We start from the raw sequence: 56,880 nt of genomic DNA, 5'->3' as shown, positions 1-56,880 counted from the left end.
ACAACGTGGCTCTCCAGCGCGCCGACCTTCTTCAGCGTTGCCTGGATCAGCGGTAGATTGGAGGCCTTGGAGACCAGCGTGCTGAACCACAGCACCTGCTTGGGCACCCGTGCGCTCTCTGTGATCAGCTGTGTCACGAAACGCGCTTCACCGCCTTCGCACCACAACTCCGCAGCCTGCCCTCCGAAGTTCAGCACCGGCAACTTGCGCTTGGGATCGGCCTTCCCCAAAGCGCGCCATTTGCGTTGGCTGCCGCGCAAGGCTTCCTCGGCAGAGGCGTGGAAGGGCGGATTGCACAGGCTGATGTCAAAGCGCTCGTCGGCTTGTAACAGGTCCACAAGTATGTGCTTGCGGTTGTGCTGCTGACGCAGGCTGATGGCCTTGCCCAGGTTGTTGGCCTTGACGATGGTGGTGGCCGAGGCCAGAGCGGTCGTGTCGATGTCCGAGCCAACGAAGTACCAGCCGTAATCGCTGTGGCCTATCAAGGGGTAAATGCAGTTGGCGCCGGTGCCGATGTCCAGGGCCTTCACGGGCGCGCCACGGGGGATCACGCCAGCGTTGCGCTCGGCCAGCAGATCGGCCAGAAAATGCACATAGTCAGCGCGGCCGGGGATGGGGGGGCACAAATAATCCCCCGGAATATCCCAATGGGCAATGCCATAGAACGCCTTGAGCAGCGCGCGGTTGAACACCCGCACGGCCGCCGGATTGGCGAAGTCGATGCTTTCCTTGCCATACGGATTGATGATCACGAACTTGCCCAGTTCCGGGCAGCCTTTGATCAATCGGGGGAAGTCGTAATGGCCTTGATGGCGATTGCGCGGATGCAGGCTGGCCTTGGCCTTTGGCTCGGCAGGTTTCGCTGCTGGCGCGGGTTTGGGCTTCTTGCGGGGTGGTTTGGGTGAGCTGGTCATTGACTGGATTCGGTTGTCAGGCACGAGGCCCGGATGAACTACAGAAAAAGGGATCTTTACGCAAACGACTGTGGGAGGGAGCTTGCTCGCGAAGGGTATTTCAGACGACGAAATATCGTCGGTTGAAATGCCTTTTCGCGAGCAAGCTCTCTCCCACAGGTTATGCGTCGCTTTCAGATCGTGTCCGGCTATAAACGGCGTGCAGCCCGCGCATAAGAACGGGCTGTGCAGTTTTCCTACAAACTGGCAATCCGTGCGTGCTGCTCGGCCAGCTTGCCCAATGCCTGCTCGGCCTCGGTCAGCTTGGCGCGTTCCTTGGCGATGACTTCAGGTGGCGCCTTGTCGACGAACGCCGCATTGGACAGCTTGCCGCCCACACGTTGCACTTCGCCCTGCAGGCGCTGAATTTCCTTGTCCAGACGGGCCAGCTCTGCGCCCTTGTCGATCAGGCCAGCCATTGGCACCAGCACTTCCATCTCGCCAACCAGCGCGGTCGCCGACAGTGGCGCTTCGGCGCCTGCGTCCAACAAGGTGAACGATTCGATCTTCGCCAGCTTCTTGAGCAGGTGCTCGTTCTCGGTCAGGCGGCGCTGGTCTTCAGCGCCGACGTTCTTGAGGAACAGTTGCAGAGGCTTGCCCGGGCCGATGTTCATTTCGCCACGGATATTGCGCACGCCAAGCATCACGCCCTTCAGCCATTCGATGTCGCCTTCCGCGTCGGCATCGATGCGCGCCTCGTTCGCCACCGGCCACGGTTGCAGCATGATGGTCTTGCCTTCGATACCGGCCAGCGGCGCCAGGCGCTGCCAGATTTCTTCGGTGATGAACGGCATGAACGGGTGAGCCAGACGCAGGGCCACTTCCAGCACGCGAACCAGCGTGCGGCGGGTGCCGCGCTGACGTTCGATTGGAGCGTTCTCGTCCCACAGAACCGGCTTGGAGAGCTCCAGGTACCAGTCGCAATACTGGTTCCAGATGAACTCGTACAGCACTTGCGCGGCGAGATCGAAGCGGAACTGATCCAGTTGGCGGGTCACTTCAGCTTCGGTGCGTTGCAGCTGCGAGATGATCCAGCGATCAGGCAGCGAAAGCTCGAAGGCCTCGCCGTTCTGGCCGCAGTCTTCGCCCTTGTCGAGCACGTAGCGCGCGGCGTTCCAGATCTTGTTGCAGAAGTTGCGATAGCCTTCGACGCGACCCATGTCGAACTTGATGTCACGGCCGGTGGACGCCAGCGAGCAGAAGGTGAAGCGCAGGGCGTCGGTGCCATAGCTGGCGATACCGTCGGCGAATTCGTCGCGGGTCTGCTTCTCGATCTTCTTCGCAAGCTTGGGCTGCATCATGCCGGAGGTGCGTTTCTGCACCAGAGCCTCAAGCTCGATGCCGTCGATGATGTCCAGCGGATCCAGAACGTTGCCCTTGGATTTGGACATCTTCTGACCTTGACCGTCGCGCACCAGACCATGTACGTACACGGTCTTGAACGGGACTTGCGCTGTGCCGTCTTCGTTCTTCACCAGATGCATGGTGAGCATGATCATCCGGGCGACCCAGAAGAAAATGATGTCGAAGCCGGTGACCAGCACATCGGTCGGGTGGAAGGTTTTCAGGAAATCGGTCTGCTCAGGCCAGCCCAGAGTGGAGAACGTCCACAGTCCGGAACTGAACCAGGTGTCGAGTACATCGTTGTCCTGTTGCAGCGCAACCTCAGGACCGAGGTTGTGCTTGGCACGGACTTCGGCTTCGTCGCGGCCTACGTAGACTTTACCGGACTCGTCGTACCAGGCAGGGATGCGGTGGCCCCACCAGAGCTGACGACTGATGCACCAGTCCTGAATGTCGCGCATCCAGGAGAAGTACATGTTTTCGTACTGCTTGGGCACGAACGCGATGCGACCGTCTTCAACGGCAGCAATTGCGGGCTCCGCCAGCGGCTTGGTGGACACATACCATTGGTCTGTCAGCCACGGCTCGATGATGGTACCGGAGCGGTCGCCTTTAGGGACTTTCAGGGCGTGATCGTCAACGCTGACCAGCAGGCCAGCGGCGTCGAAGGCTTCCACGATCTGTTTACGTGCTTCGAAACGGTCCAGGCCAGCGTATTGCGCGGGCAGGGTGCCGTCGATGCTTTCGTTCAGCGTGCCGTCGAGGTTGAAGACCTGGGCGGCTGCCAGAACGCTGGCGTTTTTGTCGAAGATGTTCAGCAGCGGCAGGTTGTGGCGCTTTCCGACTTCATAGTCGTTGAAATCGTGGGCCGGGGTGATCTTCACGCAGCCGGTGCCGAATTCAGGGTCGCAATAGTCGTCGGCGATGATCGGAATGCGACGACCTACCAGCGGCAGTTCGACGAACTTGCCGATCAGGGCCTTGTAACGCTCGTCGTTCGGGTTCACCGCAACAGCGGCGTCGCCGAGCATGGTTTCCGGACGCGTGGTGGCGACGACCAGGTAATCCAGACCTTCAGCGGTCCTGGCGCCGTCGGCCAACGGGTAGCGCAGGTTCCACAGGCTGCCTTTCTCGTCGTGGTTTTCCACTTCCAGATCGGAAATCGCCGTGTGCAGCTTGGTGTCCCAGTTGACCAGACGCTTGCCGCGGTAGATCAGGCCGTCTTCATGCAGACGTACGAACGCTTCTTTAACGGCTTCGGACAGCCCGTCGTCCATGGTGAAGCGCTCGCGGCTCCAGTCAACGGACGAGCCCAGGCGGCGGATCTGACGGCTGATGTTGCCACCGGACTGATCCTTCCACTCCCAGACTTTTTCGAGGAATTTTTCGCGACCCAGGTCATGGCGGTTCTGGCCCTGAGCTTCGAGCTGACGCTCGACCAGCATCTGGGTGGCGATACCGGCGTGGTCGGTGCCCGGCTGCCACAGGGTGTTACGACCCTGCATGCGGCGGAAACGGATCAAGGCGTCCATGATCGCATTGTTGAAACCGTGGCCCATGTGCAGGCTGCCGGTGACGTTCGGCGGCGGAATCATGATGGTGTACGAGTCGCCCGCGCCTTGCGGAGCGAAATAATTCTCGGACTCCCAGGTCTGGTACCAGGAAGTTTCGATGGCGTGCGGCTGGTAGGTCTTGTCCATGCGCGGCGGGAACCTGATCTGCTTTCAGTCGGAAAAGCCGGGAAGTATAGCTTTTCACGGCAGCTGCAAGCTACAAGCTGTGAGCCACAAGCGTATGAGCGCAGATCCGGAGCCGGATTCGGATTCAACAAAAGCATCTGGCGAGGACGGGACGACCTGTAGCAGCGCGGCTTGCCAGCGTTGGCGATCTTCAGGGCGCTACCCCCGGCAAGCCGAACTGCTACAGGCAGGTGTTAGTGCAAAGTCAGTTCTGGTACTGAGTCAGCAGGCGTTCCATCCGGGCTTCGAGGCGGCGTTTGATCTCGTTCTCGATATGTGGAGCGAAATCGTCGATCACATCTTGCATGATCAATTGCGCCGCGGCGCGCAGCTCGCTGTCCAGATGCAGCAGGTCGTCCGGGTTGGGCGCGCTGGCTTCAGGCTGTGCCGATGATGCAGCCGTTGGCTCGGCGGCCCGGACAGGCTCAGGCGTCAGCGTGGGAATGTGGTCAGCATGCTGATCCTGCTCATCGGCAGCAATGACCTGGCCATTGACCACATCGAACAACAGAGGGATCTGACCTTCGCCAGTGACCGTGTCGGTCAAAAGCGGGGGTTGCAGAGAGTCATCGTCGAGCAGCTGGCGGATCGACTCGAGGTCGTCCAGCAGGTGCGCGGAATCTTTAAGGTTTTTTGAGTTATCCATCGTGTGCTCAAAGACGCTGCAGTCGGTGATCTTGCAGAGGATAGCCCTGTTCGCGGTAGAAGCGGAAACTCTCTCTCGCTGCCAGCCGGATGGACGGCTCCTCCACCACGATCTCCGCGATGCGGGCGAATCGTTTGAAGAATTCGGGGATGCGCAGGTCGAGATTGACCAGCAGATCCTGATGTTGGCCGGGATCGTCGCCGATGCCCAATGCGACGGGAGCGTCGGGATCATCTTCGACTGGACCATGGGGTACGAAGGTTTCACCCTTGAAGCGCCACAGCCGGGCATCCAGCTCTTCGCGTTGTGCGGCGTCGCTGCAATGCAAGTACACCCGGTGCCCGAGGCGCCAGGCCTTGTCGGTGAGTTTGCAGGCGAAATCCAGACGCGCGAGGGGATCGGCGCTGGGCAGGATGTAGAAATCGACTTGGGTCATGAGGTTTCCAGAACGCAAACGTGCTGACCCTGAATGAGGTCAGCACGTTTCGAGGCGATTAAACGCCAGCGCGGTCGATCAGGTATTGGGTCAGCAGTGGCACCGGACGGCCAGTGGCGCCCTTGTCCTTGCCGCCGCTCAGCCATGCGGTGCCTGCGATGTCCAGGTGAGCCCACTCGTAGGCCTTGGTGAAGCGCGAGAGGAAGCAGGCCGCGGTAATGGTGCCGCCTTTCGGGCCGCCGATGTTGGCGATGTCGGCGAACGGGCTGTCCAGTTGCTCCTGATACTCGTCGAACAGCGGCAGTTGCCAGGCGCGGTCATCGGCGCGCTTGCCAGCGTCCAGCACCTGATTGATCAGCGCATCGCTGTTGCCCAGCAGGCCTGAAGTGTGACCACCCAGTGCAACGACGCAGGCGCCGGTCAGGGTGGCGATATCGATCACTGCCTGAGGCTTGAAGCGTTCGGCATAGGTCAGGGCGTCGCACAGCACCAGACGGCCTTCGGCGTCGGTGTTGAGGATCTCGACGGTCTGGCCGCTCATGGTCTTGACGATATCGCCCGGGCGGGTCGCGTTGCCGCTAGGCATGTTTTCCGCAGCGGCGACGATGCACACAAGGTTGATTGGCAGTTGCAGCTCGAGCACGGCATTCAGCGTGCCGAACACGCTGGCTGCGCCGCACATGTCGAATTTCATTTCGTCCATGCCCGCACCAGGTTTGAGGCTGATGCCGCCAGTGTCGAAGGTGATGCCTTTGCCGACCAGTACGAAGGGTTTTTCGCTCTTCTTGCCGTTGGAGTACTGCATCACGATCAGGCGTGGCGGCTGGGCACTGCCTTGACCGACCGCCAGGAACGAACCCATGCCCAGATCAGCGATTTTCTTCTCGTCGAAAACTTCGACTTTCAGGCCCTTGTTGGCCTTGCCCAGCGCCTTGGCTTGCTCGCCCAGGTACGTCGGGTGGCAGATGTTCGGCGGCATGTTCCCCAGGTCGCGAGTCACCGCCATACCGGCAGCAATGGCCTGCGCGTGTTTGGCAGCCCGTTCCACTTCAGTGACGTTGAGTTTGGCGGTCAGCAGGGTGACTTTCTTCAGTGCCCGAGGATCGGCTTTCTGACTCTTGTACCGATCGAAGACGTACTCGCCATCAGCCAGCGTTTCGACCAACAGACGGTTCTTGCCGTAGATGTCGCGATTCTTGACGTTCAGCTGATCGAGCGCGAAAGCTGCGTCGGTGCCGCCCAGGCTCTTCAAGGTGTTCAGCGCGCCGCTGATGATTTTGCGGAATTGACGATCGCTCAGCTCGGGCTCTTTGCCGCTGCCGACCAGCAGAACGCGATCGGCCTTGAGGTTTGGCAGGCCGTGCAACAGCAGGCTCTGGCCAACTTTGCCCGCCAGGTCGCCACGCTTGAGCACAGTGCTGATCGCACCACCGCTCAGGGTATCGACAGTTTTCGCAGCATCGCTCAGCGTGCGGCCTTCGCCAACGGCAACCACCAGCGTGGCGGTCTTCAAGGTTTCTGCACTGACGCTTTTAACAACCAATTCCATGTCGGGGTCCCCGAATAAACTGTGGGTAATCGCAAAATGAGTTCGCGGCCGGGCGCGGTCACGCAAGTCGCGCGGCGCCGTGCCAGCGGCAAGGCCCGCAGTTTGACCCTGCAAAAGGTCAGATGACAACCCCGGTCAGCACCCGTTTGGCACGCTTGTGTCAGCATCGGTTCAGGAAGTATCCGGCGCGCGCAGTGACAGACACACCCAATCACAGGATAATGCCGCATATTTTTTTGGTGGTTCGCCGTGGCGAGCGCCATGCCTGATCCATTTCCTTGTCAGGCTGCCTGAGCGTGACAACCCTGGAGTGTCTGGTTTGATTGTCTTCCGTTACCTGTCCCGAGAAGTGCTGGTTACCTTGAGCGCTGTGAGCGCTGTGCTGCTGGTAATCATCATGAGTGGCCGTTTCATCAAATACCTGGCCCAGGCTGCATCGGGCGCGCTCGACCCAGGCGTGCTGTTTCTGATCATGGGCTTCCGTCTGCCAGGGTTCCTGCAACTGATCCTGCCGCTGGGTTTGTTCCTCGGCATCCTTTTGGCGTATGGGCGGCTGTACCTGGAAAGCGAGATGACCGTGTTGGCGGCGACGGGCATGAGCCAACAGCGTCTGCTGTGGATGACCCTTGCTCCTGCCGCGCTGGTGTCGCTGCTGGTGGCCTGGCTGAGTTTCAGTCTCGCACCTCAGGGCGCCACCCAGTTCCAGCTGCTGATCAACAAGCAGGACGCGATGACCGAGTTCGACACCCTGGTGCCGGGTCGTTTCCAGCTTCTGCGCGATGGCAGTCGGGTGACCTACACCGAGACCATGACCGATGACCGCATCAACCTTGGCGGTGTGTTCATCTCGGAAAAGAAACTCGAAGAAAAGAAGGACCACGGCATCACCGTGCTGGTGGCCGAGAAGGGCAAGCAAGAGATCAAGCCTGATGGCAGCCGCTACCTGATCCTCAGCAACGGCTATCGCTACGACGGTAATCCGGGGCAGGCCGATTACCGTGCGATCAAGTACGACACCTACGGGGCCCTGCTGCCCAAGCCTGATATCAGTGACGAAATCACCGACCGCGATGCCATCCCGACCAGCGAGCTGTTGACCGGCGAGAGCTCCCTGCGCAACAGCGCCGAACTGCAGTGGCGTCTCTCGTTGCCGATTCTGGTGTTCATCGTGACGCTGATGGCGGTGCCGCTGGCGCGGGTCAATCCACGTCAGGGCCGCTTCTTGAAGCTGCTGCCGGCGATCCTGCTTTACATGGCTTATCTGACCATTCTGATCGCCGCTCGCGGCGCGCTGGAGAAAGGCAAGATTCCGCACGCCCTTGGCTTGTGGTGGGTGCATGCGCTGTTCCTGGCCATTGGGCTAGGCCTGCTGTACTGGGAGCCTTTGCGCTTGAAACTGGCGAGTCGCCGCAGTGTGTCGGAGGTGGCTCATGGTTAAGCTGGATGGTTACATAGGCAAAAGCGTGTTCATGGCGATTCTCGCCGTGCTGGGCATCATCCTCGGTCTGGCTTCGCTGTTCGCGTTCATCGATGAGATGGCCGATATCAGCGATACCTACACCTTCTGGGATGCCGGCAGCTTCGTCGTCATGACCGCCCCGCGCCGCCTCTACGACATGCTGCCTATGGCTGCTTTGATCGGCTGCCTGATCGGCCTCGGTGCGCTGGCCAGCAGCAGTGAGCTGACGATCATGCGTGCAGCTGGTGTGTCCATCGGCCGTATTGTCTGGGCGGTCATGAAGCCAATGCTGGTGTTGATGGTCGCGGGTCTGCTCATCGGTGAGTACGTCGCGCCAGTGACCGAGGCTCAGGCCCAGGCCGCTCGTTCGCTGGCTCAGGGCACCGGCGATGCGCAGAGCGCGAGGCACGGTTTGTGGCACCGTCAGGGTGAGGAATTCATCCATATCAACACCGTGCAGCCCGATGGTTTGCTGTACGGCGTGACCCGTTATCGCTTCGATGACCAGCGCCACATGCTCAGCGCCAGCTTCGCCAAACAGGCGAACTTCAAGACCGATTACTGGCTGCTCAAGGATGTCAGCACCACTCTGTTCCATGAAGGGCGTACCGAGGTGGTGACTGCGCCTGAGGAGCGCTGGGACATCGCGCTGAGTCCGCAGCTGCTGAGCACGGTGGTACTCCCGCCGGAGTCGCTGTCGATGACCGGCTTGTATGGTTACGCGAACTATCTGGCTGATCAGGGGCTGGCGAACGGTCGCTACTGGCTGGCGTTCTACACCAAGATCCTCCAGCCGCTGGTAACGGTGGCGCTGGTGCTGATGGCGATCTCGTTCATCTTCGGCCCATTGCGCTCCGTGACGCTGGGGCAACGTGTGTTCACCGGCGTGCTGGTAGGCTTCACTTTCCGTATCGCGCAAGACCTGTTGGGGCCGTCGAGTCTGGTTTTCGGCTTCTCGCCTCTGTTTGCAGTGCTGGTGCCTGCGGGAGTCTGTGCGCTGGCGGGTATCTGGTTGCTGCGCCGGGCGGGCTGATCACCGCGCAGCAAACCAAAAGCCGACCTCAGGGTCGGCTTTTTTGTGCCTTTCGGCCACTAGTCCCAGTAGCGGTCCGGCTTGCTTGCGGCAGCGATTTCGAAGGTGCAACCGCCGGCAAGCCGGACTGCTACAGGCGCCTTATATTCCGGCAGGTTCACTTCTTCTGCTTCGGAATCCGCACCAGTTGAGTCTCGGAATACATGTCGTGCCAGCTGCGCTTCTGTTTGTCGAACAGGCTCCAGAAGAAACCGAGCCCCACACACAGCCATGATGCGATAGCAACCACGAACCGCAGCAGCGCCTGCCACAGGCTGATGCCGGTGCCATCGGCGTTCTGCACGCGGATACCCCAGACCTGCATGCCCAGGGTCTGACCGGCGTGGGTCCAGAACTTGGCGAAGAAGGCGAATAACGCGAATAACAGGAGGGTGGAGAGCAGTGGGTCGCCATCCAGCGAGCCGGTTTCGGAGAGCTGCCGCAGCTTCGCTTGGCCAACGAACGCCATCCAGATCAGCTTGTAGATGAACGTGGTGACCATCAGCAGTGCGACGCACAACAGCGCGTCGTAGAAAATCGCGGCCAGGCGTCGGCCCAGGCCCGCGGGGGCGAAGTCACCTTGTGGACGCAGAACGTGTTTGGACATACAGGACGCTCGCTCGCTCAGAGAGAGGCAGTTTACGGAATCGCAGGCATAAAAAAGCCCCTGATGTTGCCATCAAGGGCTTTTGTGCTTTCAGCGATCAGGCTTCAGCGATGACTTCGTCAGCTTGCATGCCTTTCTGGCCTTGCACAGCGATGAAGGTCACTTTCTGGCCTTCTTTCAGGCTCTTGAAGCCGTTGCCCTGAATAGCGCGGAAGTGGACGAACAGATCCGGACCGCTCTCTGGAGTGATAAAACCAAAACCTTTCTCGTCGTTAAACCACTTAACGGTACCGCTCTGACGTTGAGACATTTTCTTATTCCTTGGAGCATAAATTAATGACAGTCTCTTTCACACGAAAGAGTACTGGGCTGGTTGCAGGAAGAAGAAACGTAGAGCGGGATGTAGCATTGCTTTTGGCGCTACTGCCCAGGTCACGATCCCAGCGACCTATGCAAACACAGTCGAGAAACTCTACGCTAACTCTCGCAGAAAAAACAAGCCCCGGATAAGCCCGGTTTCAGAGGGTTTCGCCGACTTTTTGAAAACTTTAACCACGTCGGCCGAATCGATAGTTTTTAGTGTAAAGAACCGAAACAAGTGCAGTTATCTGACAGTTTCATTGCTGTTTCGAAAGGTATCAAACTGCGGCACTCGAACAGTGCCCTGCACTGTTGCGGTGCCGCGGTTTTTTGACGTCAGCTTTAGCCGCGGAAGTAACGTGGCGCAACGAAAGGCATTTTGCTTACAAGCATCGGGACTTTCTTGCCACGAACGATGGCCCAGACAGGCGTTTGGAGTGCAGTGAAAGCCGCGTCCAGGTAGCCCATGGCCAGCGGGGCACCCAGCGTTGGACCGAAGCCGCCGCTGCAGACGTTGCCGATCACCTTGTCATCGGCGTTGACGATTTCCGCGCCCTCACGTACCGGGGTGCGTTCCTGTGGCAGCAAGCCTACGCGCTTGCGGGCTGCACCGCTTTGGTGCTGAGCGAAAACCTTATCGGCGCCCGGGAAGCCGCCCGCTCGAGCGCCGTCTGCGCGACGGACCTTGGAAATCGCCCACAGCAGGCTGGCCTGGATCGGCGTTGTCTCGGTGTTCATGTCATGGCCGTAGAGGCACAGGCCAGCTTCGAGACGCAGCGAATCACGCGCACCCAGACCAATGGGCGCGACTTCCGGCTCGGCGAGCAGACGACGTGCGAGGGATTCGGCTTGATCGGCCGGTACGGAAATCTCGTAGCCATCTTCACCGGTGTAACCCGAGCGGCTGACGTAGCAGTCGATACCGTCGATTTTGATCGAGGTGTATTGCATGAAGGTCATTTTTGCCACGTCCGGCGCCAGACGCGCGAGGGCGGTCACCGCTTGAGGGCCTTGCAGGGCCAGCAGGGCACGTTCTTCGAATAGCGGGGTGATCTGACATTGAGCGCCGATGTGTTTCTGCAGGTGCGCCAGGTCTTCATTCTTGCAGGCGGCATTGACCACCAGCATCAGTTGATCATTACCCAGATTGGCGACCATCAAGTCGTCGAGGATGCCACCGGTCTCGTTGGTGAACATTGCGTAACGCTGCATGCCCACCGGCAGATCGATGATATCCACCGGAACCAGAGTTTCGAGTGCCTTGGCGGCGTCAGGGCCGCTCAGCAGAATTTGGCCCATGTGCGAGACGTCGAACAGGCCAGCCTGTTCGCGGGTGTGCAAATGCTCTTTCATCACGCCCGCCGGGTACTGAACCGGCATGTCGTAACCGGCGAATTCGACCATCTTCGCGCCCAGTTCACGGTGCAGGGCGTTGAGCGGGGTTTTCAACAGTTCTGTGGACATCAATGACTCCTTGAAGGCGTTTCCGGGTTCCTGCCGTTAACGGTGGAACACGATGAAATTGGGCTGATATCAGCACTCGATAATGTTCACGGCCAGCCCGCCACGGGCTGTTTCCTTGTATTTGCTTTTCATGTCGGCGCCGGTCTGGCGCATGGTGCGGATCACTTTGTCCAGCGAGACAAAATGCTGGCCGTCACCGCGCAACGCCATGCGCACGGCATTGATCGCTTTCACCGAGCCCATGGCATTGCGCTCGATGCAGGGGACTTGAACCAGCCCGCCAATCGGGTCGCAGGTCAGGCCCAGGTTATGTTCCATGCCTATCTCTGCAGCGTTTTCCACTTGCTGAACGTTACCGCCGAGCACTTCGCAGAGCGCACCAGCTGCCATGGAGCAGGCCACCCCGACTTCACCCTGGCAGCCCACTTCAGCGCCAGAAATCGAGGCGTTCTCTTTATACAGAATGCCGATGGCCGCAGCGGTCAGCAAAAAACGCACCACGCCGTCTTCGTTGGCGCCGGTGATGAAGCGCATGTAGTAATGCAATACGGCCGGGATGATCCCTGCCGCGCCGTTGGTGGGTGCAGTGACCACACGACCGCCGTTGGCATTTTCTTCGTTGACTGCCAGCGCATACAGGTTGACCCAGTCCAGCACGGACAAGGCATCTCGCAGCGCTGCCTCCGGGTTCTTGCACAGCTGACGATGCAATGCCGCCGCACGCCGTTTGACCTTCAGGCCGCCCGGCAGAATGCCTTCGTTGCGACATCCGGCCTCGACGCAATCCTGCATCACCTGCCAGATCTTCAGCAGGCCTTCGCGGGTTTGCGCTTCGGGTCGCCACGCCGATTCGTTGGCCAGCATGATCTGACTGATCGACAAGCCGCTGATTGCGCAGTGGGCCATCAACTCTTTGCCAGTCTTGAACGGGTAGGGTAGCGGCGTGCTGTCTTCGACAATGCGGTCAGCCCCTGCCGCGTCTTCATCCACGACAAACCCGCCGCCGACCGAGTAGTACTCACGGCTGCGGATCTGTAGGCCCGCACCGTCGAAGGCACGGAAAATCATGCCGTTGGGGTGGTAGGCCAGGGGTTTACGGATCATCGCCAGGTGCTGTTTTTCGATGAATTCGATGCTGTGTTCACCGAGCAGGTTTATCCGCTGGCTGCTGCGAATCAGCTGCAGGCGATCGGCTACGTGTTCGGTGTCGACGGTATCCGGGTGCTCGCCTTCCAGGCCCAGCAGCACGGCCTTGTCACTGCCATGGCCTTTGCCGGTGGCGCCGAGCGAGCCATACAGCTCGACTTTGACGCAGTGGGTACTGGAAAGCAGATCGTCGCGGCGCAGGCCTTCGGCGAATCTTGCTGCCGCGCGCATCGGCCCCACGGTGTGGGAGCTGGAGGGTCCAATGCCTATCTTGAACAGGTCAAACACGCTCAGGGACATGATTGGGCTCCGGTTGTTGTTATGGTTTTTTGCGGGCTTGCCGCATTGCCCTTCACCTGTAGCAGTCTGGCTTGCCGGCGGTGGCGATCTTGAGAACGTCCGCCGGCAAGCCGGACTGCTACAGAACGTTCGGCGCGATACAGGGGCCACCGTTGCCACAGTAGCCCCTTATCCGTTACGCGTCCTGATAGCTCTCGATGGATGGGCAAGCGCAGACCAGATTGCGGTCGCCGAACACGTTGTCGACACGACCGACCGGAGGCCAGTATTTGCCTTCGATCAAGGAAGCCACCGGGTACACCGCTTGTTCGCGGCTGTATGGATGGCTCCATTCGCCGACCAGCTCCGCCGCGGTGTGCGGGGCGTTTTTCAGCGGGTTGTCATCCTTGTGCAGCGCGCCGCTTTCCACTGCGCGGATCTCTTCGCGGATCTTGATCATGGCGTCGCAGAAGCGGTCCAGCTCTTCCTTCGATTCGCTTTCGGTCGGCTCGATCATCAGCGTGCCAGCCACCGGGAACGACATGGTCGGGGCGTGGAAGCCGAAGTCGATCAGACGCTTGGCCACGTCATCGACGCTGATGCCGCTGGTTTCTTTCAACGGACGCAGGTCGAGGATGCATTCGTGCGCCACCAGACCACTGCTGCCGGTGTACAGCACTGGGTAGTGCTCTTCCAGGCGACGGGAAATGTAGTTGGCGTTGAGGATTGCCAGTTGCGATGCGCGTTTCAGGCCTTCGCCGCCCATCATGCGGATGTACATCCATGTGATGGGCAGAATGCTCGCGCTGCCGAATGGCGCCGCACAGACTGCACCTTCCTTGCGCTCCATCTTGCCGTGACCCGGCAGGAATGGGGTCAGATGCGATTTCACGCCAATCGGGCCAACGCCCGGGCCGCCACCACCGTGTGGAATGCAGAAGGTCTTGTGCAGGTTCAGGTGCGAAACGTCGCCGCCGAACTTGCCCGGTGCGCAGAGGCCGACCATGGCGTTCATGTTGGCGCCGTCGATGTAAACCTGACCGCCGTTGTCGTGGATGATGCCGCAGATTTCGCGGATGCCTTCCTCGAATACGCCGTGGGTGGACGGGTAAGTGATCATCAATGCGGCGAGGTGTTCGCGGTGCTCGATGGCCTTGGCGCGCAGATCCTCGATGTCGACGTTGCCGCGTGCGTCGCAGGCGGTCACCACCACGCGCATGCCCGCCATGTTGGCGGTGGCCGGGTTGGTGCCGTGAGCGGACGACGGAATCAGGCAGATGTCGCGACGGTCATCGCCACGGCTCTGGTGATAGGCGCGAATCGCCAGCAGGCCTGCGTATTCGCCTTGCGAACCGGCGTTCGGTTGCAGGGAGATCGAGTCGTAACCGGTTGCAGCACACAGCATCGCTTCCAGTTCGTCGGTCAGTTGCTGGTAGCCAGCGCTTTGCTCGGCAGGGGCGAACGGGTGCAGGTTGCCGAACTCGGCCCAGGTCACCGGGATCATTTCGCTGGCGGCGTTGAGCTTCATGGTGCACGAGCCCAGCGGGATCATGGTGCGGTCCAGCGCCAGGTCCTTGTCGGCCAAGCGGCGCAGGTAGCGCATCAGCTCGGTTTCGGAGTGGTAGCGGTTGAACACCGGGTGGCTGAGGATTGGCGACTGGCGCTTCAGCTCGGCTGGCAAACGCGCGTCGACAGTGGCGGCCAAGGCAGCGAAATCAGGTACGGTCTGGCCATTGGTCGCGAACAGTTGCCACAGCGTTTCAACGTCGACTTGCTGGGTGGTTTCGTCCAGCGACAGGCCCAGACGCTCGGCGTCCACTTCGCGCAGGTTGATCTGCCGAGCGCGCGCCGTTGCGTGCAGTTCGGCAGTCTTCGCACCGGTCTTGAGGGTGATGCTGTCGAAGAAGAACGCTTGTTCGACATTCAGCCCCAGCTTATCCAAGCCCTTGGCGAGGATCGCGGTCAGGTGATGCACGCGGTCGGCGATGCGGGTCAGGCCGCGAGGACCGTGGTAAACGGCGTACATGCTGGCGATGTTGGCGAGCAGCACTTGCGCGGTGCAAATGTTGCTGGTGGCCTTCTCGCGACGGATGTGTTGTTCGCGGGTCTGCATCGCCAGGCGCAGTGCGGTCTTGCCGAAACGGTCGATGGATACGCCCACCAGACGGCCGGGCATGTCGCGCTTGTAGGCATCTTTGGTAGAGAAGTAGGCGGCATGCGGGCCACCGAAGCCCAGCGGCACACCGAAGCGTTGCGCGCTGCCGATGGCAACGTCAGCACCGAACTCGCCTGGCGGGGTCAGCAGCGTCAAGGCCAAAAGGTCGGCTGCAACGGCAACCAGCGCATTGGCGGCGTGGAAGCGCTCGACCAGTTCGCGATAGTCGAACAGGTCGCCATTGCTTGCAGGGTATTGCAGCAGGGCGCCGAAGAACTCGCTGACATCGGTCAGTTGGCTTTCATCAGCCACGACCACGTCGATACCCAGCGGCTCTGCACGGGTGCGCAGCACGTCGAGGGTCTGTGGGTGGCAGTGAGCCGAGGCGAAAAATTTGTGGCTGCTCTTGTTCTTGCTCAGGCGTTTGCAGAAGGTCATGGCTTCGGCGGCAGCGGTAGCTTCGTCCAGCAGCGAGGCGTTGGCGATCGGCAGGCCGGTCAGGTCGCTGATAAGGGTCTGGAAGTTCAGCAGCGACTCCAGACGGCCTTGGGAAATCTCTGGCTGGTACGGAGTGTAAGCGGTGTACCAGGCCGGGTTTTCCAGCAGGTTGCGCAGGATCGGCGCCGGCGTGTGGGTGTTGTAGTAACCCTGGCCGATGAAGGTCTTGAACAGTTGGTTCTTGCCCGCGATGGCTTTGATGTCAGCCAGGGCGTCCGCTTCGCTTTGGCCTGCAGACAGACCGAGAACGCTGGTGCCTTTGATGGATTCAGGAATGACGCTGGCACTCAAGGCTTCCAGCGAGTCAAAACCCAGAGTGGCGAGCATGGCTTTCTCGTCGTCGGCGCGTGGGCCGATGTGACGGGCGATGAACTCGTTGGCGGTGCTCAGTTCGATGCGATCAGTCATGGCGCGTTCCTCAGGCTTCGGCGTTGGCTTTGATCAGGCGGTCATAGGCGTCCTGATCCAGCAATTGGCCGACAGCGGTGGCGTCGGAAGGGATGAAACGGAAGAACCAGCCTTGGCCCATCGGGTCTTCGTTGACCAGCTCCGGGTTGGCATCCAGTGCAGGGTTGGTTTCGACGACTTCGCCATTAAGCGGCATGTACACGCCGCTGGCAGCTTTTACCGATTCAACGGTGGCGGCTTCGGCGCCTTTGTCGTAGGCCTGAAGCTCGGGGAGTTGCACGAAAACCACGTCACCCAGTGCGTCCTGCGCGAAAGCCGTGATGCCGACCGTGACGCTGCCATCCGCTTCGGCGCGCAGCCACTCGTGATCTTCGGTAAAACGCAATTCGCTCATGAAAACTCCCCTGAATGGAAAATCGCTCGTCGTTGGCGCGAGCATGATGAAAGGAGTGTTAGCAAGTTTGCGGCCAACCTTGTCTGAGGCCTTTAACTCAAGGCTTTCAGCGAGATTTAGCGATTTTTAAAAGTGCCAGGTGTAGCGAAATCGATACGCTATTAAGCGCTTTGAAAACTGTCCTGGGATCAAGGCCTTGTAGGCTGGGGATGTACAGACTTTGGAATGATATCGTTCCAGCGTTACGAAATCGTTCCGGTGTCCAGGGCGCGGGGGGGGGTTCAGGCTTTCCCTGAAATCCCGTACTTGCGCAGGCGATGGGCGATGGCGGTGTGAGAGGTTTGCAGGCGTGCTGCCAATTGCCGGGTAGAAGGATAATGGCTGTAGAGCTTTTCCAGCAGCGTTCTTTCGAAACCTTCGACAGCCGCTTCCAGGCTTTCGATTTCGCCGTCGCTTTCCCGCGCCACCGAAGTACCTGCAATATCCAGGTCGCCAATATCCACCAGCGAGCTTTCACAGATCGCCGCCGCGCGGAAGATCACGTTTTGCAGTTGCCGGACGTTGCCGGGCCAGCGGTTGCCGAGCAGGGCCGGATACGTGCCCGGCGCGAGACGACAGACCGGGCGCTGGATCTGCGTGCAGGCCTGTTCCATGAAATAGCGCGCCAGCAGGAGAATGTCCTGGCCGCGCTCTCGCAGGGGCGGCACGTCCAGATTGAGCACATTCAAGCGGTAGAACAGGTCTTCACGGAAGGTGCCTTCGGCGACCATCTTTTCCAGATTGCGATGGGTTGCGCTGAGGATGCGCACGTTAACCTTCACTTCCTTGTCACCACCGACGCGCCGGAAGCTGCCATCGTTCAGAAAACGCAGTAGCTTGGCTTGAAGGTAAGGCGACATTTCGCCGATCTCGTCGAGGAACACCGTGCCCTGGTTTGCCAGCTCCATCAGGCCGGGCTTGCCGCCGCGCTGCGCGCCGGTAAACGCACCGGGGGCGTAACCGAACAGTTCGCTCTCAGCGAGGTTTTCCGGCAATGCCGCGCAGTTGAGCGCAAGAAACGGTGCACTGTGCCGGGCGCTCACAGCATGGCAGGCGCGGGCCACCAGCTCTTTGCCGGTGCCGGTTTCGCCTTGAATCAGCAGCGGCGCATCAAGGGCAGCCACTCGCTGGGCGCGGGCTTTCAACGTGCGTATTGCGGCGGAGTCACCCAGCAGCGCGTCGAAACCTTCGGCGTGGTCGTGGTGCAACGCCGACAGCCGTTCGCCAATTCGACTCGGCAAATACAGCGTCAGCAGCGCGCCTGCGTCGGTAATGGGTGTCGCGTCCAGCAGCAGCGCCTCGCCATTGAGCGTGACCTCGCGCAAGGGCAGGCGAAAGCCGTTTTCCAGCAGCGCCGATTGCAGGCCAGGATCGGAAAACAAGTCGCCAACCGATTCGCCTGCGGGTTCGCGACCATACAAAGCCACCAACGCCGGGTTTGCCAATAGGACGTGGCCGGCGCTGTCGAGTGCCAGCACCGGGTCGGTCATTGCCGCGAGCAAGGCGTCGAGCTGCAGATGGCGGCGCTGGCCGGGAAGGATGTCCACGACCGTGATGGCTTCCACGCCGCGCACCCGGAATAGCCGGTCCTTGAGCTCTTCAAGCACATCGTGGCTCAGGGTCGGTGCATCGATGTAGACGTTGGGCGGCACCATTTCCACGGCATCGAGGTTCAGATTCCGTCCGCCCAGAATCGCCAGAACTTCCTGGGTGATGCCGACGCGGTCGATGAACGTGACGTGGATGCGCATGAGGTGATGAGAGGTTCGGTCGAAAGACGGGGGCGATTATGCCAGTAACCGCACAAATTGGGGCCGAATAGGCGCAAGCGGCAACTGACGCCCTGCCAGTTCTGGACTCGTCGCGAGCAAGCGCCTTCCCACTGGTCCTGCGTCGACCACAGTGTTTGAGGGCGACAAAATAACCTGTGGGAAGGATCTTGCTCGGGAAAGCGTATGGGCGATTCGGTTGGAGGCGTTACTCCAGATGTTCCGGCTTCACGGGATCGCCCGACTTCATGTCGAGCTTTTCGCGGATGTCTTCGAACATGAGGTCGTAGTCGGTATGTGCGGCGCGCATTTCGGTATCTCGGGGCAGGCCGTGTTTCTCGGCGATGCGTGAGGCTTCGCTGGCGAAGTTGTAGGCGAGGTCCTTGGGCAGGTCGAAGGCTTCGTTGAACGACTTGCCGTTGATTTCACCTTCCATGGTGAAGTGCATGCCGGGCCCCGAGTCGGTCTGGGCGGCTTGGTAGTGGATGTGGATGTCATAACCCACGTCGTCGGGCTGCAGGGCGGGGCGGGCGATGTGCAAATGACCTGGCTCGAACATGTGACTGCTCCTTCAGAAATCAATGACGGTAAGGAGCAGACCTTGCGCACTGGCATGGGTTCAGCGCTGGCCGGACGACTCCCCGCACTCGCTGGTTTGCGCATCGGGCTCCGGTCGCGACCAGATCCACAGGTTGACCAGCAGCATGCCGGCCACCGCGAAATAGATCCACCAGTTGTGCGTGAGCAGCACCAACATCATCACCGCGCAAATGAGCATGGTGACTGTAGCGCTGATCTTGGCACTGCGCGCAATCAGCTTGCCGTTGCGCCAATTGCTGAGCATCGGGCCGAACAACCGATGGTTTTCCAGCCATGCGCTCAGGCGCGGCGAGCTTTTGGTCGCAGCCCATGCCGCCAGCAGGATGAATTCGGTGGTGGGCAGCCCGGGAATGAAGATCGCGATGATCCCGATGGTCAGGCTGACGTAGGCCAGGATACCGAACAGGATGCGGGACAGTTTGCTGCCTTGGGGTGTGCTGGTCATGAGTCTCGGGTGCTGCCGGGTGAAAAAGTGCGTCGAGGGTTTTTACCCCTCGAAAAGGCGCCCAGCTTAACAGCGCCGGGCGTAAAAGGCGTGGGTTCAGGCAGGTTCGGCTTCAGCAGCCGACGTATAGGCATGTTCCAGCAGCACATTGAAACGTTCGAATGCAGCGACCGCGCCTTTGTCGATCTGCTGCTCCTGTTCGTCGCTGAACGGCAGGTCGTCGAGGATCCGGATAAAGCGTTTCCAGCCCTCGGCGCGACCGCCGACCAGCTCGCCCAGATGCCGGGCGCCGAAGGTTTCGCTGAGGTTCAGGGCCACGGCACGCTTGATCAGGAATGCTGCGCCCAGCTTGGAGCCTTCGGACACGAACAGCCACCCCAGCGCTTCGGCCAGCGGCGGATGATCCACTGCGCCCGCGACAGGGGCGGGAATTGGTGTGTCGAGGTCATTCAGATCGGCGCTGGCCTGGTCCGCCCGGCAACGCTCGGGGAGATCGGCGATCAGTGCGATCAGTTGCGGGTCGGTGTACAGCGCTTTGAGCTCTTGCTGAAACAGATATTGCGCGCTGAGAAAACGGCAGTAGCTGGCCAGGGTGTCGAACGGCGCATTGGCTTTGACCGCCTTGTCGAGTTGTTCATGTGGGGCGTGAGTGATCTGGTTCAGACGCTGTGAGCGACGAATCGGATGTTGAGACATGGTGTCTTCCTTGGGAAAAGGGCGCTTGTAGACGAGACGAGCGAGCCGGCCTGGAGCGTAAAAAAATCGACCTGTGGGAGCCAGCAAGCCGGCTCCTACAGCGCGCAGAGGCGTGGCTTTTAGATATCCCACACCAGATTGATCGCGAAATTGCGGCCCGGCTGGGTCAGGCGATCGAGGCTGGCAGGCGCGGTTACGCCTGCTTCGCCGACACCGTCGTAACCGCGCACGTCATCCCACAGCCAGTATTTCTTGTCGGCCAGGTTGTACAGCCCGCCGCTGACGGTCACATCGTCGGTCACTTTGTAGAAACCGGTCAGGTCCAGCAGGCCGAAGCCCGGCGTCTTGAACTGAGTCGAGGAGCCGTCCGGCGCGTGGAAGTTGGTGTCGTCCACACGGGTCTTGCGTTTGACCAGGGTCCAGCTGAGCAAGCCACCGTAGTTGTCCTGGTCGTAACCCAGCCCGAACACGCCGGTCAGTGGGTTCACGCTGTTGATCGGCTGGCCAGTGTCATCGTTGCGGCCGTACAGATAGGCCACGGAACCTTGGGTGTACAGGCCTTGTGGTGCGCCGAAACTGTCGAGGTTCAGACGTCCCTTCAGCTCCACGCCCTTGATGGTGGCGTGCTTGATGTTGTTGGACTGGAACACCGCTTCGGTCGAGGTCGCCGGCTGAATGGCGTCTTCGTTGATGAAGTCGCGGTATTTGTTGTAGAACACCGCAACGTCGAACGAGCCCTCGTCGAAGCGGCCACGCAGCCCCGTTTCGTAACTCTTGCTCTTCTCCGGCTCAAGGTCCGGGTTAGGCTCGACGATATAACCGGTGTTGAGGTTTTCGAAGCGGCCATACAGCGCCTTGGCGCTTGGCGTACGGAAACCTTCGGCGTACTGGCCGTACCAGGTGTAGGCATCATCGATGGCATAGGTGACGCCCAGTTTCGGCGAGAGACGATGCCATTTTTTCTCTTTGTCGTTGAACTGGTCCGCGCTGGTCAGGCTGACCGCGCGCAGAAATTCATCGGTGACATGCGGATCGAGCGTGGTGTAGTCGTATCGCGCGCCGGGCATGAAGGTCCAGTCGCCCCACTTGATCTGGTCCTGAGCGAACACGGCGTAGGTGTTAATGGTCGGGTCCGGGAAGTCGCTGGTCGGCGCCAGGCTGTCCGATGCTGTCGGGCTCGGCGCGCCGATGGTACGGCAGGTGCCCAGCACGGCGGCGCAGGTCGCGGTGCCACTGCGCTCGCCAGTGACTTTCTGCTGCTTGAGGGTGGTGCCGTAGGTCAGCAGGTGCTCGGTGTCGCCGATGCTGAAAGCCTTGTCCAGCTGAGCATCGAAGATCCACTGACGTTCTTTGTAATAAGTGTCGCGGGTACGCCAGACATCGCGGCTGCCGGGCACATAGCGCTCGATGGTGTCCTGATCGGTCTTGGCGATCTGATAATTCAGGCTCCACTTGACGTTGTCCACCAACAAGCTGTCCAGCGCGAAGCTGTTTTCCAGGCCGAAGCGCTCGCGGGTGATCACGTCGTTGCCTTCGCGTCCGCGATAGAAGCCGAAGCCGCGACCACCTGTGAATGGCCCGCCGACTGCGCTCTTCTGGTTGGTGTGCGTGTCGTCCTTGTACTTCTCGTAGGTGAACGCCAGCCGATCGTCATCACCGTAGTTCCAGCCCAGTTTGGCCAGCACGTTGGTGGCGCGCACGTCTTCAGGGTTGGCGGCGGTGCGGCCCAGACCAGTCCCGCCGTGCTCGCCGTAGGATTCGGTTTCGCGGCCATTGCGCTGGCTGACGTGCAGCAAGCCATCGAACTCGCCTTCGCGCCCTGCAACAGTTGCCGAGTTCAGCCAGCTGTCGTCCGCCGAGCTGTAGCCGGTTTTAAGGCGTGCGCCGATGTCTTTGCCCGGTTTGATGATGTCTTCCGGATCCAGCGTGTAATAGCTGACGGCGCCGCCGATGGCGCTGCTGCCATAAAGGGCCGACGCCGGACCGCGCAGGATCTCCACGCGCTTGATGATTTCCGGGTCGACGTAGTTGCGATGGGTGTTGGCGTAAGGGCCGGAAAAGTAGTTGTCCGGCACTTCCACGCCGTCGACCTGAGTCAGGATCCGGTCGCCGTCGATACCGCGAATGTTGTAGCCGCTGGTGCCTGCGCGCTGACCGGCGCCGCCTACGGAGACGCCGGGCTCATAGCGCACCAGATCACGAATGTTGTTGACGTTCTGCCGATCCAGGTCTGTACGGTCTCGCACAGTGACGGTGCTGGGAACCGAGTCCACCGACTGTGCCTGACGGGTCGCACTGACGGTGACCTGTTCCAGAGCCAGCGCGCCGGTGCTGCTGCGTTTTTCCAGTACGACGTTATTGTTGCCCAGGCTGCGGTAGCCAATGTTGCTGCCCGCCAGCAGGCGATCCAGTGCTTTTTCCGCCGACATCGTGCCGCTGACGCCTGGTGAGGTGACGTTCTTCGCCAGATCCGAAGACATGCCCACCTGCCAGCCTGTGACTTTGCTGAACTCGTTCAAGGCCGACACCAGCGGTTGTTGCTTGATCGAGAACGGATAGCTGCCTGCGACGCGAGCCGGTTGTTCGGCGGCGATGATCGGCGCGCTGTGAAGACCGGCGGCGAATACCGCGATGGTCAGCAGCGAAAGAGCGAAATTACGGGTGGTCCCGGGTGAGTCGGATGTGGCGGGGGTGAACGTGGACAGCATCGAAAGCGCTCCCTGTCGTACGGGTCGTTGTAGTGTTGGCAAGTGCTTTAGTAATAGGAATCACTTGCATTGGCTATAACGAGACGTACGACGAACGGCTATCGCGTAAAAATAATTATTCTCAATTGAGAATCACCAGCGCTGGCAATTCGTGCAGGCGCGCAGACGTGATCTGGGCGAGGGAGCGGACCACATCGATGGGGTTGTCCAGGCGGTAATTTCCGGTCACCGCGACCTGATCCAGTCGGGTATTGGCATTGACGATCCAGCCGGGGTAGTAGCGGCGTAATTCGGCGAGCACTTCGCTCAGCGGGCAGTTATCGAAGATCAAGCGGCCCTGAACCCAAGCGAGGTCTTTGCTCTGGTCGATCTTTTCACGATGGCCGAAACCTTCGGGGCCGACCCGCAGACTGTCGCCCGCACCGAGGCTGACCTGAGAGTTGCCCTTGGTCGCCTGCACATTCACTGCGCCACGCTCGACTTGGATCTGCGCCACGCCATCCAGATAGCGCACGGCGAAGGCGGTGCTGCTGGCGCTCATGCGCACCGGGCCGGCTTCGACTTCCAGGGGCAGCCCCTTGGCTGTGGGCACTTCGAAGAACGCTTCACCTTGGTAAAGCCGAGCGATCCGTTGGCGGTCGTCGAGGTCGCTGGAGAATGCAGATCGAGTATTGAGTAGTACCTTCGAACCATCCGAAAGCTCCAACCGCTGGCGCTCTCCGGCGACTGTCAGGTGATCGGCCTTGAGGCGCAGGGGCAAGTCGCTGAAGTTGAACAAGCCCAGCAAAAGCACGGCAGCAGTCGCGAGCGGTACCCAGTGTGGGCGCAGGCGGCGCAACACCGAGGGCTTTTTCGGCGTGGCCATTTTCACAGCGGCTTCCAGTACCGGTTGCGAATTCCAGGCAGCCTCGGCTTTGGCGAATGCTTCGCCATGGGCAGGGTCGGCCGCAAGCCAGTCCTGAAAACGGGCTTGCTGTCCGGCGTCGGCGCCTTCCAGTTCGATCAGCCAGTTCAGTGCCTGATCCATGGCGTCGTCATTCAGCACATCGGCTGCCTGACGCGGGCCAGGTGAGTGAGAGTCCGTCAAGGAGCGTCCTCGGATACACGGTGTGGGGCGGGAGTTTAGCGAGAGGGTCGCCGCATTGCCGCCGGTTTTCTTATGGATTATGGATCAAGCCGCTCTCATCAGCGTTCGAGCCGGGCAGCAACCCCGACGCATATCGCCATGATCAGCTTGAGTTCCTTTTGTACGGTGCTGGCGGAAACGCCCAACTGCTCGGCGATTTCCAGGTAGCTGCAACCGTTGAGTCGACTCAGGGTAAAGATTTTCTGCTGTCGGGGCGTGAGCTTTTCCAGGCTGGCGTTGAGGCTTTGCAGCACGCGATTGGCGTGGGCGGCATCCTCTAGTGCAGCATCGGGCGCAACGACGTTGTAGATATCGGCGATAGGCGCATCGTCGACGATGGTGCGCGCATGAATGCGTTTGGCTCGCAGGTGATCCAGCGCCAGGTTACGTGCGGTCTGAAACACGAAAGGCTCGAGATGATCGATGGCTCGCTCGCCCAGCGCACGGGTCACCCGCAGGTAGGTTTCCTGCAGCAAATCCTCGGCGGTGCTGGGATTGCGGACCATGCGTTGCAAAGTGCGCAGCAGAATCGTTCGCCTTGCCAGGAAAACGTCATTGAAGTGCGACTGACTCACAGGGATACCCGACCAGAAATTCAGCGAATGATAATGCTTATCATCTACCGACTTGGCAAGGTGGGAAGTTGCAAAGAATTTGTAAAGAGCCGCGTTTTAGACGGTCGCCGACGCGCAATCTTCCACGGACATGACCCAGTCTCTGTAGCCGTCCGGCTTGCCGGCGGTAGCGATCTTCAGAACGCTGCGCCGGCAAGCCGGACTGCTACAGGGTAAGGGCATGAATACATGCCTTCGGACTGCTTATTCCGCGTTCATCAACGCCAGGCAGTTATCCAGCATACGGTTGGAGAAGCCCCACTCGTTGTCGTACCAGGCCAGCACTTTCAGCAAGCGACCACTCACTTTGGTGTGGTTCGCATCGAAAATCGACGACAGCGGATTGTGGTTGAAGTCGTGGGACACCAGCGGCAGGGTGTTGTAGCCCAGGATCTTCGAGTGCTGCGCGGCTTCTTTCATGATCGCGTTGACTTCATCGGCGGTCGCATCGCGTTTGAGCTGAATGGTCAGGTCTACCAGCGATACGTTGATCACGGGAACCCGAACCGCCATGCCGGTCAGCTTGCCTGCCAGTTCCGGCAGTACCAGGCCGACGGCCTCGGCGGCGCCAGTCTTGCTCGGGATCATCGACTGAGTGGCCGAGCGCGCGCGGTATGGGTCGGTGTGGTAGACGTCGATCAGGTTCTGGTCGTTGGTGTAAGCGTGAATTGTGGTCATCAAGCCGCTTTCGATGCCCAGTTCGCGGTTCAGCACTTGTGCGACAGGCGCCAGGCAGTTGGTGGTGCACGAGGCGTTGGAAATGACCTGGTGGGACTGACGCAGCACGTCATGGTTGACGCCATACACCACAGTAGCGTCTGCGCCCTTGGCCGGGGCTGAGATAATGACCTTCTTGGCGCCGGCGGTGATGTGCGCGGCAGCCTTGTTGCGGTCGGTGAACAGGCCGGTGCATTCAAATACGACGTCGATGTTCTCGGACTTCCACGGAAGCTCGGCCGGGTTGCGAATGGCGCTGACCGAAATACGGTCACCATTGACCGTCAGGCTTTCCTTGTCGTGCTCCACGGTGCCGTCGAACGGGCCGTGAACCGTGTCGTATTTGAGGAGGTGGGCGTTGATCTCGCTATCGCCCAGATCGTTGATGGCGACGACTTGCAGGTCCTGACGGTAGCCTTGGGTATAGAGTGCACGTAGGACGTTGCGGCCGATTCGGCCAAAGCCATTGATTGCGATGCGGAGAGTCATACACCCGTCCTCAGTAAATTTGTTGTTGGAATTACAAGATTATTCTCATAAAAATAGAAAACAAGCCCTTTTAGTGGCAGTATTTTGTTTTATCTACAAATAGAAACCCGTAAAGCCGTTTCAACTGTTTGAAAATCAAAGCCTTTGCTGAAGCGTTTCTTCAAGGCCGCGAATTGTCACCAGTTTTGAAAGGGCCTGAACGGGTGACCACATCCGCTAGCCTGGAGTTCATGACAATGCATCCCCGCGTCCTTGAGGTAACCGAACGGCTGATCGCTCGCAGCCGTGAAACCCGTCAGCGCTATCTGCAACTGATCCGGGGCGCGGCGAGCGACGGACCGATGCGTGGCAAACTGCAATGCGCCAACTTCGCCCATGGCGTCGCGGCGTGTGGCACCGAAGACAAGAACAGCCTGCGCATGATGAACGCGGCCAACGTCGCCATCGTTTCCTCGTACAACGACATGCTTTCGGCGCATCAGCCGTACGAACACTTTCCCGAACAGATCAAAAAGGCCCTGCGTGAAATCGGCTCGGTCGGTCAGTTCGCGGGCGGTGTGCCGGCCATGTGCGATGGCGTGACCCAGGGCGAGCCGGGCATGGAACTGAGTATCGCCAGCCGGGAAGTCATTGCGATGGCAGCGGCGGTCGCCCTGTCGCACAACATGTTCGATGCGGCGCTGATGCTCGGTATTTGCGACAAGATTGTGCCGGGGCTGCTGATGGGCTCCCTGCGTTTCGGGCATCTGCCGACGATCTTTGTGCCGGGTGGACCGATGGTGTCGGGCATTTCCAACAAAGAAAAAGCCGACGTGCGGCAGCGTTACGCCGAAGGCAAGGCGACCCGCGAGGAGCTGCTGGACTCTGAAATGAAGTCCTACCACGGCCCGGGCACCTGCACGTTCTATGGCACGGCGAACACCAACCAGCTGCTCATGGAAGTCATGGGGCTGCACTTGCCAGGCGCCTCCTTCGTCAATCCCTACACACCGCTGCGCGATGCCCTGACCCGCGAAGCGGCTTTCCAGGTAACGCGTCTGACAAAGCAGAGCGGCGAATTCATCCCACTCGGAGAGATTGTGGACGAGCGTTCGCTGGTCAACTCGATTGTTGCCCTGCACGCGACGGGTGGCTCCACCAACCACACACTGCACATGCCAGCCATCGCGCAGTGCGCAGGCATTCAGTTGACCTGGCAGGACATGGCCGACTTGTCGGAAGTCGTGCCGACCCTGACTCACGTTTATCCAAACGGCAAAGCCGACATCAACCACTTCCAGGCAGCAGGCGGGATGTCGTTCCTGATCCGCGAATTGCTTGATGCCGGTTTGCTTCACGAAGACGTCAATACCGTGGTGGGCCGTGGCCTTCGTCGCTACACCCAGGAGCCGTTCCTCGACGATGGCAAGCTGGTATGGCGTGACGGCCCGATCGAGAGCCTGGACGAAAACATCCTGCGTCCGATCGCTCGCCCGTTCTCCCCGGAAGGCGGCCTGCGTGTGATGGAAGGCAACCTTGGGCGAGGCGTGATGAAGGTTTCGGCGGTGGCGCTGGAGCATCAGATCGTTGAAGCACCGGCCAAGGTATTCGAAGACCAACAAGATCTGGCCGATGCGTTCAAGGCCGGTGAGCTGGAGTGTGATTTTGTTGCGGTCATGCGCTTCCAGGGCCCTCGCTCCAATGGCATGCCCGAGTTGCACAAAATGACGCCGTTCCTCGGCGTGCTGCAGGATCGTGGCTTCAAGGTCGCATTGATCACCGACGGCCGCATGTCCGGCGCCTCGGGGAAAATCCCGGCAGCGATTCACGTTTGCCCTGAAGCGTCCGATGGTGGCCCATTGGCACTTGTGCGGGATGGGGACGTCATTCGGGTAGATGGCGTGAAAGGGACGTTGCAAGTTCTGGTCGAACCGGCAGAATTGGCGGCCAGAGAGCCGGCAATCGGAAGTCTGTCCCATAACGTGGGCACTGGACGCGAGCTGTTCGGTTTCATGCGCATGGCCTTCAGCTCGGCAGAGAAGGGCGCCAGCGCCTTCACTACGAATCTGGAGACGCTCAAGTGACATTGGCGATGGTGGGTGATATCGGCGGCACAAATGCTCGTTTTGCCATTTGGGAAGACGATCAATTGCATTCGATCCGGGTCTTCCCGACGGTCGATTACGCCAGTCCCGAAAAGGCTCTGCTGATCTATTTACAGGATCTGGAGCTGCAGCTGGGCGATGTCGGCTCTATCTGCCTGGCGGTGGCGGGGCCTGTGACCGGTGATGATTTCCATTTCACCAACAGTCACTGGAAGATCAATCGTCAGAAGTTCTGCGCAGCGCTGAAGATCGACAACCTGATCATGGTCAACGACTTCACCGCCATGGCGCTGGGCATGACTCGCCTGCGTGAGGATGAATACCTGACAGTGCGCCACGGCAAGGGCGATCCGAACGCTGCTCGCGTGGTGATCGGTCCCGGCACCGGCCTGGGCGTCGGCACCTTGATCCGCACTGGCGCAAGCCATTGGACCGCCGTGCCGGGGGAGGGCGGGCATGTCGATCTTCCTATTGGTACTGCGCGCGAGGCGTTGCTGTGGACGCGCCTGATGGCCGAGCACGAGCACGTGAGTGCCGAAACGATTCTGAGCGGCGCCGGTTTGTTGCTGCTGTACCGGGTCAGCTGCGCGCTGGATGAAATCGAGCCGGTATTGAAGTCGCCTGCTGCCATTACTTCGGCCGCGGTCAGTGGCGATCCGGTAGCCAGCGCGGTGCTGGAACAGTTCTGCGTATTCCTTGGTCGCGTGGCCGGTAACAATGTGTTGACTGTCGGCGGTCGCGGCGGTGTGTATATTGCCGGTGGCGTGATCCCGCGGTTCATCGAGTTCTTCAAGCAGAGCGGCTTCAACAAGGCGCTGGCGCAGAAGGGCCTGATGAAGGATTACTTCAAGGATGTGCCAGTGTGGTTGGTAACCGCCGAGTATCCGGGCCTGATGGGCGCTGGCGTGGCGCTGGATCAGGCCGCGGCGAACCGCCAGCTGTAAGCTACAAGCTGCAAGAGCGACCGCGCACGGCCCTGCTTTTTCTTGAGGCTTGGAGCTTGAGGCTTGCAGCTGCTTCTCTCATAACAACAATTCCAGTGCTTACAAGGACGACCAACGTGAACGCTGTCAGTAAATCGATTCTGGTGGTCGACGATGACCAGGAGATTCGTGAATTGCTGCAAGCCTACCTGAGCCGCTCCGGCTTCCAGGTGCGCACCGTCGGCGACGGTGCCCAGTTTCGTCAGGCCTTCAACGACGAGCCGAGCGACCTGCTGATTCTCGATGTCATGCTCCCCGACGAAGACGGCTTCAGCCTTTGCCGCTGGGTCAGGCAGCACCCGCGTCAGCCTCATGTTCCGATCATCATGCTCACCGCCAGCTCCGACGAGGCCGACCGCGTCATCGGTCTGGAGCTCGGCGCCGACGACTACATGGCCAAGCCTTTCAGCCCTCGCGAGCTTCAGGCCCGGATCAAGGCACTGCTGCGTCGTGCCCAGTTCGGCCAGGAACGTGCCGGAGGCGAGGTGCTGGTGTTCGATGAATGGCGTCTGGATATGGTCAGCCATCGGCTGTTCCACAACGACGGCGAAGAAGTGATTCTGTCTGGCGCCGATTTCGCGCTGCTCAAACTGTTTCTCGACAACCCGCAGCAGATCCTCGACCGCGACACCATCGGCAACGCCACCCGTGGCCGTGAGCTGATGCCGCTGGAGCGGATCGTCGACATGGCCGTGAGTCGCTTGCGCCAGCGTCTGCGGGACACCGGCAAGGCGCCGCGACTTATCCGTACGGTGCGAGGCAGCGGTTATCTGTTGGCGGCCAACGTGCTGCCGCAAGCCAGCAACGGTTACTGATCGCCGATGTCGACCGAAAAAAAGCGCCGTCTGCCGGTACCGCGCTCGCTGCTGGGGCGCATGCTGCTGTTGACCTTGCTGGCGGTGTTGCTGGCACAGACCTTATCCAGCCTGATCTGGCTGTCTCAACTGCGCGCCACGCAGATGGAAGGCCTGGTCACCAGCGCCCGCAGCCTGGGTTTTTCCATGGCTGCGAGCGTCAGTTACTTCCGATCATTGCCCGTTGCGTTCAGGCCGTTGGTGCTCGATCAGCTGCGCAGCATGGGCGGGACGCGCTTTTTCGTATCGCTCAATGATCGACCGCTGGACATGCAGGTGCTGGAGCCCACGGTGCGCAAGTCAGCGGTGATCAACGTAGTCGGGCAGGTGCTGCGGCAGAACCTTGGGGCCGACCCGGACATCCTGGTTCGCTTCGTGCGTCCCGAGGATCTGCGCATCTTCAACAGCGGCCTGAAGCTCGATGAACTGCCGCGTTCCTGGGCCCATTACGCATTGACGCTGGAGCCGGTGAATCCGCCGGTTCTGGTGACGCAGATCGAGCTGTCACCCGGTGAATGGCTGTACATCGCTTCGCTGTTGCCTGAGCCGTACACCATGCTCGAAGAGGAAGGCCTGCCGTCGCAGCAGGTCTGGTTCATCGGCCTGACGAGCATCTTCCTGCTGGTGTTCATCGGCCTGCTGGTGCATTGGCAGAGCGGTCCGCTCAAACGCCTGGCCCGGGCTGCGCGGGATCTGTCGCTGGGGGCAGATGTCGAGCCGGTGGTGGAGGGGGGCGGCAGCGAAGTGATCGAAGTGACTCGGGCCTTCAACACCATGCGTGATCGCATCAGCCGTTATCTGACCGAGCGTGGGCAGTTGTTCAGCGCCATTTCCCACGATCTGCGCACGCCGATCACACGCTTGCGTCTGCGCGTCGAGCTGCTGGAAGACGAGGAAATGCAGTTCAAATTCACCCGCGATCTCGACGAGCTCGAGCTGCTGGTCAAGGGGGCGCTGCAATGCGTTAAGGACACCGACATCCACGAGAACATCGAGCCTGTGGATCTCAATCACGCGCTCGACTGCCTGATCGAGCCGTATCTGGGGCCCAATGGCGGCGGCACAGTAACGCTGAAAGGCAAAGCGATGTCGATGTTTTACGGCAAACCGCTGGCACTGCGACGCTGTATGGGCAACCTGATCGATAACGCCATCAAATACGGTGACAAAGCGCACCTGTACATTGAAGACGATGCCGAGGCGTTCGTGCTGCATGTCGAGGATGAGGGGCCTGGCGTGCCTGAACAAAGGCTGGAACAGGTGTTCGAACCGCATTTTCGTCTGGCCGGCAAACAGCAGCAGGGCTACGGCCTGGGCCTGGGGATTGCCCGAAACATTGCCCACAGCCACGGCGGTGAAGTGACGCTGCAGAACCTGCGCGAGGGCGGGCTGCGGGTCACGCTGTATCTGCCGCGCGGTGTGGAATAACCCGGCCTTTCAGCCTTGTGCGCAACGCTTTGGCAGCACGTTGGCAGCACGGCTTGCCGACAGTGGTGTCCTCGATAATCGCTAGCGCCGTCAGCCGGACGGCTACAGCTCGTTTAGCGTTCAGATAACGCGGTCGCAAACGTTTTTCTTCATGTAACCGTCCGGTGACATTCGCGCATCCCTTCGTTACCGTCCGCTCTAGCACGTTGTTTAGAATCCATGCAGCGCAAGCGCCAAGACTTGCTCATGCATAACAACAATAAAGGTTAAATAGATGAATTCGATTACCCGTCTCGCAGCACTCGTTTCTCTCGCCTCGTTGTTCCCTCTGAGCGCCATGGCCGCTGATTCCAAAGGCACTGTCGAAGTCGTCCACTGGTGGACTTCTGGTGGCGAAAAAGCGGCTGTCGATGTGCTCAAGGCTCAAGTTGAAAAAGACGGATTCACCTGGAAAGACGGCGCTGTCGCTGGCGGCGGCGGTGCGACCGCGATGACGGTTCTCAAGAGCCGCGCTGTGGCTGGCAACCCGCCTGGCGTTGCTCAGATCAAAGGTCCCGACATCCAGGAATGGGCCTCTACCGGCCTGCTTGACACCGATGTCCTGAAGGACGTTGCCAAGCAGGAAAAGTGGGACAGCCTGCTGGACAAGAAAGTCTCCGATACCGTGAAGTACGACGGTGATTACGTGGCCGTGCCGGTGAACATTCACCGCGTCAACTGGCTGTGGATCAACCCTGAAGTCTTCAAGAAAGCTGGCATCGAAAAAGCCCCGACCACCCTCGAAGAATTCTACGCCGCGGGCGACAAGCTCAAGAAAGCCGGCTTCATCCCACTGGCCCACGGCGGTCAGCCTTGGCAGGACAGCACCGTCTTCGAAGCCGTCGTGCTTTCGGTGATGGGCGCCGATGGCTACAAAAAAGCTCTGGTCGATCTGGATAACGGCGCGCTGACCGGTCCGGAAATGGTCAAGGCCCTGACCGAGCTGAAGAAAGTCGCGACCTACATGGACGTCGACGGCAAAGGCCAGGACTGGAACCTGGAAGCCGCCAAAGTCATCAACGGCAAGGCCGGCATGCAGATCATGGGCGACTGGGCCAAGTCCGAGTGGACCGCTGCCAAGAAAGTCGCGGGCAAGGACTATGAATGCGTAGCCTTCCCGGGCACCGAGAAGGCCTTCACCTACAACATCGACTCCCTTGCCGTGTTCAAGCAGAAAGACGCGGGCACTGCTGCCGGTCAGCAGGACATCGCCAAAGTCGTGCTGGGTGAAAACTTCCAGAAAGTCTTCAGCATCAACAAGGGCTCGATCCCGGTTCGCAACGACATGTTGAGCGACATGGGCAAGTACGGTTTTGACTCGTGCGCCCAGACCGCCGCCAAGGACTTCCTGGAGGACGCCAAGACCGGTGGCCTGCAGCCAAGCATGGCGCACAACATGGCGACCACGCTGGCTGTTCAAGGCGCGTTCTTCGATGTCGTGACCAACTACATCAACGACCCGCAAGCCGACCCGGCCAGCACTGCGAAGAAACTTGCTGCGGCGATCAAGTCGGCGAAGTAAGCAGGCACCAGGCAGTCGTTTCGCGCAATACGTAAACCCCAGCCGCAGTTCGTGCTGATGAAACCGTCTCATCCGGTTTCACGCACGACTGTGGCCTGGACCTGACCGTTTCAAAGTGGATGCTTCCAATGAGTTCTGTTGCTGTGTTCAGCAAAGCCTCGCCGTTCGATGCACTGCAGCGCTGGCTACCCAAACTGGTGCTGGCGCCAAGCATGTTCATCGTATTGGTGGGCTTCTACGGCTATATCCTGTGGACGTTCGTACTGTCGTTCACCAACTCGACTTTCCTGCCGACCTACAAATTCGTGGGTCTGGCGCAATATGCACGCCTGTTCGACAACGACCGTTGGTGGGTCGCGAGCAAGAATCTGGCGGTGTTCGGTGGCATGTTCATCGGCATCAGCCTGGTGGTCGGCGTAATGCTGGCAGTGTTCCTCGATCAGCGCATTCGTCGTGAAGGCTTCATTCGCACCATTTACCTGTACCCGATGGCGCTCTCGATGATCGTCACCGGTACTGCCTGGAAGTGGCTGCTCAACCCGGGCATGGGCCTGGACAAACTGCTGCGTGACTGGGGCTGGGAAGGCTTCCGTCTGGACTGGCTGATCGATCCTGACCGCGTCGTTTACTGCCTGGTGATCGCCGCTGTGTGGCAAGCCTCGGGCTTCATCATGGCGATGTTCCTCGCCGGCCTGCGTGGCGTGGATCAATCCATCATTCGTGCGGCCCAGATCGATGGCGCAAGCATGCCCAAGATCTACTGGAAAGTGGTGCTGCCAAGCCTGCGTCCGGTGTTCTTCAGCGCGGTGATGATTCTGGCGCACATTGCGATCAAGAGCTTCGACCTGGTCGCTGCCATGACTGCTGGCGGCCCGGGCTACTCATCCGATCTGCCTGCGATGTTCATGTACTCGTTCACCTTCAGCCGTGGCCAGATGGGTATGGGCTCGGCCAGTGCAATTCTGATGCTCGGTGCGATTCTCGCCATCCTCGTGCCTTACCTGTATTCCGAGCTGAGGACCAAGCGCAATGACTAGTCTCGCCGCCAAACCTTCCATCAGCCTGAGCCGGATCGCGATCTATGCCGTGCTCATCGGCGCGGTGCTGATCTACCTGATTCCGCTGGTAGTGATGCTGCTCACCAGCTTCAAATCGCCTGAAGACATTGGCACCGGCAACCTGCTGAGCTGGCCGGCCGAAGTCACCGGCATCGGCTGGGTCAAGGCCTGGGCCACGGTAAAAGGCTACTTCTGGAACTCGATCATGATCACCGTTCCGGCGGTGCTGATCTCCACCGCGATCGGTGCGTTGAACGGCTACGTGCTGTCGATGTGGCGCTTCCGCGGTTCGCAGATGTTCTTCGGCCTGCTGCTGTTCGGTTGCTTCCTGCCGTTCCAGACCGTCCTGCTGCCAGCCTCTTTCACGCTGGGCAAGATGGGCCTGGCCAGTACCACTACGGGGCTGGTGTTCGTTCACGTGGTCTACGGCCTGGCCTTTACTACGCTGTTCTTCCGTAACTACTACGTCAGCATTCCCGATGCGCTGGTCAAAGCCGCGCGCCTGGACGGTGCCGGTTTCTTCACCATTTTCCGGCGGATCATTCTGCCGATGTCGACCCCGATCATCATGGTCTGCCTGATCTGGCAGTTCACTCAGATCTGGAACGACTTCCTGTTCGGTGTGGTGTTCTCCAGCGGTGATTCGCAGCCCATTACGGTGGCGCTGAACAACCTGGTCAACACCAGTACCGGGGTCAAGGAATACAACGTGGATATGGCGGCAGCGATGATCGCGGGTCTTCCGACCCTGCTGGTCTACGTGGTCGCCGGCAAGTATTTCGTGCGCGGGCTGACGGCCGGCGCAGTCAAGGGGTAATCATGGCAACGCTCGAACTTCGCAATGTAAACAAGACTTACGGGGCCGGCCTGCCGGACACCCTGAAGAACATCGAACTGTCGATCAAGGATGGCGAATTCCTGATCCTGGTCGGTCCTTCGGGCTGCGGTAAGTCGACCCTGATGAACTGCATCGCGGGCCTGGAAAACATTACCGGCGGCGCGATCATGATCGGCGATCAGGACGTCAGTGGCATGAGTCCGAAAGATCGTGACATCGCCATGGTGTTCCAGTCGTACGCGCTGTACCCGACCATGAGTGTTCGCGAAAACATCGAATTCGGTCTGAAGATTCGCAAGATGAGCCAGTCGGCCATCGACGAAGAAGTCGCTCGGGTCGCCAAGCTGCTGCAGATCGAGCACCTGCTCAATCGCAAGCCGGGCCAGCTTTCAGGTGGTCAGCAACAGCGTGTGGCCATGGGCCGTGCACTGGCGCGTCGTCCGAAGATCTATCTGTTCGATGAGCCTCTGTCCAACCTCGACGCCAAGCTGCGGGTCGAGATGCGCACCGAAATGAAACTGATGCACCAGCGCCTGAAGACCACCACGGTTTACGTGACCCACGACCAGATCGAAGCGATGACTCTGGGCGACAAAGTGGCGGTCATGAAGGACGGCATCATTCAGCAGTTCGGTACGCCCAAACAGATCTATAACGATCCGGCCAACCTGTTCGTCGCCAGCTTCATCGGTTCGCCGCCGATGAACTTCATTCCGCTGCGCCTGCAACGCAAGGACGGTCGTCTGGTGGCGCTGCTGGACAGCGGTCAGGCGCGCTGCGAATTGCCGATGAGCATGAGCGATGCAGGGCTTGAAGACCGTGAGGTGATTCTGGGCCTTCGCCCTGAACAGATCGTGCTAGCGTCCGGTGAAACTGCAGGAATGCCGACCATTCGCGCCGAGGTGCAAGTCACCGAGCCGACCGGTCCGGACACGCTGGTCTTCGTTACTTTGAACGAGAGCAAGGTTTGCTGCCGCCTGGCGCCGGATGTCGCGCCAGCGGTGGGGGAAACCCTGACCCTGCAGTTCGATCCGAGCAAGGTGTTGCTGTTCGACGCCAAGACCGGTGAACGTCTGGGGGCATTGGGAAAGTCGCAGGCCGCTGAAAGCATGGGGAACGTCACGCGGCTCAACCGCAACTGATCCCGCACGCAGGAGCACTGCGTCGACGAGCACATCTGACGGGTTGATTTCTGCCGTAAAAAAGGCCCGTCAGGCACACGAAGCAAGTGGTTACAACGCTGTTTAAAGCTAATAACAATAAAACGAGGATTTAAGGGATGAAGAAGGTAACAGGCAAATCGCTTAACCAGTTTCAGCTTATCGGTGGGTTGTCGGTTCTCAGTGCGTTGACGTTGTCCGGAACGGCCTCCGCGATGGAGCCTTTCAAAGCCAGCGAACACCTTACCGGCGACTGGGGCGGTCTGCGCCAGGAACTGTACGACAAGGGTTATGACTTCCCCATCGAGTACGTAGGTGAGGCAGGCTCCAACCTCAATGGCGGCTACAACGACGACACGACCGGCCGCTACAGCGACCAGTTCGCGTTCGGCGTGCAGATGGATCTGCAGAAAATCCTCGGTTGGCATGATGCGGAATTCAAGCTGGCGATCACCGAGCGTAGCGGTAACAACATTTCCAACGACCGGATCAGCGATCCGCGCGCCGGCACCCTCAGCTCCTCGCAAGAAGTCTGGGGTCGTGGTCAGACCTGGCGTCTGACGCAGATGTGGGTCAAGCAGAAGTACTTCGACGGCGCCCTGGACATCAAGGTCGGTCGTTTCGGTGAGGGTGAGGACTTCAACAGCTTCCCATGCGACTTCCAGAACCTGTCGTTCTGCGGTTCGCAAGTGGGTAACTACGTGAACACCTGGTACAACTGGCCAGTCAGTCAGTGGGCGTTGCGTGTGAAGTACAACATCACGCCGGAAGTCTTCGCCCAGATCGGTGTCTACGAGCAGAACCCTTCGTACCTGGAAACCGGCAACAGCTTCAAGCTCAGCGGCAGCGGCGCCAAAGGCACCGTGGTTCCGGTGGAACTGGTGTGGTCCCCGAGCGTCAACTCGCTGCCAGGCGAATACCGCGTGGGTTACTACCTCAGCTCGCCAAGTGCCGATGACGTGGCTGAAAACACAGATGGTCAGAACCAGCGCATCTTCGGCGGTGACTTCAAGTCTCACAAGGACAAGCACGGCTGGTGGGTCGTGGCTCAGCAACAGCTGACCAGCCACAACGGTGACGCATCGCGTGGTCTGAGCATCTTCGCCAACGCCACTGTGCATGACAAAGCCACCAACTTCGTCGACAGCTACCAGCAGATCGGTTTCGTCTACAAAGGCCCGTTCGATGCCCGTCCGAAGGATGACATCGGTATCGGTATCGCTCACATCCACGTGAACGACGACATTCGTGACGCTCAGCGTGAACAGAACGCGTTCAACGGTGCGACCGATTACGACGATCCACTGTTCCAGCCGGTTCAGACCAGCGAATACAACTCGGAAATCTACTACGGCTTCCACGTCACCGACTGGCTGACCGTGCGTCCGAACTTGCAGTACGTGAAGAACCCAGGTGGTGTGACCGAAGCTGACAACGCTCTGGTTGCCGGTCTGAAGATTCAGTCCAAGTTCTAAACGCTACACCGTTGTGCGGACCGCTCCTCCGCACATCTCTCTCTGATGTGCTTCACAAACGATCAAGGGTCGTGTGTGCTTTACGGGCAGCCTGGCTGCCCGTTTTTTTTGTGTGGTACTGGCTCCGGTTTCGGGGCGTTTTTTTTGGATCAAAATAGGTTGCAGGCAACACCGACCTCTAGCAGCACGAATCAACTCTCTGACACGAGACAGCAATGGCCATCGGTGACACAGGACCGCTCGAGCATCCTCTGCAACGCTTCTTCACCTGCGCAAGGCCGCAGCCAACCTTCCAGTGGGAGCGTTACCAACTGCGTGATGTGCTGGTCATCAATCACCCGCAATGTCAGGCCGTGTTCAGCCGCCAGGGTGGACAGCTGCTGCACTTTCAACCGACCGGTCAGAAGCCTTGGTTGTGGTGCGCCTCGCAGTGGCCGCAGGTAGGTGCGATCCGCGGTGGCGTCCCCGTTTGCTGGCCTTGGGTGGGGCGTCATCCCGGCGAAGGCGGCTGGCCGGCCAATGGCTGGGGCCGTTTGCTCGACTGGAAGCTGATCGAGAGTCAGGAGCGCGACGAAGGTGTGTCGCTGCACTGGCGCCTGTCGCTGTGGGATTGGCAGGCCGATCTCTACGCCGAACTGGGGCAGGGCATGGACCTGCGCCTGGAAACGCAACATGAGGACAGCGAGCCTTGCCAGTTTGGTCATGCGTTGCATGCTTACTGGCGCATCAGCGATATCGCGGACGTGGCGCTGGAGGGGCTGGATGGCGCTCAGGGCTATGACGGGATCAGTCGCAGTGCCTGTGAGCAAAAGGGCGAGTTACGCGTTCTGGGCAGCTGTCAGAGGGTCTTCGATCATGCCGGTCGGCTGGAATTGCAGGATGCGGCCTGGCAGCGACGTTTGAGCATCGACACGCGAGACAGCCTCAATACCGCCATCTGGCATCCGGGGAGTCGGCCATTGCTGGGCGTGGGCGGCAGCGAAGCGATGGGTTTTCTGCGGGTTGAAGCGGTGTCCGGTGTGGACGATTGCCTGAGTCTTGCGCCAGGGCAGCAGGCCCGGTTGAGCCTGCAGGCGCATTTGGTGCATTGACCGTCAATTCAACTCATCATCCACCGGATAGCGGCTGGCGTTGAGGCTTTCCTTGATCTTGCGCAAGTGCGGCTGGAAATCCACCCCACGGCGCAGGGTCATGCCCGTGGCAAGTACGTCGAGCACCGTCAGTTGAATGATCCGCGACGTCATCGGCATATAGATGTCGGTGTCTTCTGGCAGTGGAATATTCAGGCTGAGCGTGCTGGCTTTGGCCAATGGCGAATCAGCGGCTGTCAATCCCAGTACCGATGCGCCGTTTTCCCGAGCGAGGCGTGCCACTTCCACCAGTTCGCGGGTGCGGCCGGTGTAGGAAATGATCACGAACAACTCGCCGGTATGCGCCACCGACGCCAGCATGCGCTGCATCAGCACGTCGGCATGGGCGGTTACGGCCAGATTGAAGCGGAAGAACTTGTGCTGAGCATCCAGCGCCACCGGTGCCGAGGCGCCGAGGCCGAAAAAGTGAATCTGCCGCGCCTGAATCAATAGATCAACAGCCTTGCTGATCAGATTCGGGTCTAGCACCTGGCAGACGCTGTCCAGCGAGGCGATGGCGCTGGCGAAGATCTTGCGGGTATAGGCCTCGGGATTGTCGTCGGCCTCCACCGCACGGCTGACATAGGCGGCGCCGCTGGCCAGGCTTTGCGCCAGCTGCAGTTTGAGTTCGGGATAGCCGCTGACGTCGAACGAGCGGCAGAAGCGGTTGACCGTCGGCTCGCTGACCTTGGCGGCCTGCGCCAGCGCGGCGATGCTGAAGCGCGTCGCCTGCTGAGGGTTGCTCAGAATGACCTCGGCGACCTTGCGCTCGGCCTTGTTCAGTTCTTCAAGACGGCTCTGGATCTGCTCCAGAAGATTGCGTACGCGGTCCATTCAAAGTCCTTCTTATAAAGCTGCAACAGGCTGATCTGCGGGCCTTTATCAAAAAGGTGCTCATTGGGGCCTTTAGCCTGTAGCAAAGGTGGCCTATCGTACTGAGGGCCTGTGGTGATCACCACTGTAATGTGGTTTCTGAAGAAATGTTGTGGTTATTACTACATTTGGCCTTGAGTAACGCCTTTAAAAAAGGTATTTGTAGCCTAACTTGATAAAAGAACCAACATTATGCTCTCGATTACGGTTGAACCGTGCACATTTGCCTTGTTCGGCGCCCTGGGCGACCTGGCTGTGCGCAAACTGTTTCCTGCGTTGTACCAGCTGGACCGTGCTGGACTGCTGCATGCCGAGACCCGAATCCTTGCCTTGGCCCGTGAGCCCGGTACTCCCCAGGAGCATCTGGCTTATATCGACAAGAGCCTGCGTCGCTTCGTCCCCGAAGCCCAGCTTGAAACTGAACACGTGGAGCGTTTTCAGGCGCGCCTGAGTTACCTGCACGTGGATTTCCTCAAGGGCGACGATTACGTCGCGCTGGCCGAAGAAGTGGGCGACGCGCAAACCATGATCGCCTACTTCGCCACACCGGCTTCGGTGTACGGCGCGATCTGTGAAAACCTGGCGCTGGTCGGTCTGACCGATCGCACCCGTGCCGTGCTGGAAAAACCCATCGGACACGACCTTGCGTCTTCACGTCGTGTGAACGACGCGGTGGCCAAGTTCCTGCCGGAAAACCGCGTTTACCGGATCGACCACTATTTGGGCAAGGACACAGTGCAGAACCTTATCGCACTGCGTTTTGCCAACAGCCTGTTCGAAACCCAATGGAATCAGAACTACATTTCCCACGTCGAGATTACTGTGGCGGAGAAAGTAGGGATCGAGGGCCGTTGGGGCTACTTCGATCAGGCTGGCCAATTGCGCGACATGATTCAGAATCACCTGCTGCAGTTGTTGTGCCTGATTGCGATGGACCCACCCAGCGATCTGTCCGCCGACAGCATCCGCGATGAAAAGGTAAAAGTGCTCAAGGCGCTGGCGCCGTTCACTCCGGAACGCCTGGCGACCCAAGTGGTGCGTGGGCAGTACATCGCCGGTTACAGCGAAGGCAAACCGGTTCCCGGTTATCTGGAAGAGGAGAACTCCAACACCCAGAGCGACACCGAAACGTTCGTTGCCATTCGTGCCGATATCCGTAACTGGCGTTGGGCCGGGGTTCCGTTCTATCTGCGTACCGGCAAGCGCATGCCGCAGAAGCTGTCGCAGATCGTGATCCACTTCAAGGAACCGCCGCACTACATCTTCGCCCCTGAACAGCGGATGCAGATCAGCAACCGCCTGATCATCCGCCTGCAGCCAGATGAAGGTATTTCGCTGCAAGTGATGACCAAGGACCAGGGGCTGGACAAAGGCATGCAATTGCGCAGCAACCCCTTGCAACTGAGCTTCTCCGACGCCTACCGCAGCGCCCGCATCCCGGACGCCTACGAGCGGTTGTTGTTGGAGGTCATGCGTGGCAATCAGAACCTGTTTGTCCGCAAAGATGAGATCGAGTATGCGTGGCAGTGGTGCGACCAGCTGATCGCAGGCTGGAAGAAGGCGGGCGATGCGCCCAAGCCTTACGCAGCGGGCTCCTGGGGCCCTATGAGTTCCATTGCGCTTATTACTCGTGACGGGAGGTCCTGGTATGGCGATATGTGAACTTGAATTTCCGGCTGGTCTGAAAACCTCGGAATTCGATAACCCCGAACTCTTGGCCAATGCGCTGGCGGACCATGTGGCCGAGCGTTTGAGCGCGGCCATCGAAAACAATGCACACGGCGTCGCGACGCTGGTGGTGTCTGGCGGCAAGAGCCCGGTGGCGTTCTTCCAGGTGCTGGCGCAGAAACCGATCCAGTGGTCGAAGGTCGTCATTAGCCTGGCCGATGAACGCTGGGTGCCGACCGAGCACGCCGACAGTAATGCCGGCCTGCTCAAGCGATTCCTGTTTCAAGGCCCGGCGGCCGAGGCGGGTTTTTTCAGCCTGTATCGCCCGACCACGACGCTGGACGAAGCAGCGGCAGCCACGGATGAAGCGTTGAAAGAACTGCCGAAGATTGACGTCCTGGTGCTGGGCATGGGGGATGACGGCCACACTGCGTCGCTGTTCCCTGACAGCCCGAATCTTGCCGAGGCGCTGGATCTGGACAGCGATCGCCGTTGCCTTCCGATGTTGGCACCGAGCATCCCTCATCAGCGTCTGACCATGACGCGTTCCCTGTTGGCGTCGGCAACGACACCGATCCTGTCCGTTTCCGGGCAGGCAAAACTGGAAACCCTGCGCAAGGCGCTGGCAGGCGATGATCTCGCCGAAATGCCGGTCCGTGCGTTCCTTAACCCGTCTTTAGAGATCTACTGGTGCCCATAAGCAAAGGATCAGCCGCCATGGAAAATACCCAAGTGAAACAGCCGTTGAATAGCATGGCGAGCAAGATTGCCCAGATCGACGAACTCTGCAAAAAAGCAAAGATTCTGCCGGTCATCACCATCGCACGCGAACAGGACGTGCTGCCCCTGGCCGACGCGCTGGCGGCAGGCGGCCTGAACGCGCTGGAAATTACCCTGCGCTCCGAATTCGGCCTGAAAGCCATCCGCATCCTGCGTGATGCGCGTCCTGAACTGTGTGTCGGTGCTGGCACCATTCTGGACCGCAACATGCTCAAGGCGGCGGAAGAAGCCGGCTCGCAATTCATCGTCACCCCAGGCAGCACTCAGGATCTGCTGGAAGCTGGCGCGCAGAGCGAACTGCCGCTGCTGCCAGGTATCAGCAGTGCCTCGGAGATCATGATCGGTTATGCACTGGGCTACCGCCGGTTCAAGCTGTTCCCGGCCGAGATCAGCGGCGGCGTCGGCGCGATCAAGGCGCTGGGCGGTCCATTCCCGGAAGTGCGTTTCTGCCCTACTGGCGGCGTCAGCGCGGCCAATCTGAAAAGTTATATGGCCCTGCCGAACGTGATGTGCGTCGGCGGTACCTGGATGATCGACAACGCCTGGGTCAAGAATGGTGACTGGGGTCGAATCACTGAAGCGACTGCCGAAGCGATCGCGCTGTTCGACTGAAGCTGTTTGATTGAATGAAGCTGTTTGATTAAAAGAATTGCTTCACGCGCCCCGCGGGTTGATCTCCGACAGCTCCCGTTCATGACGGGGGTGGTCTAATCATCGTCAGATGATGAATTCAGCGCCTTGGGGCGCCGCTACAGAAGTCGTTGTTGCATGGCTGTTTGACGGTGTTCCTTGGTCGGGAACGCCGTTTTTTTTGCCCTTTTTTTGAGGGTAATAAAGATAAATTTGAGGGCGATAAATATGTACCGCATTGGCTCCAATTCGCCCGGGTATCTTTATCGCTCCTTTGTAGTTCGCTTTTCATGAAGCTTTGGCGGCGCCCCTCCCAAGGGGCATCGCATTTTTTGCTACAGCTCATCGCACTGCGCCAATCACGCCAACGCCCGCAGGGCTTCGGTCAGCCTTGCGACGTCATCGGCAGAAGTGATGAAGCCTGGCGTGATGCGGATGCAAGGTCCGCACGCCGATCCGTCTCGTGCCACCGCAAAGATGCCGTGCTCATCCAGTAGCTGCTGGGTCATGCGCTGCTGATCAGCGTGACGACTGAAGCGAAATGAGGTGATGCCGCAGTAGAGGCGGGGATCATCCGGGGTGAGCACGTCGATGCCTTCTATCTGGCGAGTTTCGCGAACCCAGAGATCCCGCAGATACGCCAGACGCGCCCCCTTCACTGCTGAGCCCCCGATCTCGCGATGTTCGGCGAAGACCTTGGGCAGCGTCATCAGTGCCGGAATATTGGGTGTGCCATAAGGGGCGAGGCCCAGGATGTCGTCGCGGGCGTAGCGCCTGTCACCCATGTCCGGATCTATCGCGGATATCCGATCCCGCTTCACATAAATAAACCCAAGGCTTAACGGCGCGCCCATCCATTTCTGCAGATTGAACCCCGCGAAGGCGACGCCCAGCTCGCAAAGATTGAAATCCAGCTGCCCCAAGGCATGGGCGCCATCGAGGATGACGTCAATCCCGTGCTCTGCTGCTGCCGCCGCGATGGCCCGAACTGGCATTACCAACCCGGTGCGGTGGGTGACGTGGGTCAGTGCCATCAACTTGAGCCGGGGATGTGCAGCAAAAACGTCACGATAGGTTTGAAGCAGCGAGTCGTAGCTTGCTGGATGTGCGTGGGTTATTTCGATGATTTCGACCCCGCGATTTTTCCCCAGCCAGCGCATGGCAGTCTGCACACTGTTGTAGTCCAGATCGCTGATCAACACCTGATCGCCGGGCTGCAGGCCGTTGTAATTGCGGATCAGCGATTGCAGGGATTCCGACGCGCAGCGGGTGAGCGCAATTTCCTGCGCAGAGACTTCCAGAAGCCCGGCCAGATCGGCGCGGATGATTTCGCTGTCGTCGGTATCGAAGCGCTGGCGCACGTACACCGAATTGCTGCGATTGACGTAGGCCAAATGGTGTTCGTAGGTTTTCAGCACTTCTCGGGTCATGCGCCCGAAATAGCCGTGTTCAAAGTTGATGGGCCCCGGTTCCACGTCGTATTGGCCGGCGACGTTTCGCCAGAACGCCTCATCCCGGGCTCGTTCGATTGCAGAATCCGTTACAGCAGTTTGAACACTGGTCATCAGGCCACTCATTCGGTCGGTAAATTCAAGAAAAGCGAATAGGCGTTTTCAGAGCGCTTTCACGCAGGGGTTCGCGTGGCCGCGTGCGCAGTGGATCGAGCAGTGCTGAAAGACCGTTGTGATCTATCTCATGCATTAGTGCGAGAAGGCTGCCCAGCTCTCCGGTTGGGAATCCCTTGCGGGCAAACCAGTTCAGGTAATCCCCCGGCAAATCGGCCAGCAGGCGCCCCTTGTATTTGCCGTAGGGCATTTCTCGAGTGACCAGAAGTTTGAGTTTCTCTGGATTCATGCTGCCGCCGTTGGTCGTTTTTAATGAACTTGGAAGATACGTGCATTCTGCATGTGCGCCAACCTGCAGATCATGCATAAAGCGAGATGGAACTGTCTCTTGCTAAATATAACCTATTGATAAATAAAGATATTATCTGATGCAAAAAGCTGGCATGCGGGGTGCAATAGTTACTCTATCGAATGTTTTCGTGACTCAACTCTTTCGATCAACCTGCCAGAAAGGAATAGCAAAATGACAGATATCAACAAAGAAGCGGTTTCGGTACTGAATGATCTGATCGAAACCAGCAAAGACGGCGAGAAAGGTTTTCACACCAGCGCCGAAGACATCAAGAACCCTGAGATCAAAGCGTACTTCCTTTCTCGTTCTTCAGAATGCGCAACAGCCGTGCGTGAGCTTCAAGCCGAAGTGCGTGCACTGGGCGGCGATCCGGAAGACTCTTCCAGCGCAAGCGGTGCGGTGCATCGCATGTGGGTCGAACTGAAAGCGGCGGTCACCGGCAAAAGCGATGAGGCCGTACTGAATGAAGTAGAGCGCGGTGAAGACCATGCGCTCAAGGCTTACAAAGACGCACAGCAGAAGGCCGTCGAAAAAGGCTTGCCTGCCAATGTTGTGACCCTGATTCAACGCCAGTTGACCGGTGTCCAGGCCAACCACGACAAAGTCAAAGCACTGCGTGACAGCGTGCGTAGAGCGAGCTGATCAGCCCGTTCTTAAGTGAAAAAACGCCAGCCAGTCTGGCGTTTTTTTACGTCTGGATAACGTGCTCGACAGCGAGCTCGACGCGATTGCGCCCATTGCGCTTGGCTTGATAAAGCGCTTTGTCTGCGTCATCGAACAGCTGTGATGGCTTGAGCCCGGAAGCTGGCCGCTGGCAGGCGATACCGATACTGACCGTGACAGATTGCCGATCCCCGGCGAAGGGTGGAAGCGCTTCGATGGCTACCCTGATTTTTTCCGCGATGACGCGAGCGCCCTGTAGATCGGTTTCCGGCAACACCACTAAAAACTCCTCCCCACCGTAACGTGCGGCCAAATCGCCTGGTCGGCGAATGGATGCAGCCAGCGTCCGCGCAACATTGCGCAATGCGACGTCGCCGCCGTGGTGCCCGTGGCGATCATTGAACGCCTTGAAGTGGTCGACATCGATCATGAGCAGCGATAGCGATTTCCCTGAGCGTATGCCGCGTGACCATTCCTGCTTCATCACGTAATCAAGATGACGTCGATTGGCCAACCCGGTCAAGCCGTCTGTCGAGGCCAGTTCGGCCAGCTCTCGCTCGGCCTGAAAGCGCAAACGCAACTGCTTGCCGAGCAGATAGGACAGCCAGAGAATACCCAGGCAGAGAACTCCGGTTGCGCTCGCCACCAATAGTGCGTTGCGCTTCCAGACGGCGTAGACCTCGTCCCTCGACTGCGTGATGACCACGATCAGCGGCAGGTCTCCTACGCGGGAAAATGTGTAGAGGCGCTGAATGCCATCGAGGTCTGAGGTGGCGCTGAAGCTGCCATTGATTTCCTTGAGAATCCGCTGAAAGTTGGGCAGGCGGCTGAAGTCCCTGCCAATGTAGTCCTGATTTCCCGGATCGGGCTGTCGCGCCAACAGCAGGCCTTCGGTGGTCACCAGGCCGACGGTGCTGCCCTGGCCGACGTCGAGCGTTCTGAGGAGGCGTTTGAAGTATGAAAGTCGCATGGAGGCACTGGCGACACCGACGAATTTCCCATCAGGCGAGGGGATGCGGCGGCTGAAACTGATGCACCAATCCTTGAATCCCCAGCGCGCCTTGAACGGTCCGTCTACGAGTAGATCCAGAGATGCGCTTTCGCGGTGTCTGGCGAAGCTGGGCCGGTCGGAAAAGTTGTCCTCTCTGGGGATGATAGACACGGAGTCGGCCACGATCGCGCCCGTCTCATCCATGATCACCAGATCACCCTTGTAGGGCGCTGCAGTCGAGCGATCAAACAACACCTGCTGGCGCAATTGCGGCGAGATCGACCGCACCTCCGGGTCCTGCCAGGCGGAAATCATGCCTTTGAGTGAGGTGTCGTAAAGGTCGGCATTGCGCTGCACATCGGCGTCAATCAACTGCACCACGTTGTTGGCCGAACGCACCGCCGTTTCGGTCGCGTTCCCGTACTCGCGAATCAGCAGCGAGGTGACAATCAGCAGAATCGCCACCACCGCCAGCACGCTGCCGGACATCAGCATCCGCTCCGGCCGGGACCGACGTTCTGGGGAGGATAGGGCTGCGGAAAGTGGCATCGATCAGCTCTGGCAAAAGGTAATGGCTACTGAAAAATCGGTATCAGCAGCGTTTCCAAGCTGGTCCGTGCTTGAGGGGGCTGGTTGACGATCAGGGCTTTGAGTGCGAAAAGCCGGTCGAATTACTCAAGAAATTTACTGTGCCCGCAAGCGCGAGTAGAGGGCGATCACTCGCCCTCGTCAAACTTGTTATTGATCAGTTCGATCAGGCCCGCGAGCGCTGCGCCTTCGTCATCGCCCTCGGTGGACAGATGAATTTCTGTTCCCTTGCCGGCGGCCAGCATCATTACGGCCATGATGCTTTTGCCGTCGACCATGCTGTCCGGGCTGCGGCCGACGCGGATCTGGCAGGGATATTTGCCGGCAACACCAACGAACTTGGCAGCGGCGCGGGCGTGCAGGCCCAGCTTGTTGATGATGGTGATCTGTTGAGCGGGCATCGCGTTGGGGATCCTTTCAGCTTAGGTCGCGGTGACGGACCTGAACATTCTTGAGCGATTGTTGCAGGACCTGACCCAGGCGTTCGGTCAGGTAGACGGAGCGGTGGTGCCCGCCGGTGCAGCCAATGGCAATGGTGACATAAGCGCGGTTGCTGGCGGCGAAGCGCGGCAGCCATTTGGTCAGGTATGAAGAGATATCCTGAAACATCTCCTCGACGTCCGGCTGCGAGGCCAGGTATTCGGCCACAGGCTGGTCAAGCCCTGATTGTTCACGAAGCTCCGGTTTCCAGTAAGGATTGGGCAGGCAGCGAACGTCGAATACCAGGTCGGCGTCCACGGGCATGCCGCGTTTGAAGCCGAAAGACTCGATCAGGAAGGCCGTGCCTGGCTCAGGCTTGTTCAGCAGGCGCAGCTTGAGGGTGTCGCGCAGCTGATAGAGATTCAGGCGTGTAGTGTCGATGGTCAGGTCGGCCAGATCGATGATCGGTCCGAGCAAGGTTTTTTCGTCACGAATGGCTTCGGCCAGCGAGCGCGTGGTGTTGCTCAGCGGGTGGCGGCGGCGGGTTTCGGAAAAACGCTTGAGCAAGGTTGACTCATCGGCATCCAGGAACAGCACGTCGCACTGGATGTGGCGACTACGAACCTCTTCGAGCATGCGCGGGAAGCGGGTCAGGTGGCTTGGCAGGTTGCGGGCGTCAATCGACACCGCAAGCAATGGCTCGGCCAGTTCGGTATTGATCAGTGCACGCTCGGCGAGCTCGGGGAGCAGGCCGGCAGGGAGGTTATCGACGCAGTAGAAACCGCTGTCTTCAAGAACATCGAGGGCCGTGCTCTTGCCGGAGCCGGAACGACCGCTGACGATGATCATGCGCATGATCAGTGACCGTTCTGAACGTTAAGCACGACGTTGTACAGCTCATCGCTACTTTTCGCGCCGCGCAGGCTGGCGCGCACTTCGGCGCGGTCAAGCATGCTGGCGATCTGGCGCAGCAACTCAAGGTGTGCGTCAGTGGCAGCTTCGGGAACGAGCAATACGAAAAGCAGGTCGACCGGGGCGCCGTCGATGGCGTCGAAATCCACCGGTTTTTCAAGATGAAGTACTGCGCTGACGGGGGAGTCGCAACCCTTCAGCCTGCAGTGGGGAATGGCGATGCCGTTGCCAAACCCGGTCGAGCCGAGCTTTTCACGCGCAATGAGGCTTTCATAGACAGTTTGCCGATTAAGTTCAGGCACCTGCTGCCCGATCATCTTGGCAATCTCTTCGAGTACAGCTTTTTTACTGCCGCCTGGCACGTTCACGAGTGAACGGCCAGGGGTCAGGATATTTTCAAGTCGGATCATGGATGAGGGGTATCAGCGAGCTGCCGCACCTTTGAGGATGCTTTGCTGCTTTTCCTTATGCTTGAGCAATTGTCTGTCTAGCTTGTCAGTGAGCAGGTCGATTGCCGCGTACATGTCGTCATGCTCCGCATTGGCAACGACCTCTCCACCGTGGATATGCAGTGTGGCCTCGATCTTCTGTTTGAGTTTCTCGACGGCCATCGTCACTTGCACATTGGTAATCTTGTCAAAGTGCCCTTCGAGCTTTTTCAGCTTCAGCTCGATGTACTCGCGCAGGGGCTTGGTCACTTCCAGCTGGTGTCCACTGATGTTGACTTGCATACAGCTTCTCCTTCGTTGCCAGTGCATTAAGAGGCAGGCTTGGATGCCTGCCACTGGAACGCTGTGGCTCGTGACCTTTACATCAATCGCTTGCGTTCGCTTGAAGGCGCTATCCCTAGAGATTCGCGGTATTTGGCGACTGTGCGACGGGCCACTTGAATGCCTTGTGCCTCCAGTAAACCAGCGATCTTGCTGTCACTCAACGGCTTTTTCTGATTTTCCGCGGCAACCAGTTTTTTGATGATCGCGCGGATGGCCGTGGAGGAGCATTCGCCGCCTTCGGAAGTGCTGACGTGGCTGGAAAAGAAGTATTTCAGCTCATAAATACCACGAGGGGTGTGCATGAACTTCTGCGTGGTCACCCGCGAGATCGTTGACTCGTGCATGCCCACCGCTTCTGCGATGTCATGCAGTACCAGCGGCTTCATCGCCTCGTCGCCGTACTCAAGGAAACCTCGTTGATGTTCGACGATCTGGGTCGCGACCTTCATCAGGGTTTCGTTGCGGCTCTGCAGGCTCTTGATGAACCAGCGTGCTTCCTGCAACTGGTTGCGCATGAAGGTGTTGTCGGCGCTGGTGTCGGCGCGGCGCACGAAGCCGGCGTACTGCGGATTGACCCGCAGGCGCGGTACGGCCTCCTGATTGAGTTCGACCAGCCAGCGTTCGTTGTCCTTGCGGACGATCACGTCCGGCACCACATATTCGGCTTCGCTCGACTCGATCTGCGAACCCGGGCGTGGGTTGAGGCTCTGCACCAACTCGATGACCTGGCGCAGGTCGTCTTCCTTGAGCTTCATGCGGCGCATCAGTTGCGCGTAGTCGCGGCTACCCAGCAGGTCAATGTAATCGCTGACCAGGCGCTGAGCTTCGGCAAGCCATTTGGTCTTTGCGGGCAACTGGCGCAATTGCAGCAGCAGACATTCACTCAGCGTGCGTGCGCCGACACCGGCCGGTTCGAACTGCTGAATGCGATGGAGCACGGCTTCGATTTCGTCCAGCTCGATATCGAGCTCCGGGTCGAAGGCGTCCAGCAGTTCTTCAAGGGACTCGTCGAGGTAGCCCTGGTTGTTGATGCAGTCGATCAGCGTAACGGCGATCAGGCGATCGGTGTCGGACATCGGCGCCAGATTCAACTGCCACAGCAGATGGCTCTGCAAGCTCTCGCCAACGGACGTGCGGGTAGTGAAGTCCCATTCGTCATCGTCGTTGCTCGGCAGGCTGCTGGCGCTGGTCTGGTAGATGTCTTCCCAGGCGGTATCGACCGGCAGTTCATTGGGTATGCGCTCACTCCACTCGCCGTCTTCCAGATTGTCGACGGTGGGGGCGGATTCCTGGTAAGTCGGTTCCTGAACGTCAGGGTTGGGCTTTTGCTCGATGTTGTCGGCCATCGGGTCAACGTTATCGAAGTCGTCGCCTTCTTCCTGGCGCTCCAGCATGGGATTGGACTCCAGTGCCTCCTGGATTTCCTGTTGGAGATCCAGCGTCGACAATTGGAGTAAGCGGATGGCCTGTTGCAGCTGCGGTGTCATCGTCAGCTGCTGGCCCATTCTCAAGACTAGCGAAGGTTTCATGGCAGGGGCTTAACACCTTATTCGCCGGCGCATATGCGCGCCATCCACTACTAGGGCGCCGAGGCGCCAACTTAAGCAAATTATATGCCTGAAACCGGAGTGTTTGCCTAGGGTGTGATGACAATTAATGCGAGGTTGGCGATGAGGCGCATGTCGCGTTCGCCGGCCAACCCCTTGTCATCGCCGCAATTACAGGCGGAACTCGTGGCCGAGATACACTTCCTTGACCAACTGGTTGGCCAGGATGGTTTCAGCGTCGCCCTCTGCGATCAGTTGCCCATCATTCACGATGTAGGCTGTTTCGCAGATGTCGAGGGTCTCCCGGACGTTGTGGTCGGTGATCAGAACACCGATACCCTTCGCCTTGAGATGGTAGATGATCTGCTTGATATCGCCCACGGAGATGGGATCGACACCGGCGAACGGTTCATCCAGCAGGATGAATTTTGGCGCCGTCGCCAAGGCACGAGCGATCTCCACGCGGCGTCGCTCGCCACCCGACAGGCTCATACCCAGGTTGTCGCGGATGTGCGTGATGTGGAATTCCTGCAGCAGGCTTTCCAGTTCCTTGCGACGCCCGGCGCGGTCGAGTTCCTTGCGGGTCTCGAGAATGGCCATGATGTTGTCGGAAACCGACAGTTTGCGGAAGATCGACGCTTCTTGCGGCAGATAGCCGATACCGGCACGCGCGCGGCCGTGCATCGGCTGGTGGCTGACGTCCTGCTCATCGATAAGCACCCGGCCCTGATCGGCCTGAACCAGGCCGACGATCATGTAGAAACAGGTCGTCTTGCCCGCACCGTTAGGGCCTAGCAGGCCGACGATCTGGCCGCTGTCGATGGACAGGCTGACGTCACGTACGACCTGGCGGCTTTTGTAGGCCTTGGCGAGGTGTTGGGCTTTCAGCGTTGCCATTACTGGGCCTTCTGCTGGTCGGTTTTCTTTTTCGGCTGAATCACCATGTCGACGCGAGGGCGGGACTCGGTAACCTTGCTGCCCGTGGCGCGGCCGGCGCTGGCAAGCTTGCGGACCGTGTCATAGACGATTTTCTCGCCTTGAGTGACGTTGCTGTCTTTGTCGATGACCTTGGCCTTGTCGATCAGTACGATGCGGTTTTGCGGTGCATGGTACTGAATCGTGACGCCCCAACCCTGTACGGGTTTGATGTCGCCGGCGGTTTGCAGTTGCTCGAAGTAGGCCAGATTGCCTACCGAGGTTACGACGTCGATGTCGCCAGCCGGAGTGCGGGTCATGGTCACGGTGTTGCCGGTAACCTTCATCGAGCCCTGGGTGATGATCACATTGCCGGTGTAGGTGGCGATGCCTTGCTTGTCGTCCAGCTGAGCATCGTCGGCCTGAATGCGGATGGGCTGATCCTGATCGTTCGGCAGAGCCCAGGCACTCACGCTTCCCAGTGCTGCGCCCAGGCCGAGCAAAATTGGGAGGGTTTTAAGGAGCCTCATACTGTCCTCTTGCGTTCGATAGCAGGTGTATCCTGCTTTCTTTTAGATAGGCTTTCATACCCGTACCCGTGCTCACACCATTAAAGCCGTCGATTCTAACGGGTTGCGCGGTTTCCGCATATTGCTTCTGAGGGAAGACCGTCATGCGGGTGCTGGTGATGATGGTGGTGCGGTTCTTCTCATCGGTGCGGTTTATACGAACCTTGTCGATCAGCTCTACGTGGTCCCCGCCAGGAGACACCTCGGCGCGTACGCTCTGCACATGCCAGGGGAACTCGGAGCCGCGAAACATCTGCAGAACCGGTGTCGTCATCAGGGTCACGTCAGTGGCCTTGAGGTGCTCGACCTTGTCCGCGGTCATATCGTATTGCATGGAGCCGTCTGGCAGGTACTGGATGCTGTGGGCATTCATCGCATAGTAGTCGATGGCGCTTTCATCCACGGCCGCTTTAGGCTGGTCCATGAAGCTTTCCGGGCTGATGTTCCAGTAACCGGCCGCAGCGAGTAGCAGCGCCAGCACACCGAAAATCAGGAATGAACGAAATCTTTTGCTCAGCATAAGTGCGCTTCTATAAGTAGGCGGCGTGAGCCGCTTCGAGGTTGCCCTGTGCATTCAGGATAAGCTCGCAGAATTCTCGGGCAGCGCCTTCGCCGCCCCGTGCCTGAGTGGTTCCGTGGGCATGCTGGCGGACAAATCCGGCAGCGTTGGCGACCGCCATGCCAAGGCCGACTCGGCGAATGACCGGCAGATCAGGCAAATCGTCGCCTAGATAGGCGACCTGTTCATAGCTCAGGTTGAGCTGCTGAAGCAGTTCGTCGAGCACCACCAGCTTGTCTTCGCGACCCTGATAAAGATGAGCGATACCCAGATTCTTCGCGCGACGTTCTACGACCGGAGTCTTGCGACCGCTGATGATAGCCGTGGCAACGCCGGAATTGATCAGCATCTTGATGCCCTGACCGTCGAGGGTGTTGAACGTCTTGAATTCGCTGCCGTCTTCCAGAAAGTAGAGTCGGCCATCGGTCAGTACGCCGTCTACGTCGAAGACCGCCAGTTTGATCTGTTTGCCGCGTTGCATCAGTTCGCTCATGTTGACGCTCATTCACATCACTCCTGCGCGTAGAAGGTCGCCGAGGTTGAAAGCGCCCACGGGGCGATCGTTTTCGTCCACGACAATCAGCGCCCCGATCTTGTTGTCTTCCATGATTTTCAGGGCTTCGGCAGCCAGAATATCTCCGCGCACGGTTTTGCCGTGAACGGTCATTACGTCATCGATGGTGGCAAGCCGCAGATCAATGTCGCGGTCCAGTGTGCGGCGCAAGTCGCCGTCTGTGAAGATCCCGGCCAGACGTCCGTCGGCTTCGAGGATGGCGGTCATGCCCAGGCCCTTGCGGGTCATTTCCATCAACGAGTCTCGCAATGGCGTGCCCCGTGCGACCTGAGGCAGCTCGCTGCCGGTGTGCATGACGTGCTCCACCTTGAGCAACAGGCGACGACCCAGTGCGCCGCCCGGGTGGGAAAATGCGAAATCTTCGGCGGTAAAGCCGCGTGCATCGAGCAATGCGACGGCCAGTGCATCGCCCATGACCAGTGCGGCCGTGGTGGATGAGGTCGGCGCGAGGTTCAGTGGGCACGCTTCCTTTTCGACCCGTGCGTTGAGATTGACGTCAGCTGCCTTGGCCAGTGTTGAATCCGGGTTGCCGGTCAGGCTGATCATCTTGATACCCAGGCGTTTGATCAAGGGCAGCAGGGTCACGATCTCGGCGGTGGTCCCGGAGTTGGACAGAGCCAGAACGATGTCATCGCTGGTGATCATGCCCATGTCGCCGTGACTGGCTTCGGCCGGGTGCACGAAAAACGAAGGCGTGCCGGTGCTCGCCAGGGTTGCTGCGATCTTTTTGCCGATGTGCCCGGATTTGCCCATGCCGACCACGACGACGCGGCCCTTGCTGGCCAGGATCATCTCGCAGGCACTGACGAAATCTGTGTCTATATGCGCGAGCAAGCCTTCCACTGCTTCTATTTCAAGGCGGATGGTGCACTGTGCCGATTGAATCAGGTCGCGGGCGTCGGTCATGTCGAAAATAGGGTCGGTCTGGTGAAAAGGCGGGGATTATAACGGCAATGTTGGAAACCCTCACGCTTCATCGTCGCTTTGTTTATAGAAGCCGTCGGTCCTTCGGTTTCTGTGTTGGCCAGGGGCGTATTCGATGCAGGAAATTTCCTCTGGCGCTGAAATATTTCTCCGTGTTTGACGCTTGCCGTGTTGGAGCTTTGGCGCGGTACGGCAGCGGTGTTATAGTTCGCCGCTTGTTCGGCCCTCCAGACAGTGTGTCGTTCGTCAAGGACGCGGCATCTGAGATACAGGCTGCATCGCAAGGAGTTTAGATGAGTGCCGATAACGCCTACGCGGTCGAATTGAAGGGTTTGTCCTTCAAACGCGGTACGCGCAGCATCTTCAATAATGTGGACATCCGCATCCCCCGGGGCAAAGTCACCGGCATCATGGGGCCGTCAGGCAGTGGCAAAACCACGCTGCTGCGACTGATGGGAGCACAGTTGCGTCCGAGCAGCGGTGAGGTCTGGGTCAACGGCCAGAACCTGCCGAAGCTTTCGCGTAGTGATCTTTTCGACGCTCGCAAACAGATGGGTGTCCTGTTTCAGAGCGGTGCGCTGTTCACCGATCTCGACGTTTTCGAAAACGTGGCATTTCCGCTGCGTGTCCATACCCAATTGCCTGAAGACATGATCCGCGACATCGTCCTGCTGAAGTTGCAGGCGGTAGGGCTGCGTGGCGCTGTCGAGTTGATGCCTGACGAGTTGTCCGGCGGCATGAAGCGTCGTGTGGCGCTGGCGCGAGCTATCGCGCTGGATCCTCAGATCCTCATGTACGACGAGCCCTTCGTGGGTCAGGACCCGATTGCCATGGGCGTGCTGGTGCGTCTGATTCGTCTGCTCAACGATGCACTGGGCATCACCAGTGTCGTGGTTTCCCACGATCTGGCCGAGACGGCCAGTATTGCTGACTACCTGTATGTGGTCGGTGACGGTCAGGTGTTGGGGCAGGGCACTCCGCAGGAATTGATGCAGTCGGATAACCCGCGCATCCGGCAATTCATGACAGGGGATCCAGACGGCCCTGTGCCATTCCACTATCCGGCACCGGATTATCGCGAAGATCTTTTGGGGAAGCGCTGATGCGCAGAAAGTCATTGATGGATCGTGTACGCCTGATGGGGCGCTCCGCGATCGATATTGTTGCAGTACTGGGGCGTTCGGGGATTTTTCTGGTTCATGCCTTGCTCGGGCGAGGCGGAATCGGCGGTGGTTTTCAATTGCTGGTTCGCCAGCTCTACTCGGTCGGCGTCATGTCGCTGGCAATCATTGTCGTGTCCGGTGTCTTCATCGGCATGGTGCTGGCCCTTCAAGGTTTCAGCATTCTGGCCAAGTACGGATCGGAGCAGGCGGTCGGGCAAATGGTCGCGCTGACGCTGCTGCGCGAACTCGGGCCGGTGGTCACGGCGCTGTTGTTCGCCGGGCGTGCCGGTTCTGCGCTCACCGCGGAAATCGGCAACATGAAATCCACCGAGCAACTCTCCAGTCTCGAAATGATTGGCGTCGACCCACTGAAATACATCGTCGCCCCTCGTCTGTGGGCGGGGTTCATTTCACTGCCCGTGCTTGCCATTATCTTCAGCGTTGTCGGCATCTGGGGCGGTTCCTGGGTAGCGGTCGACTGGCTGGGCGTCTATGAAGGTTCCTTCTGGGCGAACATGCAGAACAGCGTTTCCTTTCCGAATGATGTGATCAACGGGGTCATCAAAAGCGTCGTCTTCGCTTTTGTCGTCACCTGGATTGCCGTGTTTCAAGGCTATGACTGCGAGCCCACTTCAGAGGGGATCAGTCGCGCCACGACCAAGACCGTGGTCTACGCCTCATTGGCCGTACTGGGCCTGGACTTTATTTTGACCGCCTTGATGTTTGGAGACTTCTGATGCAAAACCGCACCCTCGAAACCGGTGTCGGCCTGTTCCTGCTGGCCGGGATTCTGGCTTTGCTGTTGCTCGCCCTGCGGGTCAGCGGTCTGAGCGCCAGCACGACCAACGACAGCTATAAACTTTATGCAAATTTCGACAATATCGCCGGTTTGACTGTCAGAGCGAAGGTGACCATGGCCGGTGTGACCATCGGCAAGGTCACAGCAATCGATCTGGACCACGATACCTTCATGGGGCGTGTGACCATGGAAGTGGACAAACGGGTGAACAATCTGCCTTCGGACTCTACTGCATCTATCCTGACCGCCGGCTTGCTGGGCGAGAAGTACATCGGCATCAGCGTCGGTGGTGATGACCAGTTGTTGAAGGACGGCGGAACGATTCATGACACCCAGTCGTCGCTGGTACTCGAAGACCTGATCGGTAAATTCCTGCTCAATTCCGTGGGTAAAGACGCCAAATGAGGAGTTTTTTCATGATCTCGATTCTGCGCCGTGGCCTTCTGGTGCTGCTGGCTGCTCTGCCGCTATTCGCCAGTGCAGCACCTGCGTCCTCCGCTCATGACCTGGTCGACCGTACCACCAAGCAATTGCTGGCGGACCTTGCTGCCAACAAGGAAAAGTACAAGACCGATCCTCAGGCTTTCTACGATGCCTTGAACGGCATTGTCGGTCCTGTGATCGATGCAGAGGGTATTTCCAAAAGCATCATGACCGTGAAGTATTCGCGCAATGCGTCGCCGGCACAGATGCAGCGCTTCCAGGAAAACTTCAAGCGCAGCCTGATCCAGTTCTATGGCAACGCGCTGCTGGAGTACAACAACCAGGGCATCACCGTTTCCCCGGCCAAGGATGAGGCGGCTGACCGCACTTCCGTTGACATGTCGGTCAAAGGCAACAACGGTGCGGTCTACCCTGTGTCGTACACCCTCGTGACCATCAACAACGAGTGGAAAGTGCGCAACGTGATCATTAACGGGATCAACATCGGCAAACTGTTCCGCGATCAGTTCACCGATGCCATGCAGCGCAACGGCAACAATCTGGACAAGACCATTGACGGATGGGCTGGCGAAGTCGCCAAGGCCAAGGAGTCCACCGAGAACTCCCCTGAAAAGGTCGTGAAATGAGTGACGCCTGCGTTACCGCGGCTGGCGGCGGAGAGCTGAAGCTGTTCGGCGTGCTCGACTATCGCACCGGGCCCGCGCTGCGTGAGCAAGGTGCCGCGTTGATCAAGGCCAGTGATGCACCTGCTCTGATTCTCGACTGTTCTGCGGTCGAGAAGTCCAGCAGCGTGGGCCTGGCCTTATTGCTGGCCTTCATGCGTGACGCGCAGGCCGCGGGCAAGTTGGTGAGCATTCGTGCCTTGCCTGAAGACATGAAAGAAATCGC

53 protein-coding genes and 1 pseudogene (2 of these 54 only partly in view) are annotated in these 56,880 nt (G+C 59.3%); 21 read left to right on the top strand and 33 right to left on the bottom strand.

The window, feature by feature from the left end:
* From rlmF to BWR59_RS09575, 5 genes are all read right to left on the bottom strand, one after another.
* Positions 1 to 914: the 5' portion of a 23S rRNA (adenine(1618)-N(6))-methyltransferase RlmF gene (gene rlmF, locus BWR59_RS09595; RefSeq protein ID WP_081565404.1), read on the bottom strand. It extends 97 nt beyond the left edge of the window; 914 of the gene's 1,011 nt are visible here — the first part of the coding sequence; it begins with the start codon at positions 912 to 914; its stop codon lies beyond the left edge, outside the window.
* A 236-nt stretch (positions 915 to 1,150) separates the two neighbouring features.
* Entirely contained in the window at positions 1,151 to 3,997 is a 2,847-nt protein-coding gene (locus BWR59_RS09590; RefSeq protein ID WP_081565403.1) for a valine--tRNA ligase, read from the bottom strand.
* Positions 3,998 to 4,241: 244 nt separating this feature from the next.
* Positions 4,242 to 4,682 (bottom strand): DNA polymerase III subunit chi, encoded by a 441-nt coding sequence (locus BWR59_RS09585; protein ID WP_081565402.1) that lies wholly within the window; start codon positions 4,680 to 4,682, stop codon positions 4,242 to 4,244.
* A 7-nt stretch (positions 4,683 to 4,689) separates the two neighbouring features.
* Entirely contained in the window at positions 4,690 to 5,118 is a 429-nt protein-coding gene (locus BWR59_RS09580) for a DNA polymerase III subunit chi (protein WP_081565401.1), read from the bottom strand.
* A 58-nt stretch (positions 5,119 to 5,176) separates the two neighbouring features.
* Positions 5,177 to 6,667 carry a leucyl aminopeptidase gene (locus tag BWR59_RS09575; RefSeq protein WP_081565400.1) on the bottom strand — a complete coding sequence of 497 codons (1,491 nt, stop codon included), beginning with the start codon at positions 6,665 to 6,667 and terminating at the stop codon, positions 5,177 to 5,179.
* A gap of 319 nt (positions 6,668 to 6,986) precedes the next feature.
* On the opposite strand from BWR59_RS09575, the gene lptF reads away from it, so the two are divergent.
* Both lptF and lptG read left to right on the top strand, forming a co-directional pair.
* A complete protein-coding gene (gene lptF / locus BWR59_RS09570) occupies positions 6,987 to 8,105 on the top strand; it encodes an LPS export ABC transporter permease LptF (protein WP_081565399.1) in 1,119 nt (372 codons plus the stop codon).
* On the top strand, positions 8,098 to 9,159 hold the full coding sequence (lptG, locus tag BWR59_RS09565; protein WP_081565398.1) for an LPS export ABC transporter permease LptG: 1,062 nt from the start codon (positions 8,098 to 8,100) through the stop codon (positions 9,157 to 9,159). Before lptF ends, lptG begins: the two co-directional genes overlap by 8 nt.
* 157 nt (positions 9,160 to 9,316) lie before the next feature.
* Here lptG and BWR59_RS09560 read toward each other — a convergent pair whose 3' ends face one another.
* The 14 genes and pseudogenes from BWR59_RS09560 to gap form a co-directional block, all read right to left on the bottom strand.
* On the bottom strand, positions 9,317 to 9,805 hold the full coding sequence (locus BWR59_RS09560; RefSeq protein ID WP_081565397.1) for an RDD family protein: 489 nt from the start codon (positions 9,803 to 9,805) through the stop codon (positions 9,317 to 9,319).
* 97 nt (positions 9,806 to 9,902) lie between these two features.
* Positions 9,903 to 10,115, bottom strand: a complete 213-nt coding sequence (locus BWR59_RS09555; RefSeq protein ID WP_010220199.1) for a cold-shock protein — start codon at positions 10,113 to 10,115, stop codon at positions 9,903 to 9,905.
* Positions 10,116 to 10,507: 392 nt separating this feature from the next.
* The gene (gene gcvT, locus BWR59_RS09550) at positions 10,508 to 11,629 is read right to left on the bottom strand and encodes a glycine cleavage system aminomethyltransferase GcvT (protein WP_081565396.1); all 1,122 of its coding nucleotides are present in this window, start codon (positions 11,627 to 11,629) and stop codon (positions 10,508 to 10,510) included.
* Between the two features lie 69 nt (positions 11,630 to 11,698).
* Positions 11,699 to 13,075, bottom strand: a complete 1,377-nt coding sequence (locus BWR59_RS09545; RefSeq protein ID WP_081565395.1) for an L-serine ammonia-lyase — start codon at positions 13,073 to 13,075, stop codon at positions 11,699 to 11,701.
* Positions 13,076 to 13,250: 175 nt separating this feature from the next.
* Positions 13,251 to 16,115, bottom strand: a complete 2,865-nt coding sequence (gcvP, locus tag BWR59_RS09540) for an aminomethyl-transferring glycine dehydrogenase (protein ID WP_081565394.1) — start codon at positions 16,113 to 16,115, stop codon at positions 13,251 to 13,253.
* Positions 16,116 to 16,125: 10 nt separating this feature from the next.
* Positions 16,126 to 16,509 (bottom strand): glycine cleavage system protein GcvH, encoded by a 384-nt coding sequence (gene gcvH, locus BWR59_RS09535; protein WP_081565393.1) that lies wholly within the window; start codon positions 16,507 to 16,509, stop codon positions 16,126 to 16,128.
* Between the two features lie 281 nt (positions 16,510 to 16,790).
* Positions 16,791 to 18,299, bottom strand: coding sequence for a sigma-54-dependent transcriptional regulator (locus BWR59_RS09530; RefSeq protein WP_081565392.1), 1,509 nt, complete (start codon positions 18,297 to 18,299; stop codon positions 16,791 to 16,793).
* Between the two features lie 226 nt (positions 18,300 to 18,525).
* The gene (locus tag BWR59_RS09525) at positions 18,526 to 18,876 is read right to left on the bottom strand and encodes a DUF5064 family protein (protein WP_081565391.1); all 351 of its coding nucleotides are present in this window, start codon (positions 18,874 to 18,876) and stop codon (positions 18,526 to 18,528) included.
* 60 nt (positions 18,877 to 18,936) lie between these two features.
* Positions 18,937 to 19,369: pseudogene (locus BWR59_RS09520) on the bottom strand (YbaN family protein); the annotation flags it as partial.
* Between the two features lie 89 nt (positions 19,370 to 19,458).
* The gene (locus tag BWR59_RS09515) at positions 19,459 to 20,058 is read right to left on the bottom strand and encodes a biliverdin-producing heme oxygenase (protein WP_081565389.1); all 600 of its coding nucleotides are present in this window, start codon (positions 20,056 to 20,058) and stop codon (positions 19,459 to 19,461) included.
* Positions 20,059 to 20,177: 119 nt separating this feature from the next.
* Complete coding sequence (locus tag BWR59_RS09510; RefSeq protein WP_081565388.1) at positions 20,178 to 22,766, bottom strand: TonB-dependent receptor; 2,589 nt, start codon at positions 22,764 to 22,766, stop codon at positions 20,178 to 20,180.
* 121 nt (positions 22,767 to 22,887) lie between these two features.
* Positions 22,888 to 23,793, bottom strand: a complete 906-nt coding sequence (locus BWR59_RS09505) for a FecR domain-containing protein (protein ID WP_081565586.1) — start codon at positions 23,791 to 23,793, stop codon at positions 22,888 to 22,890.
* Positions 23,794 to 23,951: 158 nt separating this feature from the next.
* Complete coding sequence (locus BWR59_RS09500; RefSeq protein WP_081565387.1) at positions 23,952 to 24,467, bottom strand: sigma-70 family RNA polymerase sigma factor; 516 nt, start codon at positions 24,465 to 24,467, stop codon at positions 23,952 to 23,954.
* A 243-nt stretch (positions 24,468 to 24,710) separates the two neighbouring features.
* A complete protein-coding gene (gene gap, locus BWR59_RS09495; RefSeq protein WP_081565386.1) occupies positions 24,711 to 25,712 on the bottom strand; it encodes a type I glyceraldehyde-3-phosphate dehydrogenase in 1,002 nt (333 codons plus the stop codon).
* A gap of 236 nt (positions 25,713 to 25,948) precedes the next feature.
* Here gap and edd point away from each other — a divergent pair, with 236 nt between their 5' ends.
* From edd to BWR59_RS09445, 10 genes are all read left to right on the top strand, one after another.
* Positions 25,949 to 27,775 (top strand): phosphogluconate dehydratase, encoded by a 1,827-nt coding sequence (gene edd / locus BWR59_RS09490; protein WP_081565385.1) that lies wholly within the window; start codon positions 25,949 to 25,951, stop codon positions 27,773 to 27,775.
* Complete coding sequence (locus BWR59_RS09485) at positions 27,772 to 28,740, top strand: glucokinase (RefSeq protein WP_081565384.1); 969 nt, start codon at positions 27,772 to 27,774, stop codon at positions 28,738 to 28,740. Before edd ends, BWR59_RS09485 begins: the two co-directional genes overlap by 4 nt.
* A gap of 116 nt (positions 28,741 to 28,856) precedes the next feature.
* Entirely contained in the window at positions 28,857 to 29,594 is a 738-nt protein-coding gene (locus BWR59_RS09480; protein WP_062384381.1) for a response regulator transcription factor, read from the top strand.
* 6 nt (positions 29,595 to 29,600) lie between these two features.
* Positions 29,601 to 31,061 carry an ATP-binding protein gene (locus tag BWR59_RS09475; RefSeq protein WP_081565383.1) on the top strand — a complete coding sequence of 487 codons (1,461 nt, stop codon included), beginning with the start codon at positions 29,601 to 29,603 and terminating at the stop codon, positions 31,059 to 31,061.
* A gap of 274 nt (positions 31,062 to 31,335) precedes the next feature.
* Positions 31,336 to 32,622, top strand: a complete 1,287-nt coding sequence (locus BWR59_RS09470; RefSeq protein ID WP_081565382.1) for an ABC transporter substrate-binding protein — start codon at positions 31,336 to 31,338, stop codon at positions 32,620 to 32,622.
* A gap of 128 nt (positions 32,623 to 32,750) precedes the next feature.
* Positions 32,751 to 33,659, top strand: coding sequence for a sugar ABC transporter permease (locus BWR59_RS09465; RefSeq protein ID WP_081565381.1), 909 nt, complete (start codon positions 32,751 to 32,753; stop codon positions 33,657 to 33,659).
* A complete protein-coding gene (locus BWR59_RS09460; RefSeq protein WP_081565380.1) occupies positions 33,652 to 34,497 on the top strand; it encodes a carbohydrate ABC transporter permease in 846 nt (281 codons plus the stop codon). Before BWR59_RS09465 ends, BWR59_RS09460 begins: the two co-directional genes overlap by 8 nt.
* A 2-nt stretch (positions 34,498 to 34,499) precedes the next feature.
* Positions 34,500 to 35,660 carry a sn-glycerol-3-phosphate ABC transporter ATP-binding protein UgpC gene (gene ugpC, locus BWR59_RS09455; protein WP_081565379.1) on the top strand — a complete coding sequence of 387 codons (1,161 nt, stop codon included), beginning with the start codon at positions 34,500 to 34,502 and terminating at the stop codon, positions 35,658 to 35,660.
* A 137-nt stretch (positions 35,661 to 35,797) separates the two neighbouring features.
* The gene (locus BWR59_RS09450) at positions 35,798 to 37,153 is read left to right on the top strand and encodes a carbohydrate porin (RefSeq protein WP_081565378.1); all 1,356 of its coding nucleotides are present in this window, start codon (positions 35,798 to 35,800) and stop codon (positions 37,151 to 37,153) included.
* A gap of 215 nt (positions 37,154 to 37,368) precedes the next feature.
* Positions 37,369 to 38,244, top strand: a complete 876-nt coding sequence (locus tag BWR59_RS09445) for a D-hexose-6-phosphate mutarotase (protein WP_081565377.1) — start codon at positions 37,369 to 37,371, stop codon at positions 38,242 to 38,244.
* Between the two features lie 3 nt (positions 38,245 to 38,247).
* Here the strand turns inward: BWR59_RS09445 and BWR59_RS09440 are convergent, their stop codons facing one another.
* Positions 38,248 to 39,117, bottom strand: coding sequence for a MurR/RpiR family transcriptional regulator (locus BWR59_RS09440; RefSeq protein WP_081565376.1), 870 nt, complete (start codon positions 39,115 to 39,117; stop codon positions 38,248 to 38,250).
* A gap of 231 nt (positions 39,118 to 39,348) precedes the next feature.
* Between BWR59_RS09440 and zwf the strand changes: the two genes are divergently transcribed.
* Genes zwf through BWR59_RS09425 form a run of 3 tightly spaced genes read left to right on the top strand, consistent with a single transcriptional unit; the run spans position 39,349 to position 42,216 of the window.
* Positions 39,349 to 40,818 (top strand): glucose-6-phosphate dehydrogenase, encoded by a 1,470-nt coding sequence (zwf, locus tag BWR59_RS09435; RefSeq protein WP_081565375.1) that lies wholly within the window; start codon positions 39,349 to 39,351, stop codon positions 40,816 to 40,818.
* On the top strand, positions 40,805 to 41,524 hold the full coding sequence (gene pgl / locus BWR59_RS09430; protein ID WP_081565374.1) for a 6-phosphogluconolactonase: 720 nt from the start codon (positions 40,805 to 40,807) through the stop codon (positions 41,522 to 41,524). The genes zwf and pgl overlap by 14 nt, the downstream gene beginning before the upstream one ends.
* 17 nt (positions 41,525 to 41,541) lie before the next feature.
* Positions 41,542 to 42,216 carry a bifunctional 4-hydroxy-2-oxoglutarate aldolase/2-dehydro-3-deoxy-phosphogluconate aldolase gene (locus BWR59_RS09425; protein ID WP_081565373.1) on the top strand — a complete coding sequence of 225 codons (675 nt, stop codon included), beginning with the start codon at positions 41,542 to 41,544 and terminating at the stop codon, positions 42,214 to 42,216.
* Between the two features lie 377 nt (positions 42,217 to 42,593).
* Here BWR59_RS09425 and BWR59_RS09420 read toward each other — a convergent pair whose 3' ends face one another.
* Together BWR59_RS09420 and BWR59_RS09415 are read right to left on the bottom strand one after the other, a co-directional pair.
* On the bottom strand, positions 42,594 to 43,799 hold the full coding sequence (locus BWR59_RS09420) for an aminotransferase class V-fold PLP-dependent enzyme (protein ID WP_081565372.1): 1,206 nt from the start codon (positions 43,797 to 43,799) through the stop codon (positions 42,594 to 42,596).
* Between the two features lie 25 nt (positions 43,800 to 43,824).
* A complete protein-coding gene (locus BWR59_RS09415) occupies positions 43,825 to 44,088 on the bottom strand; it encodes a DUF3820 family protein (RefSeq protein WP_081565585.1) in 264 nt (87 codons plus the stop codon).
* Between the two features lie 234 nt (positions 44,089 to 44,322).
* On the opposite strand from BWR59_RS09415, the gene BWR59_RS09410 reads away from it, so the two are divergent.
* Positions 44,323 to 44,793 carry a PA2169 family four-helix-bundle protein gene (locus BWR59_RS09410; RefSeq protein ID WP_081565371.1) on the top strand — a complete coding sequence of 157 codons (471 nt, stop codon included), beginning with the start codon at positions 44,323 to 44,325 and terminating at the stop codon, positions 44,791 to 44,793.
* A gap of 46 nt (positions 44,794 to 44,839) precedes the next feature.
* Here BWR59_RS09410 and BWR59_RS09405 read toward each other — a convergent pair whose 3' ends face one another.
* The 11 genes from BWR59_RS09405 to BWR59_RS09355 form a co-directional block, all read right to left on the bottom strand.
* Positions 44,840 to 46,300 (bottom strand): sensor domain-containing diguanylate cyclase, encoded by a 1,461-nt coding sequence (locus BWR59_RS09405; protein WP_081565370.1) that lies wholly within the window; start codon positions 46,298 to 46,300, stop codon positions 44,840 to 44,842.
* A gap of 221 nt (positions 46,301 to 46,521) precedes the next feature.
* Positions 46,522 to 46,794: an HPr family phosphocarrier protein gene (locus BWR59_RS09400; RefSeq protein ID WP_081565369.1), complete on the bottom strand. Its 273-nt coding sequence runs from the start codon at positions 46,792 to 46,794 to the stop codon at positions 46,522 to 46,524.
* Between the two features lie 16 nt (positions 46,795 to 46,810).
* Positions 46,811 to 47,668 (bottom strand): RNase adapter RapZ, encoded by an 858-nt coding sequence (gene rapZ / locus BWR59_RS09395; RefSeq protein ID WP_081565368.1) that lies wholly within the window; start codon positions 47,666 to 47,668, stop codon positions 46,811 to 46,813.
* A 2-nt stretch (positions 47,669 to 47,670) separates the two neighbouring features.
* Complete coding sequence (ptsN, locus tag BWR59_RS09390; protein ID WP_081565367.1) at positions 47,671 to 48,135, bottom strand: PTS IIA-like nitrogen regulatory protein PtsN; 465 nt, start codon at positions 48,133 to 48,135, stop codon at positions 47,671 to 47,673.
* Positions 48,136 to 48,147: 12 nt separating this feature from the next.
* Entirely contained in the window at positions 48,148 to 48,456 is a 309-nt protein-coding gene (gene raiA, locus BWR59_RS09385) for a ribosome-associated translation inhibitor RaiA (RefSeq protein ID WP_062384329.1), read from the bottom strand.
* A gap of 77 nt (positions 48,457 to 48,533) precedes the next feature.
* A complete protein-coding gene (locus BWR59_RS09380) occupies positions 48,534 to 50,027 on the bottom strand; it encodes an RNA polymerase factor sigma-54 (RefSeq protein ID WP_081565366.1) in 1,494 nt (497 codons plus the stop codon).
* Between the two features lie 189 nt (positions 50,028 to 50,216).
* Positions 50,217 to 50,942, bottom strand: a complete 726-nt coding sequence (lptB, locus tag BWR59_RS09375) for an LPS export ABC transporter ATP-binding protein (protein ID WP_081565365.1) — start codon at positions 50,940 to 50,942, stop codon at positions 50,217 to 50,219.
* On the bottom strand, positions 50,942 to 51,490 hold the full coding sequence (gene lptA / locus BWR59_RS09370) for a lipopolysaccharide transport periplasmic protein LptA (RefSeq protein ID WP_081565364.1): 549 nt from the start codon (positions 51,488 to 51,490) through the stop codon (positions 50,942 to 50,944). Before lptA ends, lptB begins: the two co-directional genes overlap by 1 nt.
* A complete protein-coding gene (gene lptC / locus BWR59_RS09365) occupies positions 51,477 to 52,049 on the bottom strand; it encodes an LPS export ABC transporter periplasmic protein LptC (RefSeq protein WP_081565363.1) in 573 nt (190 codons plus the stop codon). The genes lptA and lptC overlap by 14 nt, the downstream gene beginning before the upstream one ends.
* Positions 52,050 to 52,059: 10 nt before the next feature.
* Positions 52,060 to 52,593 (bottom strand): HAD family hydrolase, encoded by a 534-nt coding sequence (locus tag BWR59_RS09360; RefSeq protein WP_178111218.1) that lies wholly within the window; start codon positions 52,591 to 52,593, stop codon positions 52,060 to 52,062.
* On the bottom strand, positions 52,594 to 53,568 hold the full coding sequence (locus BWR59_RS09355; RefSeq protein WP_081565362.1) for a KpsF/GutQ family sugar-phosphate isomerase: 975 nt from the start codon (positions 53,566 to 53,568) through the stop codon (positions 52,594 to 52,596).
* A gap of 311 nt (positions 53,569 to 53,879) precedes the next feature.
* Between BWR59_RS09355 and BWR59_RS09350 the strand changes: the two genes are divergently transcribed.
* The 5 genes in view from BWR59_RS09350 to BWR59_RS09330 are tightly spaced (at most 11 nt apart) and all read left to right on the top strand, a layout consistent with a single transcriptional unit that may run on beyond the window.
* Positions 53,880 to 54,689 carry an ATP-binding cassette domain-containing protein gene (locus BWR59_RS09350; RefSeq protein WP_081565361.1) on the top strand — a complete coding sequence of 270 codons (810 nt, stop codon included), beginning with the start codon at positions 53,880 to 53,882 and terminating at the stop codon, positions 54,687 to 54,689.
* Positions 54,689 to 55,486: a lipid asymmetry maintenance ABC transporter permease subunit MlaE gene (gene mlaE, locus BWR59_RS09345; RefSeq protein WP_074753863.1), complete on the top strand. Its 798-nt coding sequence runs from the start codon at positions 54,689 to 54,691 to the stop codon at positions 55,484 to 55,486. The genes BWR59_RS09350 and mlaE overlap by 1 nt, the downstream gene beginning before the upstream one ends.
* Positions 55,486 to 55,953 (top strand): outer membrane lipid asymmetry maintenance protein MlaD, encoded by a 468-nt coding sequence (gene mlaD / locus BWR59_RS09340; RefSeq protein ID WP_081565360.1) that lies wholly within the window; start codon positions 55,486 to 55,488, stop codon positions 55,951 to 55,953. Before mlaE ends, mlaD begins: the two co-directional genes overlap by 1 nt.
* Before the next feature lie 11 nt (positions 55,954 to 55,964).
* Positions 55,965 to 56,618, top strand: coding sequence for an ABC transporter substrate-binding protein (locus BWR59_RS09335; RefSeq protein ID WP_081565359.1), 654 nt, complete (start codon positions 55,965 to 55,967; stop codon positions 56,616 to 56,618).
* Positions 56,615 to 56,880, top strand: the 5' portion of a protein-coding gene (locus BWR59_RS09330; RefSeq protein ID WP_081565358.1) for an STAS domain-containing protein. It continues 40 nt past the right edge of the window; the window shows 266 of its 306 coding nt (coding positions 1-266); it begins with the start codon at positions 56,615 to 56,617; its stop codon lies beyond the right edge, outside the window. Before BWR59_RS09335 ends, BWR59_RS09330 begins: the two co-directional genes overlap by 4 nt.

Origin of the sequence: Pseudomonas sp. Bc-h (assembly GCF_002080045.1) — a bacterium.
Taxonomy (GTDB): Bacteria; Pseudomonadota; Gammaproteobacteria; order Pseudomonadales; family Pseudomonadaceae; genus Aquipseudomonas.
The sequence above is the reverse complement of the archived record's forward strand: the minus strand, read 5'-3'. Positions and strand labels throughout refer to the sequence as shown.

Coding starts and splice junctions, on each gene's coding strand:
- BWR59_RS09590 (WP_081565403.1), bottom strand. CDS start 3,997: ATGGACAAGACCTACCAGCCGCACGCCATCGAAACTTCCTGGTACCAG.
- BWR59_RS09585 (WP_081565402.1), bottom strand. CDS start 4,682: ATGGATAACTCAAAAAACCTTAAAGATTCCGCGCACCTGCTGGACGAC.
- BWR59_RS09580 (WP_081565401.1), bottom strand. CDS start 5,118: ATGACCCAAGTCGATTTCTACATCCTGCCCAGCGCCGATCCCCTCGCG.
- BWR59_RS09575 (WP_081565400.1), bottom strand. CDS start 6,667: ATGGAATTGGTTGTTAAAAGCGTCAGTGCAGAAACCTTGAAGACCGCC.
- lptG (WP_081565398.1), top strand. CDS start 8,098: ATGGTTAAGCTGGATGGTTACATAGGCAAAAGCGTGTTCATGGCGATT.
- BWR59_RS09560 (WP_081565397.1), bottom strand. CDS start 9,805: ATGTCCAAACACGTTCTGCGTCCACAAGGTGACTTCGCCCCCGCGGGC.
- BWR59_RS09555 (WP_010220199.1), bottom strand. CDS start 10,115: ATGTCTCAACGTCAGAGCGGTACCGTTAAGTGGTTTAACGACGAGAAA.
- gcvT (WP_081565396.1), bottom strand. CDS start 11,629: ATGTCCACAGAACTGTTGAAAACCCCGCTCAACGCCCTGCACCGTGAA.
- BWR59_RS09545 (WP_081565395.1), bottom strand. CDS start 13,075: ATGTCCCTGAGCGTGTTTGACCTGTTCAAGATAGGCATTGGACCCTCC.
- gcvP (WP_081565394.1), bottom strand. CDS start 16,115: ATGACTGATCGCATCGAACTGAGCACCGCCAACGAGTTCATCGCCCGT.
- gcvH (WP_081565393.1), bottom strand. CDS start 16,509: ATGAGCGAATTGCGTTTTACCGAAGATCACGAGTGGCTGCGCGCCGAA.
- BWR59_RS09530 (WP_081565392.1), bottom strand. CDS start 18,299: ATGCGCATCCACGTCACGTTCATCGACCGCGTCGGCATCACCCAGGAA.
- BWR59_RS09525 (WP_081565391.1), bottom strand. CDS start 18,876: ATGTTCGAGCCAGGTCATTTGCACATCGCCCGCCCCGCCCTGCAGCCC.
- BWR59_RS09515 (WP_081565389.1), bottom strand. CDS start 20,058: ATGTCTCAACATCCGATTCGTCGCTCACAGCGTCTGAACCAGATCACT.
- BWR59_RS09510 (WP_081565388.1), bottom strand. CDS start 22,766: ATGCTGTCCACGTTCACCCCCGCCACATCCGACTCACCCGGGACCACC.
- BWR59_RS09505 (WP_081565586.1), bottom strand. CDS start 23,793: ATGGATCAGGCACTGAACTGGCTGATCGAACTGGAAGGCGCCGACGCC.
- gap (WP_081565386.1), bottom strand. CDS start 25,712: ATGACTCTCCGCATCGCAATCAATGGCTTTGGCCGAATCGGCCGCAAC.
- edd (WP_081565385.1), top strand. CDS start 25,949: ATGCATCCCCGCGTCCTTGAGGTAACCGAACGGCTGATCGCTCGCAGC.
- BWR59_RS09475 (WP_081565383.1), top strand. CDS start 29,601: ATGTCGACCGAAAAAAAGCGCCGTCTGCCGGTACCGCGCTCGCTGCTG.
- BWR59_RS09470 (WP_081565382.1), top strand. CDS start 31,336: ATGAATTCGATTACCCGTCTCGCAGCACTCGTTTCTCTCGCCTCGTTG.
- BWR59_RS09465 (WP_081565381.1), top strand. CDS start 32,751: ATGAGTTCTGTTGCTGTGTTCAGCAAAGCCTCGCCGTTCGATGCACTG.
- BWR59_RS09460 (WP_081565380.1), top strand. CDS start 33,652: ATGACTAGTCTCGCCGCCAAACCTTCCATCAGCCTGAGCCGGATCGCG.
- ugpC (WP_081565379.1), top strand. CDS start 34,500: ATGGCAACGCTCGAACTTCGCAATGTAAACAAGACTTACGGGGCCGGC.
- BWR59_RS09450 (WP_081565378.1), top strand. CDS start 35,798: ATGAAGAAGGTAACAGGCAAATCGCTTAACCAGTTTCAGCTTATCGGT.
- BWR59_RS09445 (WP_081565377.1), top strand. CDS start 37,369: ATGGCCATCGGTGACACAGGACCGCTCGAGCATCCTCTGCAACGCTTC.
- BWR59_RS09440 (WP_081565376.1), bottom strand. CDS start 39,117: ATGGACCGCGTACGCAATCTTCTGGAGCAGATCCAGAGCCGTCTTGAA.
- zwf (WP_081565375.1), top strand. CDS start 39,349: ATGCTCTCGATTACGGTTGAACCGTGCACATTTGCCTTGTTCGGCGCC.
- pgl (WP_081565374.1), top strand. CDS start 40,805: ATGGCGATATGTGAACTTGAATTTCCGGCTGGTCTGAAAACCTCGGAA.
- BWR59_RS09425 (WP_081565373.1), top strand. CDS start 41,542: ATGGAAAATACCCAAGTGAAACAGCCGTTGAATAGCATGGCGAGCAAG.
- BWR59_RS09420 (WP_081565372.1), bottom strand. CDS start 43,799: ATGACCAGTGTTCAAACTGCTGTAACGGATTCTGCAATCGAACGAGCC.
- BWR59_RS09415 (WP_081565585.1), bottom strand. CDS start 44,088: ATGAATCCAGAGAAACTCAAACTTCTGGTCACTCGAGAAATGCCCTAC.
- BWR59_RS09410 (WP_081565371.1), top strand. CDS start 44,323: ATGACAGATATCAACAAAGAAGCGGTTTCGGTACTGAATGATCTGATC.
- BWR59_RS09405 (WP_081565370.1), bottom strand. CDS start 46,300: ATGCTGATGTCCGGCAGCGTGCTGGCGGTGGTGGCGATTCTGCTGATT.
- BWR59_RS09400 (WP_081565369.1), bottom strand. CDS start 46,794: ATGCCCGCTCAACAGATCACCATCATCAACAAGCTGGGCCTGCACGCC.
- rapZ (WP_081565368.1), bottom strand. CDS start 47,668: ATGCGCATGATCATCGTCAGCGGTCGTTCCGGCTCCGGCAAGAGCACG.
- ptsN (WP_081565367.1), bottom strand. CDS start 48,135: ATGATCCGACTTGAAAATATCCTGACCCCTGGCCGTTCACTCGTGAAC.
- raiA (WP_062384329.1), bottom strand. CDS start 48,456: ATGCAAGTCAACATCAGTGGACACCAGCTGGAAGTGACCAAGCCCCTG.
- BWR59_RS09380 (WP_081565366.1), bottom strand. CDS start 50,027: ATGAAACCTTCGCTAGTCTTGAGAATGGGCCAGCAGCTGACGATGACA.
- lptB (WP_081565365.1), bottom strand. CDS start 50,942: ATGGCAACGCTGAAAGCCCAACACCTCGCCAAGGCCTACAAAAGCCGC.
- lptA (WP_081565364.1), bottom strand. CDS start 51,490: ATGAGGCTCCTTAAAACCCTCCCAATTTTGCTCGGCCTGGGCGCAGCA.
- lptC (WP_081565363.1), bottom strand. CDS start 52,049: ATGCTGAGCAAAAGATTTCGTTCATTCCTGATTTTCGGTGTGCTGGCG.
- BWR59_RS09360 (WP_178111218.1), bottom strand. CDS start 52,593: ATGAGCGTCAACATGAGCGAACTGATGCAACGCGGCAAACAGATCAAA.
- BWR59_RS09355 (WP_081565362.1), bottom strand. CDS start 53,568: ATGACCGACGCCCGCGACCTGATTCAATCGGCACAGTGCACCATCCGC.
- BWR59_RS09350 (WP_081565361.1), top strand. CDS start 53,880: ATGAGTGCCGATAACGCCTACGCGGTCGAATTGAAGGGTTTGTCCTTC.
- mlaE (WP_074753863.1), top strand. CDS start 54,689: ATGCGCAGAAAGTCATTGATGGATCGTGTACGCCTGATGGGGCGCTCC.
- mlaD (WP_081565360.1), top strand. CDS start 55,486: ATGCAAAACCGCACCCTCGAAACCGGTGTCGGCCTGTTCCTGCTGGCC.
- BWR59_RS09335 (WP_081565359.1), top strand. CDS start 55,965: ATGATCTCGATTCTGCGCCGTGGCCTTCTGGTGCTGCTGGCTGCTCTG.